Annotated in this window: 52 protein-coding genes (1 of these 52 running past the window's edge); 20 read left to right on the top strand and 32 right to left on the bottom strand. The window is 70.2% G+C overall.

Features of this window, described 5'->3' with window-relative positions; genetic code table 11:
- On the bottom strand, positions 1 to 1,107 hold the 5' portion of the coding sequence (locus DSC45_RS00265; protein WP_119286079.1) for a menaquinone biosynthesis decarboxylase. Its footprint begins 351 nt before the window's first position; 1,107 of the gene's 1,458 nt are visible here — the first part of the coding sequence; its start codon is at positions 1,105 to 1,107; its stop codon lies off the left edge, out of view.
- Between the two features lie 90 nt (positions 1,108 to 1,197).
- Here DSC45_RS00265 and DSC45_RS00260 point away from each other — a divergent pair, with 90 nt between their 5' ends.
- Positions 1,198 to 1,542, top strand: a complete 345-nt coding sequence (locus DSC45_RS00260) for a PLD nuclease N-terminal domain-containing protein (protein WP_119286744.1) — start codon at positions 1,198 to 1,200, stop codon at positions 1,540 to 1,542.
- Positions 1,543 to 1,621: 79 nt separating this feature from the next.
- On the opposite strand, the gene ccsB is transcribed toward DSC45_RS00260, so the two are convergent.
- The 7 genes from ccsB to hemL all read right to left on the bottom strand — a co-directional run bounded on the left by ccsB (position 1,622) and on the right by hemL (position 9,494).
- Entirely contained in the window at positions 1,622 to 2,701 is a 1,080-nt protein-coding gene (gene ccsB, locus DSC45_RS00255) for a c-type cytochrome biogenesis protein CcsB (protein ID WP_119286078.1), read from the bottom strand.
- Entirely contained in the window at positions 2,698 to 4,473 is a 1,776-nt protein-coding gene (locus DSC45_RS00250) for a cytochrome c biogenesis protein ResB (protein ID WP_119286077.1), read from the bottom strand. The genes ccsB and DSC45_RS00250 overlap by 4 nt, the downstream gene beginning before the upstream one ends.
- Positions 4,474 to 4,476: 3 nt before the next feature.
- The gene (locus tag DSC45_RS00245) at positions 4,477 to 5,238 is read right to left on the bottom strand and encodes a cytochrome c biogenesis CcdA family protein (protein WP_119286742.1); all 762 of its coding nucleotides are present in this window, start codon (positions 5,236 to 5,238) and stop codon (positions 4,477 to 4,479) included.
- 68 nt (positions 5,239 to 5,306) lie between these two features.
- On the bottom strand, positions 5,307 to 5,906 hold the full coding sequence (locus DSC45_RS00240) for a TlpA family protein disulfide reductase (protein ID WP_119286076.1): 600 nt from the start codon (positions 5,904 to 5,906) through the stop codon (positions 5,307 to 5,309).
- Positions 5,907 to 5,972: 66 nt separating this feature from the next.
- Entirely contained in the window at positions 5,973 to 7,211 is a 1,239-nt protein-coding gene (locus DSC45_RS00235) for a polysaccharide deacetylase family protein (protein WP_162929072.1), read from the bottom strand.
- Positions 7,212 to 7,473: 262 nt separating this feature from the next.
- Entirely contained in the window at positions 7,474 to 8,121 is a 648-nt protein-coding gene (locus DSC45_RS00230) for a histidine phosphatase family protein (protein ID WP_119286738.1), read from the bottom strand.
- 65 nt (positions 8,122 to 8,186) lie between these two features.
- On the bottom strand, positions 8,187 to 9,494 hold the full coding sequence (hemL, locus tag DSC45_RS00225) for a glutamate-1-semialdehyde 2,1-aminomutase (protein WP_119286075.1): 1,308 nt from the start codon (positions 9,492 to 9,494) through the stop codon (positions 8,187 to 8,189).
- A gap of 567 nt (positions 9,495 to 10,061) precedes the next feature.
- On the opposite strand from hemL, the gene DSC45_RS00215 reads away from it, so the two are divergent.
- Entirely contained in the window at positions 10,062 to 10,499 is a 438-nt protein-coding gene (locus tag DSC45_RS00215) for a hypothetical protein (protein ID WP_119286074.1), read from the top strand.
- A 115-nt stretch (positions 10,500 to 10,614) separates the two neighbouring features.
- Here DSC45_RS00215 and DSC45_RS00210 read toward each other — a convergent pair whose 3' ends face one another.
- On the bottom strand, positions 10,615 to 11,727 hold the full coding sequence (locus DSC45_RS00210; protein ID WP_119286073.1) for a mandelate racemase/muconate lactonizing enzyme family protein: 1,113 nt from the start codon (positions 11,725 to 11,727) through the stop codon (positions 10,615 to 10,617).
- Positions 11,728 to 11,955: 228 nt separating this feature from the next.
- Here DSC45_RS00210 and DSC45_RS00205 point away from each other — a divergent pair, with 228 nt between their 5' ends.
- The 3 genes from DSC45_RS00205 (at position 11,956) to DSC45_RS00195 (ending at position 15,247) form a co-directional block, all read left to right on the top strand.
- Positions 11,956 to 12,762: an IclR family transcriptional regulator gene (locus DSC45_RS00205; protein WP_119286737.1), complete on the top strand. Its 807-nt coding sequence runs from the start codon at positions 11,956 to 11,958 to the stop codon at positions 12,760 to 12,762.
- Between the two features lie 224 nt (positions 12,763 to 12,986).
- Complete coding sequence (locus DSC45_RS00200; protein ID WP_119286072.1) at positions 12,987 to 14,351, top strand: MFS transporter; 1,365 nt, start codon at positions 12,987 to 12,989, stop codon at positions 14,349 to 14,351.
- A gap of 53 nt (positions 14,352 to 14,404) precedes the next feature.
- A complete protein-coding gene (locus tag DSC45_RS00195; protein ID WP_119286735.1) occupies positions 14,405 to 15,247 on the top strand; it encodes an SDR family oxidoreductase in 843 nt (280 codons plus the stop codon).
- 7 nt (positions 15,248 to 15,254) lie between these two features.
- Here the strand turns inward: DSC45_RS00195 and DSC45_RS00190 are convergent, their stop codons facing one another.
- Both DSC45_RS00190 and DSC45_RS00185 read right to left on the bottom strand, forming a co-directional pair.
- Positions 15,255 to 15,464, bottom strand: a complete 210-nt coding sequence (locus DSC45_RS00190) for a DUF397 domain-containing protein (RefSeq protein ID WP_119286071.1) — start codon at positions 15,462 to 15,464, stop codon at positions 15,255 to 15,257.
- Positions 15,461 to 16,330, bottom strand: coding sequence for a helix-turn-helix domain-containing protein (locus DSC45_RS00185; protein ID WP_119286070.1), 870 nt, complete (start codon positions 16,328 to 16,330; stop codon positions 15,461 to 15,463). The genes DSC45_RS00190 and DSC45_RS00185 overlap by 4 nt, the downstream gene beginning before the upstream one ends.
- 433 nt (positions 16,331 to 16,763) lie before the next feature.
- Between DSC45_RS00185 and DSC45_RS00180 the strand changes: the two genes are divergently transcribed.
- Complete coding sequence (locus tag DSC45_RS00180) at positions 16,764 to 17,621, top strand: helix-turn-helix domain-containing protein (RefSeq protein WP_119286069.1); 858 nt, start codon at positions 16,764 to 16,766, stop codon at positions 17,619 to 17,621.
- Between the two features lie 218 nt (positions 17,622 to 17,839).
- On the opposite strand, the gene DSC45_RS00175 is transcribed toward DSC45_RS00180, so the two are convergent.
- Entirely contained in the window at positions 17,840 to 18,853 is a 1,014-nt protein-coding gene (locus tag DSC45_RS00175) for a PI-PLC domain-containing protein (RefSeq protein ID WP_119286068.1), read from the bottom strand.
- Between the two features lie 262 nt (positions 18,854 to 19,115).
- Between DSC45_RS00175 and DSC45_RS00170 the strand changes: the two genes are divergently transcribed.
- Positions 19,116 to 20,207 (top strand): magnesium and cobalt transport protein CorA, encoded by a 1,092-nt coding sequence (locus tag DSC45_RS00170; RefSeq protein ID WP_119286733.1) that lies wholly within the window; start codon positions 19,116 to 19,118, stop codon positions 20,205 to 20,207.
- A gap of 22 nt (positions 20,208 to 20,229) precedes the next feature.
- Here DSC45_RS00170 and DSC45_RS00165 read toward each other — a convergent pair whose 3' ends face one another.
- Entirely contained in the window at positions 20,230 to 20,925 is a 696-nt protein-coding gene (locus tag DSC45_RS00165) for a TIGR03086 family metal-binding protein (RefSeq protein ID WP_119286067.1), read from the bottom strand.
- 76 nt (positions 20,926 to 21,001) lie between these two features.
- Here DSC45_RS00165 and DSC45_RS00160 point away from each other — a divergent pair, with 76 nt between their 5' ends.
- Positions 21,002 to 21,997, top strand: a complete 996-nt coding sequence (locus tag DSC45_RS00160; protein ID WP_119286066.1) for a helix-turn-helix domain-containing protein — start codon at positions 21,002 to 21,004, stop codon at positions 21,995 to 21,997.
- A gap of 434 nt (positions 21,998 to 22,431) precedes the next feature.
- Here the strand turns inward: DSC45_RS00160 and DSC45_RS00155 are convergent, their stop codons facing one another.
- Positions 22,432 to 22,866 (bottom strand): GNAT family N-acetyltransferase, encoded by a 435-nt coding sequence (locus DSC45_RS00155; protein WP_119286065.1) that lies wholly within the window; start codon positions 22,864 to 22,866, stop codon positions 22,432 to 22,434.
- A gap of 167 nt (positions 22,867 to 23,033) precedes the next feature.
- Positions 23,034 to 23,639 (bottom strand): TetR/AcrR family transcriptional regulator, encoded by a 606-nt coding sequence (locus DSC45_RS00150; protein WP_119286064.1) that lies wholly within the window; start codon positions 23,637 to 23,639, stop codon positions 23,034 to 23,036.
- 292 nt (positions 23,640 to 23,931) lie between these two features.
- Between DSC45_RS00150 and DSC45_RS00145 the strand changes: the two genes are divergently transcribed.
- The 4 genes from DSC45_RS00145 (at position 23,932) to DSC45_RS00130 (ending at position 27,019) form a co-directional block, all read left to right on the top strand.
- Entirely contained in the window at positions 23,932 to 25,437 is a 1,506-nt protein-coding gene (locus DSC45_RS00145) for an FAD-dependent oxidoreductase (RefSeq protein WP_346426636.1), read from the top strand.
- 324 nt (positions 25,438 to 25,761) lie between these two features.
- On the top strand, positions 25,762 to 26,523 hold the full coding sequence (locus DSC45_RS00140; RefSeq protein ID WP_119286062.1) for an SDR family NAD(P)-dependent oxidoreductase: 762 nt from the start codon (positions 25,762 to 25,764) through the stop codon (positions 26,521 to 26,523).
- Positions 26,523 to 26,786 (top strand): hypothetical protein, encoded by a 264-nt coding sequence (locus DSC45_RS00135; RefSeq protein WP_119286061.1) that lies wholly within the window; start codon positions 26,523 to 26,525, stop codon positions 26,784 to 26,786. The genes DSC45_RS00140 and DSC45_RS00135 overlap by 1 nt, the downstream gene beginning before the upstream one ends.
- Before the next feature lie 2 nt (positions 26,787 to 26,788).
- Entirely contained in the window at positions 26,789 to 27,019 is a 231-nt protein-coding gene (locus DSC45_RS00130) for a hypothetical protein (RefSeq protein WP_240434298.1), read from the top strand.
- A gap of 54 nt (positions 27,020 to 27,073) precedes the next feature.
- Here the strand turns inward: DSC45_RS00130 and DSC45_RS00125 are convergent, their stop codons facing one another.
- The gene (locus DSC45_RS00125; protein WP_119286060.1) at positions 27,074 to 28,267 is read right to left on the bottom strand and encodes an RtcB family protein; all 1,194 of its coding nucleotides are present in this window, start codon (positions 28,265 to 28,267) and stop codon (positions 27,074 to 27,076) included.
- A 142-nt stretch (positions 28,268 to 28,409) separates the two neighbouring features.
- On the opposite strand from DSC45_RS00125, the gene DSC45_RS00120 reads away from it, so the two are divergent.
- The 4 genes from DSC45_RS00120 (at position 28,410) to DSC45_RS00105 (ending at position 33,189) form a co-directional block, all read left to right on the top strand.
- Positions 28,410 to 29,378 (top strand): DUF3558 domain-containing protein, encoded by a 969-nt coding sequence (locus DSC45_RS00120; RefSeq protein WP_346426635.1) that lies wholly within the window; start codon positions 28,410 to 28,412, stop codon positions 29,376 to 29,378.
- 115 nt (positions 29,379 to 29,493) lie between these two features.
- Entirely contained in the window at positions 29,494 to 30,384 is an 891-nt protein-coding gene (locus DSC45_RS00115) for a DUF3558 domain-containing protein (protein ID WP_119286059.1), read from the top strand.
- Between the two features lie 202 nt (positions 30,385 to 30,586).
- On the top strand, positions 30,587 to 32,140 hold the full coding sequence (locus DSC45_RS00110) for a DUF2637 domain-containing protein (RefSeq protein WP_240434297.1): 1,554 nt from the start codon (positions 30,587 to 30,589) through the stop codon (positions 32,138 to 32,140).
- A gap of 98 nt (positions 32,141 to 32,238) precedes the next feature.
- Positions 32,239 to 33,189 carry a hypothetical protein gene (locus DSC45_RS00105; protein ID WP_162929071.1) on the top strand — a complete coding sequence of 317 codons (951 nt, stop codon included), beginning with the start codon at positions 32,239 to 32,241 and terminating at the stop codon, positions 33,187 to 33,189.
- 425 nt (positions 33,190 to 33,614) lie between these two features.
- Here the strand turns inward: DSC45_RS00105 and lysS are convergent, their stop codons facing one another.
- The gene (lysS, locus tag DSC45_RS00100) at positions 33,615 to 35,351 is read right to left on the bottom strand and encodes a lysine--tRNA ligase (RefSeq protein ID WP_119286056.1); all 1,737 of its coding nucleotides are present in this window, start codon (positions 35,349 to 35,351) and stop codon (positions 33,615 to 33,617) included.
- Positions 35,352 to 35,565: 214 nt separating this feature from the next.
- On the opposite strand from lysS, the gene argS reads away from it, so the two are divergent.
- On the top strand, positions 35,566 to 37,332 hold the full coding sequence (gene argS, locus DSC45_RS00095) for an arginine--tRNA ligase (RefSeq protein ID WP_119286055.1): 1,767 nt from the start codon (positions 35,566 to 35,568) through the stop codon (positions 37,330 to 37,332).
- Between the two features lie 96 nt (positions 37,333 to 37,428).
- Here argS and DSC45_RS00090 read toward each other — a convergent pair whose 3' ends face one another.
- From DSC45_RS00090 to DSC45_RS00060, 7 genes are all read right to left on the bottom strand, one after another.
- Entirely contained in the window at positions 37,429 to 38,634 is a 1,206-nt protein-coding gene (locus DSC45_RS00090; RefSeq protein WP_119286054.1) for an aminotransferase-like domain-containing protein, read from the bottom strand.
- Positions 38,635 to 38,749: 115 nt separating this feature from the next.
- Entirely contained in the window at positions 38,750 to 39,742 is a 993-nt protein-coding gene (gene hemB, locus DSC45_RS00085) for a porphobilinogen synthase (RefSeq protein WP_119286727.1), read from the bottom strand.
- Between the two features lie 151 nt (positions 39,743 to 39,893).
- Entirely contained in the window at positions 39,894 to 41,558 is a 1,665-nt protein-coding gene (locus DSC45_RS00080; RefSeq protein ID WP_119286053.1) for a bifunctional uroporphyrinogen-III C-methyltransferase/uroporphyrinogen-III synthase, read from the bottom strand.
- The gene (gene hemC / locus DSC45_RS00075; protein ID WP_119286052.1) at positions 41,555 to 42,514 is read right to left on the bottom strand and encodes a hydroxymethylbilane synthase; all 960 of its coding nucleotides are present in this window, start codon (positions 42,512 to 42,514) and stop codon (positions 41,555 to 41,557) included. Before hemC ends, DSC45_RS00080 begins: the two co-directional genes overlap by 4 nt.
- Positions 42,511 to 44,223, bottom strand: coding sequence for a glutamyl-tRNA reductase (locus DSC45_RS00070; protein WP_119286051.1), 1,713 nt, complete (start codon positions 44,221 to 44,223; stop codon positions 42,511 to 42,513). The genes hemC and DSC45_RS00070 overlap by 4 nt, the downstream gene beginning before the upstream one ends.
- A complete protein-coding gene (locus tag DSC45_RS00065) occupies positions 44,220 to 45,011 on the bottom strand; it encodes a redox-sensing transcriptional repressor Rex (RefSeq protein ID WP_119286050.1) in 792 nt (263 codons plus the stop codon). The genes DSC45_RS00070 and DSC45_RS00065 overlap by 4 nt, the downstream gene beginning before the upstream one ends.
- Positions 45,012 to 45,352: 341 nt before the next feature.
- Positions 45,353 to 45,634: a glutaredoxin family protein gene (locus tag DSC45_RS00060; protein ID WP_119286049.1), complete on the bottom strand. Its 282-nt coding sequence runs from the start codon at positions 45,632 to 45,634 to the stop codon at positions 45,353 to 45,355.
- Positions 45,635 to 45,783: 149 nt separating this feature from the next.
- Between DSC45_RS00060 and DSC45_RS00055 the strand changes: the two genes are divergently transcribed.
- The 3 genes from DSC45_RS00055 (at position 45,784) to DSC45_RS00045 (ending at position 49,355) form a co-directional block, all read left to right on the top strand.
- Entirely contained in the window at positions 45,784 to 46,719 is a 936-nt protein-coding gene (locus tag DSC45_RS00055; protein WP_119286725.1) for an HAD family hydrolase, read from the top strand.
- 413 nt (positions 46,720 to 47,132) lie between these two features.
- Positions 47,133 to 47,906 carry an ECF subfamily RNA polymerase sigma factor, BldN family gene (locus DSC45_RS00050; RefSeq protein WP_119286048.1) on the top strand — a complete coding sequence of 258 codons (774 nt, stop codon included), beginning with the start codon at positions 47,133 to 47,135 and terminating at the stop codon, positions 47,904 to 47,906.
- A 234-nt stretch (positions 47,907 to 48,140) separates the two neighbouring features.
- Entirely contained in the window at positions 48,141 to 49,355 is a 1,215-nt protein-coding gene (locus tag DSC45_RS00045) for a DUF5667 domain-containing protein (protein WP_119286047.1), read from the top strand.
- Positions 49,356 to 49,450: 95 nt separating this feature from the next.
- On the opposite strand, the gene DSC45_RS00040 is transcribed toward DSC45_RS00045, so the two are convergent.
- The 8 genes from DSC45_RS00040 to DSC45_RS00005 form a co-directional block, all read right to left on the bottom strand.
- The gene (locus tag DSC45_RS00040; RefSeq protein WP_119286046.1) at positions 49,451 to 50,542 is read right to left on the bottom strand and encodes a lysophospholipid acyltransferase family protein; all 1,092 of its coding nucleotides are present in this window, start codon (positions 50,540 to 50,542) and stop codon (positions 49,451 to 49,453) included.
- A 14-nt stretch (positions 50,543 to 50,556) separates the two neighbouring features.
- The gene (locus DSC45_RS00035) at positions 50,557 to 51,621 is read right to left on the bottom strand and encodes an NAD-dependent epimerase/dehydratase family protein (protein ID WP_119286045.1); all 1,065 of its coding nucleotides are present in this window, start codon (positions 51,619 to 51,621) and stop codon (positions 50,557 to 50,559) included.
- Between the two features lie 286 nt (positions 51,622 to 51,907).
- The gene (locus tag DSC45_RS00030) at positions 51,908 to 52,006 is read right to left on the bottom strand and encodes a 30S ribosomal protein bS22 (RefSeq protein ID WP_003948845.1); all 99 of its coding nucleotides are present in this window, start codon (positions 52,004 to 52,006) and stop codon (positions 51,908 to 51,910) included.
- 121 nt (positions 52,007 to 52,127) lie between these two features.
- Positions 52,128 to 52,337 (bottom strand): helix-turn-helix domain-containing protein, encoded by a 210-nt coding sequence (locus DSC45_RS00025; RefSeq protein WP_156725321.1) that lies wholly within the window; start codon positions 52,335 to 52,337, stop codon positions 52,128 to 52,130.
- A gap of 130 nt (positions 52,338 to 52,467) precedes the next feature.
- On the bottom strand, positions 52,468 to 53,283 hold the full coding sequence (locus DSC45_RS00020; protein ID WP_119286043.1) for a phosphatase: 816 nt from the start codon (positions 53,281 to 53,283) through the stop codon (positions 52,468 to 52,470).
- Positions 53,284 to 53,418: 135 nt separating this feature from the next.
- A complete protein-coding gene (locus DSC45_RS00015; protein ID WP_119286042.1) occupies positions 53,419 to 54,582 on the bottom strand; it encodes an acetoin utilization protein AcuC in 1,164 nt (387 codons plus the stop codon).
- Positions 54,533 to 55,747, bottom strand: coding sequence for an MFS transporter (locus tag DSC45_RS00010; RefSeq protein ID WP_119286041.1), 1,215 nt, complete (start codon positions 55,745 to 55,747; stop codon positions 54,533 to 54,535). The genes DSC45_RS00015 and DSC45_RS00010 overlap by 50 nt, the downstream gene beginning before the upstream one ends.
- 43 nt (positions 55,748 to 55,790) lie before the next feature.
- The gene (locus tag DSC45_RS00005) at positions 55,791 to 56,435 is read right to left on the bottom strand and encodes an HAD family hydrolase (RefSeq protein ID WP_119286040.1); all 645 of its coding nucleotides are present in this window, start codon (positions 56,433 to 56,435) and stop codon (positions 55,791 to 55,793) included.
- Positions 56,436 to 56,459: the final 24 nt, after the last annotated feature.

Raw genomic sequence — 56,459 nt, 5'->3', positions numbered from 1 at the left:
CGGGTACTTCTTGTCGATCGCGACGATCGCGCAGTTGTGGAAGCCGCCCGACTCCGGCAGGTGGTAGTCGACGATGTCCGGGACGACGATCTTGAGCAGCGGCAGGAAGAAGTGCTCGGTCGCACGGCCGAGCGGACCGTCCTCGGTCGGCGGGCGGCCGACCACGATGGACTGCAGCAGCGGGCGCTCCCGCATCGTGATGCAGTCGATCTTCAGCGCGGGGAACGGCTCCTGCGGCGTGTAGAAACCGGTGTGGTCGCCGAACGGCCCCTCCGGCAGCATCTCCCCCGGCTCCAGCCAGCCCTCGATGACGACCTCGGCCTGCGCGGGCACCTGCAGCGGCACGGTCTGGCAGTCGACCATCTCGATCCGCCGCCCCTGCAGGAACCCGGCGAACAGGTACTCGTCGATATCACCGGGCAGCGGCGCCGTGGACGCGTAGGTCACCGCGGGCGGGCAGCCGAAGGCGATCGCGATCGGAAGCTTCTCGCCCCTGCGGGCGGCCACCTGGTAGTGGTTGCGGCTGTCCTTGTGGATCTGCCAGTGCATGCCGATGGTGCGGCGGTCGTGGCGCTGCAGCCGGTAGAGGCCGAGATTGCGGATGCCGGTCTCGGGGTGCTTGGTGTGGGTCAGGCCCAGGTTGAAGAACGAGCCACCGTCCTTGGGCCAGGTGAAGAGCGCCGGCAGCAGATCCAGGTCGACGTCGTCGCCGCGCAGCACCACCTCCTGGACGGGGGCGGCACTGGACTTCACCTTCTTCGGCGGCACATGGACCATCGAGCCGAGCTTGCCGAACGCTTCCCGGGCGCCCATGAAGCCCTGCGGGAGTTCGGGCTTGAGCAGGCCGCCGATCTTCTCGCTGATGTCGGTGTACGACTTCAGGCCGAGCGCCTTGAGCAGGCGGCGGTCCGTGCCGTAGACGTTCATCGCCAGGGGCATCGAGGAGCCGCGGACGTTCTCGAAGAGGAGGGCCGGGCCGCCGGCCTTCTGCACCCGGTCGACGATCTCGCCGACCTCCAGGTACGGGTCGACCTCGGCCTTGATGCGCTTGAGGTCGCCCTCGCGCTCCAGCGCCCGGAGCAGGGAGCGAAGATCGTCGTAAGCCATACGCCCCAGTATCGGGCACCGACTACCCTGGACTCACCACCGGGGGCGGGCGAACGGCCGCCACCACACTTGATCTATCAGGGGATGCCGATGCGCGTGCTGATGTTCCTGGTCCCGCTCGCACTGAGCATCTACGCCTTCATCGACTGCATCAGCACCGACGAGAAGCACATCCGTCACATGCCGAAGCCGCTGTGGGCGATCCTCGTGCTGCTCTTCCCGCTGGTCGGTTCGCTGTCGTGGCTGATCGCGGGCAAGGAGCGGGCCGCGGTCCGACCCCGGCTCGCGGGCGGCGGCTGGGTCGCACCGGACGACAACCCGGACTTCCTGAAGTCCCTCGGCGACGACAAGCCGCAGGGCACCACCGACAAGCCGGAAGGCCGCGGCGACAAGTCTTCGGACGACGGCCCGGAGGACACCCCTCCGCGCGGCTGAGCGCCGAGTCCAGGTACGCCGAAGGCCGGTTCCCGCCGCGGGAACCGGCCTTCGGCGCAGTGGCTGCGAACGGGTCCGGTCAGACGCCCGCGTACGAGTGCTTGCCGGTGATGAAGATGTTCACGCCGTAGTAGTTCCACAGCCAGGTGGCGAAGGCGAAGAGCGCCAGGTAGGCGGCCTTGCGGCCCTTCCAGCCGGCCGTCGCCCGCGCGTGCAGGTACGCGGCGTAGGCGACCCAGGTGACGAACGACCAGACCTCCTTGGGGTCCCAGCCCCAGTAGCGGCCCCACGCGTCACCGGCCCAGATCGCGCCCGCGATGATCGTGAACGTCCACAGCGGGAAGACCGCCGCGTTGATCCGGTACGAGAGCTTGTCGAGCGAGGCCGCCGAAGGCAGCCGCTCGAGCACGGAGGTGGCGAAGGAGCCGGGCTTCCCGCCGTTCGCCAGCTTGTTCTCGTAACTGTCGCGGAACAGGTAGAGCAGGGTGCCGACCGCGCCCAGGTAGAAGACGGCGCCGCAGAAGATCGCGGTGGAGACGTGGATCCACAGCCAGTACGAGTCGAGCGCCGGGACCAGCTGGTCGCTGTCCGTGTAGAGCCACGTGGTGGCGACGCCGAGGTCGAGCAGCACTGTCGTGACCAGGATCAGGCCGATCCAGCGGACGTTCTTCTTGAGCGCGAGGAGCACCAGGTACGCGCCGACCGCCACCGTCGAGAAGGTGACGGAGAACTCGTACATGTTGCCCCAGGGGGCCCGCTGCACCGACATCGCGCGGGTGACCACACCGCCGGCCTCGACGAGGAAGCCGACGATGGTCAGGGAGACCGCGATCCGCCCGTAGATATCGCCCTGTTCGGTGCCGCCGTCCGCGCCCGGACCGTCCGGGACGTCCCGGGTGCCGGCGGCGGAGCGGGTGACGACCTTGGGCCGGTCGAGGACCGCGGTGCCGCCCTTGGCCTTGGCGGTGACCTGCACGGCGGGCGCGGCCGCGGCGCCGCCGGTCAGCGCGGCGGCCGTGCGGCCGACCTTGCTGCGGCTGCCGAAGACCCACTCGGCGATGTGCGCGAGGAACGCCAGGGTGTAGACGGCCATCGACGAATAGACCAGCACATTGCTGATGTTCGCCAGGTTTTCGTTGGTGGCGGCGGCGAGAGTCATTTCTCAGCCCCTTCGGCAGGGTGGTCGGCAGCCTCTTCAGCGGATTCGGCTGGGTCTTCGGCGGATTCGGGGGAATCCAGGGCGGTGGCTTCGGACGGTTCCGCGGCGGGCTCGGCCTCGGCGGCGGTGGGCGCCGTGGCGTTCAAGGTGACGGCCAGATCGGCGAGTTCCTCGGGCAGCTTCGCCGACTCGCTGCGGCCGAGGCCCGCCATCTCGACGACGGTGACGCCGTCGGGGCCTTCGGTGGCGCGGATCCAGACGCGGCGGCGCTGGATGAACAGCGAGGCGACCAGGCCGGAGAGGGCCAGGATCGCGCCGCCGAGCGCGAGGCCGTTGCCCGACTGGTGGGAGACCTGGAAGGACGCCCACTCCTTGAGGTCCTTCTCGAAGGTGACGGAGCCGGCGCCGTTCGGCAGCTTCATCGTCTCGCCGGGCAGCAGCCGCTGCTTGAGCAGTTCGCCGTCCTTGTCCTCGAACTTCTTCATCTTGCTGGTGTCGAGCTGGTACACGTTCTGCGGCAGCCCGGAGTCGATGCCGAGGCTGCCGTGGTACGCGGAGAGCGCGAGCACCGGGAAGTTCGGTGCCGGGAACTGCGAGAACATCTCGCCCTTGCCCTCGCCCGCGAAGGTCGGCACGAAGAACGCGTTGAAGCCGAGCTGCTCCTTCTTGCCGTCCTTGTCGCGGTACCCGTCGGCGACCTTGATGGCGCCGGTCGAGGTGCTGTTGCTGTCGATCGGGAGCAGCGGCACGGCGCCCTTGTAGGAGACCTTGCCCTTGCCGTCCCGGACGGTGACGACGGGCGCGTAGCCGTGGCCGATGAGGTAGACCTTCGTGCCGTCCACCTCGAGCGGCCGGTTGACCTCGATCTCGGCCTTCCGCTCGGTGCCGTCGGTGCCCTTGGTCCAGCTCACGTGGGCCTTGTACACGCGGGGCGTGCCGCGCTCGGGACCGGACTGCGCGTACCGGCCCTCGAAGCGGTCCAGGCTGAAGCTGAACGGGTCGAGGTCGTCGGTGTCGAAGAAGCTGCCGGACTTGAAGTCGTCGTACTGGGTGAGGTGGTTGGCGAATCCGTCGCCCTCGACGACCAGCTTGCCGCCCTCGGACTTGAAGAGGGTGCCGGTGGCGAAGGCCACCAGCATCACGATCAGCGAGACGTGGAAGAGCAGGTTCCCGGCCTCGCGCAGATAGCCCTTCTCGGCGGCTACGGCGTCGCCGTCGGCGTGGGCCCGGAAGCGCCGCTTCCTGAGCATCGCGAGCCCGGCCGCGCGCACGTCCTCGGGGTCCGCCTCGGTGTGCCAGGTGGTGTAGGCCGGCATCCGGTCGAGCCGCCCGGGGGCGCGCGGCGCACGGCTGCGCAACTGCCCGACGAACTGCCAGGTGCGCGGGACGATGCAGCCGATCAGTGAGATGAAGAGCAGCAGGTAGATCGCGGAGAACCAGACCGAGCTGTAGACGTCGAACAGCTGGAGCTTCTCGTAGATCGGGGTGAGCGTGGTGTGTGCGGCCTTGAAGTCCTGCACCTTGAGCTCGTCGACGCTGTTCTGCGGGATCAGCGATCCGGGGATCGAGCCGAGCGAGAGCAGGAAGAGCAGGATCAGCGCGACCCGCATCGAGGTGAGCTGCCGCCAGAACCAGCGCAGCCAGCCGATCACCCCTATCGACGCCACGCTCGGCGCTTCCTCCTTGGGCGCCGTCGACAGCTGGGCACCGGCGGCGAGCTCCCGCTCGTCGGCGTCGGCCCCGCTCGTCGCGTCGGTTTCCGTCTTGCTCATTGCTCAGATCCCTACGGTGAAGCCGCTTGTCCAGACCTGCATCTCGGACACGATGCTGTCCCAGACACCGGTGACGAGCAGCAGTCCGGTCGCGATCATCATCACGCCGCCGATGCGCATCACCCATACGTAATGCCGCTTGACCCAGGCGAAGGCGCCGAGAGTCCGCCGGAAGGCGACCGCGGCCAGGACGAACGGCACGCCGAGACCGAGGCAGTACGCGACCGTCAGTATGGCCCCGCGGCCGGCGCTGGCTTCGCTCAGGGCGAGCGTCTGCACGGCGCCGAGTGTCGGCCCGATGCACGGCACCCAGCCGAGGCCGAAGAGCGCACCCAGCATCGGCGCCCCGACCAGGCCCGTCGTGGGCCGGTTGTGGAAGCGGAACTCGCGCCTGGTGATCGACGGCATCGCGCCCATGAAGAACAGACCGAGCAGGATCGTCAGGGCGCCGAACACCTTGGTGATCACTTCACGGTGCTCGAGCAGCGTCGAGCCGATCCCGCCGAACAGCGCCCCCGTGGAGACGAACACGGCGGTGAAGCCGAGGACGAAGAGTCCGGCGCCGGCTGCCATCCGCCCGCGCTTGGCCTCGGCGAGGTCGGCTCCGCTGACGCCGGTGACGTAGCTGAGGTAGCCGGGCACCAGCGGCAGGACGCACGGGGAGAAGAAGGAGACGAGTCCGGCGAGCAGAGCGATCGGGAGCGCGAGCAGGAGTGCACCGTGCAGCACGGTCTGCTCGGGGCCGGCGAGCGTGACGGCCGCCACGTCGGCGGCGGCCGTGTGCAGATCGGCCGCGTGCACGGCCTGTTCGGCTGCGAGGAGCTGCACCGGGATCACTTCTCCGCGATCAGCGGGTCGATCATCTTGTGCAACTGCTTGTCGTCGAGGGCCTGCAGCGCGCGGGCCGCGATCTTGCCCTCACGGTCGACGACGACGGTGGAGGGGATGCCCTTCGGGCTCATCGTGCCGTTGGGGAAGCGCAGCATGAGCTTGCCGGCCGGGTCGTAGAAGCTCGGGTACTCGACGTCGAAGTCGTTCTCGAACTCGATCGCCGGCTGCTTGTTGGGGTCGCGGGTGTTGATCCCCACGAACTCGACGCCCTTGTCCTTGGTCGCCTTGGCGACCTTCGCCAGGTACGGGGCCTCGGCCCGGCAGGGCGCGCACCACGATCCCCAGACGTTGAGGACGACGACCTTGCCCTTGTAGTCGGCGAGGTCGAGCTGCTTGCCGTCCAGGCCCTCGCCCTTGAGCCGGGGGGCCTCGGCACGCTCGCCCTTGGCGGCGTTGGAGACACCGTCCTTGCCGACCACGAAGTTGGTGCCGCCGGAGCCACCCTGGGTGCCGCCGTCCGAACTGCAGGCCGCGAGGGCCAGCGCACTGAGCGCGGTGCCGACGGCGAGCAGGGTGCGGCGGGGGGCGCGGCCTTTACTCATGTGAAAAGTTTCGCATGACTGATTCGCGGATCTTGCCCGCCCCCCGAACCGGGCGGAACGGCCAGTTCAGGCCGCCTTCCACCCTTGCGCCGGCGCCTGTCCGACATCGAGTCCCTGAAGCTCGGCGAGCACATCGGGCTTCTGCACGTCGAGCCAGTCGACGAACTGACGGAAGGACACCATGCGTACGTCCTTTTTGTCCGCGATCTGCTTGATCGTTTCCTCTACGGCGTCCATATAGATCCCCCCGTTCCATTCCTCGAAGTGGTTGCCGACGAAGAACGGCGCCCGGTTCGTCTCGTACGCCCGGTTGAATCCCGCTACGTAGGCCTCGGTGGCCTGGGTGCGCCAGCCCGGGTAGTTGGCCGGCGGCGCCTTGGTCGAGTTCTTCGACTGGTTGGCCAGGATGTTGTAGTCCATCGAGAGGACCTCGAAGGTGTGGCCGGGGAACGGCACTCCCTGCAGTGGCAGATCCCACACGCCCTTGCGCTTGGTGGGCCAGCGCTGAAGGCCGCCGGACGAGGAGGCGTCGTAGCGCCACCCGAGCTCACGGGCCGTGGGGAGCAGGTTGTCCTGGCCGAGCAGGCACGGGGTGCGGCCGCCCACGAGTTCCTTGTCGTAGTCGAACGGCAGCGGCGGCAGGTCCGTCCAGCCGCTGTTCGTACGCCACTTGGTGACGAAGGACTTCGCCTGGTCGATCTCGTCCGCCCACTGGGCCGGGGTCCAGCGCTCCACCGAACCGCTGCCCCCGCAGAAATGACCATTGAAGTGCGTGCCGATCTCGTGACCCGAAAGCCAGGCCTCGCGAACGTATTTGAGCGTGTCCTTGATGTGGGCATCGGAGAGATAACCGATATCCGAGGCACCTACCGGATTGTTCGGAGGTGTGTAGAGACGCTTCTTGGATTCCGGCAGAAGGTAGAGGCCGGAGAGGAAGAAGGTCATGTGCGCGTTGTGCTGCTCGGCGAGTTCGAGGAAACGCGGAAACAGTCCGTTGCCGACCTCGCCCGCACCGTCCCAGGAGAAGATGACGAACTGCGGCGGCTTTTCTCCCCGTTCAAGCGGAACGGGGCTGTCGGGCTGCTTCGGCTGCTTTCCCGTGTATGCGGTGGAACCGTCCCCGATGGGTCGTCCCTCGCCCGCCGACTTGCTGGGGCTCGGCTCGCCCGACCCCGGTCCACCTGGGTTTCCGCCGCTCCCGCCGGAGTCCCCGCTGTCGTGGTCCAGGACACCGCATCCGGCGACTGAAGCTGCTGCGGCCCCAAGTCCGGCGCCCAGGAGCCCCCTTCGGCTGATTTCGCGCATGGCGTCCCCAATTCCTCCGTACTCGAGTCCGGCCGCCGCCCCTAATCCTGCGGAGGCCGACAAGTTCTTAGAGTGCGTCAGGATGCCCGGGGTTCCCGGTAACTTGAACATACTTTCCGACTTGTGCCGGATACACGCAGTGAACACTGCAGGCCATGGCGCGGAGCACGACGGGACCGTACGGCCGAACGCCGTACGGCCCCGTGTCGATCGTCACGTCGCCGAGACCCGCATACCCGGGTCACTCACAAACGGAATGCGCTCACGCGCCGAACGCCTTGTCCTTGCCTTTCACCGGCTTCGCCCCGGCGAGCAGATGCGGCGGTACGAGATCACGCGCCGGCTCCGTATAACCGACCGAGACGATCCGGTCGCCGCGGTAGGTGAACGTCGTCAGCGAGGCCAGAGTGCACTGCCGCTTGCGCGGGTCGTGCCACAGCCGCCGCCGCTCCACGAAGCTGCGCAGCGTCCAGATCGGCAACTGGTGGGAGACGCACACCGCCTCGTGACCGCGCGCCGCGTCCCGTGCCGCGTCGAGCGCGCTCATCATCCGCACCGCCTGCTCGACGTAGGGCTCACCCCAGGACGGCTTGAACGGATTGACCAGGTGCTTCCAGTTCTCCGGACGGCGCAGCGCGCCGTCGCCGACGCCGAACGTCTTGCCCTGGAAGGCGTTGCCCGCCTCGATCAGGCGGACGTCGCTGCCCAGATCGAGACCGTGCGCCTTGGCGATCGGCGTCGCCGTCTCCTGCGCGCGGTCCAGCGGGGAGGCGACAACGTGCGTGATGTCGCGGGCCGAGAGGTGCTCGGCGACCCGGTCGGCCATCTGCCGGCCGAGCTCGGAGAGGTGGTAGTCGGGCAGCCTGCCGTAGAGGACGCCCTCCGGGTTGTGCACCTCGCCGTGGCGCATCACGTGCACGACGGTCAGCTCCTCGCCCTCGGGCGTGGTGCGGCCCGCGCCGCTCGCCGCGGCGCTCACGCGGTGGCCTCGGCGGCGGCGCGGGCGGCGGCGGGCAGCGCCTGGGCGATCTGCTCGAGCGCGCGGTCGTCGTGCGCCGCGGACAGGAACCAGGACTCGAACGCCGACGGCGGCAGATAGATCCCGTCCGCGAGCATCGAGTGGAAGAAGGCGGTGAAGCGGAAGCTCTCCTGCGCGCGGGCGTCGTCGTAGTTGCGGACCGGCTTGTCGGTGAAGAACACCGAGAACATGCTGGAGGCGTTCTGCACCCGGTGTGCCACGCCCTCCTTCGTGAGCGCCTCGCTCACCAGCTGCCGCAGCTGCGCGGAGGCGGCGCCGAGGTGGGCGTACACCGCGTCGTCGAGGAGCCGCAGCTGGGCGAGGCCGGCGGCGGTCGCCACCGGGTTACCGGACAGCGTGCCCGCCTGGTACACGGGTCCGACGGGCGCCAGGTGGGCCATCACGTCGGCGCGGCCGCCGAACGCCGCGGCCGGGAAGCCGCCGCCCATCACCTTGCCGAACGTCATCAGGTCGGGGCGCACCCCGTCGACGCCGTACCAACCGGCCTTCGAGGTGCGGAAGCCGGTCATCACCTCGTCCGAGATGTACAGCGCGCCGTTCTCGCCGCAGAGTTCCTTGAGACCGGCGTTGAAGCCGTCCTCGGGCGGGACGATGCCCATGTTCCCCGGCGAGGCCTCGGTGATCACACAGGCGATCTCGCCCGGGTGCGCGGCGAACGCGGCACGTACCGCGTCGAGATCGTTGTACGGCAGCACCACCGTGTCGCCGGCCTGCGCGCCGGTGACGCCCGGGGTGTCCGGCAGCGCGAAGGTCGCGAGGCCCGAACCGGCCGCGGCGAGCAGCGCGTCCACGTGCCCGTGGTAGCAGCCGGCGAACTTGATGACCTTGGCGCGGCCGGTGAATCCGCGGGCGAGGCGGATCGCGGACATCGTCGCCTCGGTGCCGCTGGAGACGAGGCGGACCTGCTCCACCGGCTCGATCCTCGCCACGATCTCCTCGGCGAGCGCCACTTCGCCCTCGCCGGGCGTACCGAAGGAGGTGCCGCGGGAGACGGCCTCGTGCACGGCGGCGGTCACCTCGGGGTGCGCGTGGCCGAGGATCATCGGGCCCCACGAGCCGACCAGGTCCACGTAACTGCGGCCATCGGCATCGGTCAGATAGGGACCGGTGCCGGACACCATGAACCGGGGCGTGCCGCCCACGGCGCGGAAGGCGCGCACCGGTGAGTTCACGCCGCCGGGCGTCACGACGGCCGCGCGGTCGAAGAGCGTCTGTGAAACAGGGGCTTCGTATGAGTACGACACTTTGGTCCTGATCTGCGATACGTGGTCGGTTACGTCGTCGGGGCCGGGGTCGGCGTCGGGCCGTGACCGGGGCCGGAGGGGACCGGCGGGTGGCCGGTGGATGGATCTCGGCCACCGGTGAGCAGAGTCTCAGCCAAGGGTGGACGGTCCCGCTCCCCAGGTGAACAGCGCGTGCGGTCTCCTCGTATGTCACCTACGCGGTCTCTCGTAGGTCACCTAGTAGTTACGGCGGGGCATCAGCGGCTCGCGTCTGCGAAACTGGGTCGCCATAGGGAAAGCTCACACAAGCCATGGTGTCAGAGGCGCCCGGCATCCTGCGGACAGGTGTTTGCGTGCACGTTTCGGCGGGCGGCCGTGGGGGAGGTCACTGACACGATGATCGGGTCACGCGGCGGGGGCTGCGCGGCCCAAAAGCAGTCGGGTGGAGATATGCATCGCGGTGGCGGACTGGGCGAGGGGACCGACGGCCTCGGCCCGCGGCGTGCCCGTCGGGGGAAGCACCGACGCGCGGCGGAGGCGCAGGCACCAGCACAGGCAGGACCCCAGGCGGGAAACAGGAGCGGCCGGGTGGGGGTGAGCTACAAGTACTTCGGTGCCCCGGACGGCGCCACGGCCGCGCGTGTGCCCATTTCCATGCGGCCCGAGGAGCTCGGTGGTGACGAGCTCGGCATGGGCGGCATGTTCACCAAGATCAAGCCGGAGACGATGGCAGCCATGGTCCTCACCGGCATCGAGGGCATACCCCTGCACAAGGTCCCCCCGCTCGAACTGGTCGTCCTGCACCCCGACTACGCAGTCGTGAAGCTCCCTATGACAGTGGTGGACCCCCTGCGCGGCATCGGCGAGGAGACGGTCGGCGCCGCAGCCTTCATATGGTCGACGGTCCCCGACCGCGGCGGCCCCCGCGACGCGTTCAACGTCTACCAACTCCTGCACGAATGGCAGGACTTCAGCCACCGCCTGCACGACGCGGGACACCAGGCGTACTGCCTGGTGTGGCCCTGATCCGACTGCGGGGCGCGCCCCCGCGCAGTCCGCGCACACGCTTCGGCCCGCGCACACGCTTCAGCGGGCGCGGCCCCTCGGCCACGCCCGCCCCCGGTCACCGTCCTTCCTCCCGTCAGCCGACTCGCCAGCGCTTTACGGCGTCCTCGTCGAGTTCGACGCCCAGGCCGGGCGCATCCGGCACCCGTACGCAGCCGTCGGCGTCCACCCGTACCGGCTCGGCGAGCATGAAGTCGCGGCGCTCGGGCGTCCAGCCGGGCGGGTCGAAGGGGAACTCGAAGTAGGGGCCGGCTCCGACGCCCGCCCCCACGTGCATATTGGCGAGTACGCCGATTCCGTTGGTCCAGCTGTGCGGCGTGAAGTGGCGGTGCTTGAGCTGGGCCACCTCGGCGAGGGTGCGCGCCCGGTGCATACCGACGGCGAGGACGACGTCCATCTGGTAGACGTCCAGGGCATCCTCCTCCAGGTAGCGAAGGAGCCCGGTGGCGGAGTGGTGCATCTCGCCGGCCGCGATCCGCACCCCGGGGTTCTCCGCACGCAGCCGCTTGAAGCCGTCCAAGTCCGCGTACGGCAGCGGCTCCTCGACCCAGAAGACGTCGAGCTCGGCGAGCTGCGCGATGGTCCTGCGGGTGCGGGCGAGATCGGTCGCGTTCGCCGTGTCACCCGCCATCCGCCAGGACTGGTTGAGGTCGACCATGATGTCGAAGTCCGCACCGAGTTCGGCGCGCACGGCCCGTACCGCCTCGATGCCCTCGCGCACCTTGTGGCGGTCGATGCGGATCTTCATCGCCTTGAAGCCGGCCTCACGCACCTTCAGGGCCGTGGCCACGCGCTCCTCGGGGGACTTCAGCTCGCCCGAGGACGCGTAGGCGGGCAGCCGCTTGGTTGCGTTGCCGAACAGCTCGGAGACGGGGCGGCCGTGCACCTTGCCGATGACGTCCCACAGGGCGGCCTCCAGCGGCCAGTAGCAGCCGCCGTGGAAGTTGGCCGTCTCGATCGCCTTGACGTGCCGGGTGATGTCCAGCGGGTCCCGGCCGACGAAGAGATGACGGAAGGCGTCGAAGCCGTCCATCGTGTCGCCCGATCCGATCCCGGTGATCCCCTCGTCCGTGTGCACCCGCACGATCGTCGCGTCGAAGTGCCGGCGCGGGACGGGATCCCAGGCCGCGTGGAACGGCGGGTCGAGCTCCTGTCGCAGGTGGTCGAGCGTGATGTCCGTGATCTTCATCGAGATCTCCCTGGGGCGGTCGCGCCCCCGTGTGCGCGTACATTGGCACGGATCCAAGAGGTGGGAACGTGCTGGTGAATGGGGACCCGCGAGCTGTCCGGCGGGCTGTGCGGACCAACGTAGGCAGGGCCCTGGCCAGGGGCAACGAATCGCGGCGGATCGCAATACCGGTTGCGTTTCGGACAACCGGGCCGCCCCGGATCGGCCGCGTACTCCTGGGCGGCGGCCATGGCTGACGCGCCCGGTGAGGGCTCCCGGCGGCACGGTCTCAGCCGCGATCTGCGCCTGCTCGACGTCCTCGCCCTGCACGAGGCCGAGCACGGGCGCGGCCTCGGCGTGGTCGAACTCGCCGCGCGCTCCGGCCGCGAGAAGAGCCAGGTCTCGCGGGCGCTGAAGGCGCTCGCCGAGGAGGGCGTCGTGGAACGCGACCCCGACACCATGGAGTACCGGCTCGGCTGGCGGCTGCTCTCCCTCGTGGCCCGTACCGCCGAGAACCGTCTGGTCCGGGTCGCCACCCCGGTCATGCGCCGGCTCGCCGCCGAGATCGAGGAGACCTGTCACCTCTGCGTACTCAGGGACAGCGAGGTGCTCACCCTCCTCTCCGTCTCCTCGCACGACTTCCGCGCACACGGCTGGGAGGGCAAGGGCGTACCGGCCGCGCGCACCTCGGCGGGGCGGGTGCTGCTGCTCGACGCGACGCCGGACGAGCTGTACGTACGGCTCGGCATGGACGATCTGTCGGGCGGATTCGACGGTTCCCTCGTGCACTCCGTGCAGGAGTTGTGGCAGCGCGTCCAGGAGGCCCGGCAGCGCGGATTCGCCGAGGTACGGGAGGAGTTCGAGTCCGATCTGGTGGGCGTCTCGGCCCCGATCCGCGACTTCCGCGGCCGGGTCGTCGCCGCGCTGAACGTCGGTGCTCCCGCGGACCGGCTCGCCGCCCGGCTCGAGACCACCGGCCGGATCACGGTCGGTGCGGCGGACCGCGTCTCGGCCGCACTGGGGTGGGAGCGGCGTCGGGGGCGTCGGGGACGCTGACGGCTGGCGTGGGAACGGCGGCGGGGCGCTGACCGCTGGGCCCCGGTAGGCCGGGACGGGCCGTCCTCACCGGGAGCGCGGTTGCTCGGATTGCAACGCACATTGCGGTCTGCACGGATTCCTTGTTCAGGTGCGCGGCACGTTCCTACAGTCCGAGCACCACCCCACCCGGCGGACCGGCGACGCCGCACCGCTGAAGGACTTCAGACAAGGCCCCCACCATCATGATCGACTCTGCCGCCGTGCGCGCCGAACCGGACGCCGCGGACCGCCGCCGCTACCGCCGGGTGTTCCTGCTCGTGTTCGTGGTCGCCATGTGCGGCAAGCTCATCGACGGGTACGTCCAGGCCGTCGGTCCCGGCCTGGCGATGGCGACCCGCGAGCTGGAGATGACCGCGCTATGGCAGGGCCTGGTGGGCGCGGCCGCGCTGATCGGCTGCTTCGCCGGCAGCCCGCTGTTCGGCTGGCTCACCGACCGCTACGGCCGCAAACCCCTGGTCGTCTTCACGATGGCCGCCTATCTCGTCGGCTGTCTCGCCCAGCTCTGGGTCACGGACGAGGCCCAACTCTTCGCCGTACGCCTCTTCATCGGCTTCGTCATCGGCGCCGAGTACGTGGTGACGTCGCCGATGGTGGCGGAGTTCGCACCGGCCGAGAAGCGCGGCACTCTGCTCGCCTCGCTGCAGTTCGGCTGGTACGTCGGCTTCATCCTGGCGTACGTCATCGGCTACCTGGTCGCCGAGGCGTCGCCGGACGCCTGGCGCCTGCCGTTCGCCGGAGCCGCCGTACTCGCCGCCATCGGACTGCTGCTCGCGCTACGGCTGCCTGAATCGCCGGCCTGGCTCGCGGGCAAGGGCCGCCGCGAGGAGGCCGAGCGCCTCATCGAACGCCGCATCGGCCCTGCGTACGACCTCGCCGCCTTCGCCCCGGAGGCCGACCCGACGACGCCGGACACGGACACCACCCCGCAGCGCTCCGGGCTCGCGTTGCTCCTGAGCCCCGAGTACCGCTCGCGCACGATCTTCGTCTGCGTCTTCTGGGCCTGCAGCGTGCTGCCGTACTTCGCGATCGGCACCTTCGCCCCGCAGGTGCTCGCCGCCCTGGGCCTCGGCGACGGCCTCGCCGCGTCGGTGGCGACCAGCATCCTCGCGGTGATCGGCTCGGCCGCCGGTGTGCTGTTCGTCGACCGCAGCGGCCGGCGCCCGCTGATCCTCACGACGTTCTGGGTCAGCGGCGTCGCGCTCGCGGTGATCGGGCTGTGGAGCGGCGCTCCGGTCGTGGTCGTAGTGGTCTGCTTCCTGGTCTTCTCGTCCTTCAACGCGGCGCAGGGCGTACTCCCCGGCGTCTATCCGAAGGAACTCTTCCCGGCCCGGGTCCGCGCCACGGCCAGCGGCATCGGTTCGGCGGTCAGCCGCGCCGCGGCAGCCGCGGGAACCTTCCTCCTCCCCATGGCCATGGACGCCTTCGGCGTCACCGTGACCTTGACCCTGGCCGCCGGCTTCCTCTTCGTCGGCGCCCTCGTCTCCCACGCCCTGGCTCCCGAGACCCGGGGGAAGTCGCTTGCGGGGGCGAGCACTTCGAGGGGGTAGAGCTGCCCGCCACCCGATCTCGCACCGCACGACCGCCCGTAGTGTGGGGCGCCGTGAAGGTCTTGGTCATCGGCGGCAGCGGGTTCCTCGGCACGGAACTCGTGCGCCAGGCGACAGCTGCGGGCTGGGACACCGCCGCGACGTACTGCACTCGGCCCGGCCGTCCCTCCGGCGCTTCCTGGCATCGGCTCGACCTTCGTGCACCCGGACACATCGACGACCTGCTCGCCTCGGTCGGCCCGCGCTTCGTCGTCAACGCATCGAGCGGGCACGGCAATTGGGCCGTGACGGCCGAGGGCTCGATCCGTGTCGCCATGGCCGCGGCGAAGCACGGCCGCCGTCTGGTCCACGTGTCGAGCGACGCCGTCTTCTCCGGCTCCCGGATCCACTACGACGAGGATTGCCCGCCGGACCCGACAACCCCGTACGGCGCGGCCAAAGCTGCGGCCGAGAGCGCGGTGCGGCTGCTGGCACCGGGCTCAGTCGTGGCCCGTACGTCGTTGATCATCGGCGGCGGCGCATCGGCCCACGAACGACTGGTCCACGACCTGGCTTCGCGCACCCGCGACGGGGTGCTCTTCACCGATGACCGCCGCTGCCCCGTACATGTCGAAGACCTGGCCTCCGCCCTGTGGGAGCTCACGGTCTCGGACCTGACCGGGATGTCCCACCTCGCCGGAGCGGACGCTGTCAGTCGCCACGCGCTCGGCGTCCTCATCGCTCGGCGCGACGGACTCGATCCCGGCCTGCTGCCCGCCGGGCGTCGCGCCGACGCCGGCGTTCCCGGGCCGCTGGACGTACGGCTCGACAGCCGGGCGACACAGCGGCGGATCAGGACCCGGCTGCGCGGGGTCCGGGAGTTCCTGCGCCCCCGACCGAGCATCGGTGAGGCGTAGTTGCAGGTCAGGGCCGGGAGGCGTACGGGAGGAAGGCTGTCCAGGCTTCCGGGGTGAGGGTGAGGCGGGGCCCGGTGGGGTGTTTGGAGTCGCGGATGTGGATGGATTGGGGGGTGGGGGCGATCTCGAGGCAGTCGTTGCCGTCGCCGCTGCTGCTGTAGCTGCTCTTGAACCACGCCAGCTCAGCAGCGTCCCCGGCGGAGGGCTCGCGGATCATGTTTCTCCCAGCACTCGCTCGATGAAGGCCAGTGACTCCCGAGGCGTGAGAGCCTGGGCCCGGATCATTCCATAGCGCAGTTCAAGGATCCTGAGCTGCTTCGGGTCCGATACCGGACGGCCGTTGAACGCCCCTTCGGAGCGTCCCACCGCGGCGCCGTCAGGGAACTTCAGCACCTCGATCAAGCCTCCTGTTCCAGGATGCTCCTCCCGGTGCGTCGGCATCACCTGGATGGTCACATTCCGCAACTGGCCGACTTCCAGAAGGCGTTCGAGTTGACCGCGCCACACCATTGTGCCTCCGACCGGGCGGCGCAGCGTCACCTCCTCCTGTACGAAACTGAGCGCAGGCACAGGGTCCCGGTCGAAGATGGATCGCCTGGCCATCCGGGCCGCGATCATGCGGTCCATCTCATCGGCCGTGTACGGCGGCAACCATGCTGTGAACAGCGCGCGCATGTGTTCCTCGGTCTGCAGCAGGCCGTGGACGTTCTGGCAGCCGTAGATCAGCAGCTCGACTGCACGCGCCTCCAGCTTCGCCAGCTCCCGTACCTTCTTCGGATAGCGGACCTCGGCCACATCGCGTTTCATCGCGGCCAGGCGGCCGCCCGCTTCGAGGACCGTGTCGGCGCGTTCCAGGTACTCGGGGCGGGGGATGCGGCGGCCGCCCTCGACCTTGTAGACGAGGTCCTCGCCGTAGCCGATCGCCTCGCCGAAGTCCGCCGCGCGCAACCCCGCCGCCTCGCGCCAGATCTTCAACTGCCGCCCCACGGCGGCGACTACGGCCGCCCCCGACTCGTCGTCCGGGTCGACGTCCCAGCCGGGTTCGTCCCCGACCCGTCCCGCGACCTCGCCGTCCACGCTCATCCGCCCACCTCCGACATGCTGCCGATCTCTCCACACCCGTCATCCCCATCCCGTCGCCCCGGACAGTCGGGACAGCGTCGGACAAACTCCGGTACGGGGTCGGTTCGTCGGACTCGGGCGGCGGGTCACCGGATCGCGGATACCGCGACCCGGTCCGCCGCGACCCGGCGCACCTCGACGCGGAAGCCCTCGACCTGGTGGTACGCGTCGCGGCGCCCTGCGACACAAGTACGTAAAAGACGGAGGGAACGACCCTTCCCAACCCCACCCACCTCCCCGTCACTCACACGAGTGAAAGGCGCCAACTGGGTTGGATTTGTGGCGGGTTGGCGGGCATATGCTCGCACCAGACAACAGCAGACATGAGACGACCCCCGCCGGGACTAGCGATCCCGGACGAGGGTCTGACCACACAGGAAGTAGCACCTTCCCGATGGCTTTGCAGCACTCTAACGCGCCCTCGCGCGCGTCGTCCTCCGGTTCCGGCCGTACCGCCCGATCCGGTGTAGTTCACGTCAACGTCCGGCACACCAGCCGCTACACCGTCGTAGGCAATCACCTCGCCCAGCACCGCGACCTCTCCCTGCTCGCGATCGGGCTCGCCGTGCACATCCAGTCGCTGCCCGACGGCGCGCAGATCGGCATCAAGTTCCTGGCGGCCCGCTTTCCGGAGAGCGAGTACCGCATCGCCGCGGCCCTACGGGAACTCGAAGCGCACGGCTATCTGCGGCGAACGCGGGAGCGGGTACAGGGCGGGCGGGTCGTCACGCACACGACCTCGTACAACCAGCCGGGCGGCGCCTCGAGCGCCCCTTCGTCGCGTACGACACCAACTCCCGTACGCAGTACGCCTCCTGAGCCCGCCGTACACGCGCAGGCACCCACGCCGCCGAGGGCGTCCGCCCCTCCGCTCCCCGCGCCGGCCACCCCCGACCCGGACCGCCACCGCGCCGCCTCCGATCTCCTCGCCGGCCTGCACCGGACCGAGCCCCGCCTCCTGCTCTCCGAGCGCGAGGTGCGCCGCCTCGCGGAGGCCACCGCCGCCTGGCTGGAACGCGGCGCCACCCCCGACGCCGTACGACGCACCCTCACCGCGTCGCTGCCCGATCCGCTCGGCCACCCGGCCGGACTGCTCGCGCACCGCCTCACGGCGATGCTGCCGCCGCCACTGCCGGCCGCCCCGCGCAGCCCCGACCCACTCCAGACCTGCGACGACTGCGACCTCGCCTTCCGCTCCCCCACCCCAGGCCGCTGCCGCGGATGCCAGGACGAGGCTCTCCACGCGGCCTAGCCTGAATGTGACGACCTTGCCCCTGGTCGGAGACGAGGAGCGCACGTCCTGACGATCACCCCGGACGCGGCGACTCGGTCGAGCACGCGGTACCGGGCGATGCGCGACATCGTCGAGCAGACCCGGGCCGGCGTTCCCGGAAAGCTGGAGATCACCGAGGAAGGCCTGCCCCGCTACGAGGAGGAACGGCCGAACGGCGGGCTGGCCGCCCCGCCCTGTCAGCTGCCGAAGGGGATGTCCTTCGGGCCGGCCATGCGGCGGGTTTCGGGGTGGGTGTCGACGTAGGACGTGATGGAGGCGAGGGCTTCGCGGACCGCGGTGTCGTTCGTGCCGCAGCCCTTGGGGCCGGTCACGCCATCGGGGTAGCAGGACATGCGGTGGCCGTAGATCAGGCTGTCGACGGCGGGGCTGCCTTCGGAGCTGTCGAGGAGGGTGGCGGTGCGGTCGGCGTCGCCCTTGGCGACCGTCCAGCCGACGGTCCCCGCGAGGTCGCCGTTGTCGCGGTCGGCACGGGCCGCGGAGAGTTCCTCGCGGATGGTGCCGAACTTGAGGGACATGTCGAACAGCCCGTTGTCCATGATCCGTTGGCGGGCGGGAACGTCCGGGCCGTGCTCGGCGAAGCCGTCGCGTACCTCGGCGGCCGAACCGCTGTAGCTCACGGCCTCCTTGGAGTTGAGGTCGCCGAGCGCGTTCTTCCAGCCGCTGCCGCCCTCGGTGCCGTAGAAGCCGTAGAGCACGCGGATGCCCTGGCTCTCCAGCTTCTCGCGCGCCAGGTCGCGTAGTGCTGCGACCGAGCAGTGGCGCCATTCGGCGTCGCCGCTGTCGCACCAGTCGGGATTCTTCATGTCGAGCCAGACGAAGGAGACTTCGCGCCCATCGGCGTGATCCTTCGCCACCTGGTCGAACATGTCCGACATCGTGTCGCCGTAACTGGTCGCGGTGCCGTCGTGGTCCGCCCGCCAGCCGTCGCGCCAGGCGGTGGCGTCGATCTCCAGGGCGTTGGCCCCGTGGTCGAGGGCGCGGGTCACGCCGCCGGTGGTGAGCACGCGGTGGGCGATGGCCCAGGTGGGGCGCTGGGTGTCGGGGGCGGCGTCCCGGGCGGCTTTCGGCTCGGTTCCGCCGGCGCGGTCGTCCTGCGGGGCGGCTCCGGCTGCTCCGGTGCACAGGGTGGCCGTGGCGACCATCAGGGCGAGCGGGGGCAGTGCGGCGCGGAGCCGGCGGAGGGCGGCCATGGTGCGGGTCCTTTTCTGTTGCTGCTCGGGTTCGTGGACGCGGTGGGGCGTGCGTGGCCGTGCACGCCCGTCAGGCGTTCCCGGCCGGGCGTGTTCAGGTGCTCGACTCGCAGCACCCTACGTTGAGTTACCCGCGGGTAGCAGGTGACTGCGGACGGTGAACACCGGCAGGCGGACCGGCCGCTGACCAGCTGCCGTACGAGCGGCCCCCGGTGGCACACTGGCGGACGACCGGGCCGAAGAGGGGGAACTGCTCGTGCCGATGATCCGCAGACTGCGCGGCATGGTGCGCCGTACGCACCGCACGGCGGCCGTGGACCTGAGCCACCCGGCGAGATCACCGCTCGGCAGCGCGGTCGTCAACTGCGTGGTGTACCGCGGCGGAAAGCGGCTCCCGGGCGACGGCGCGAACTCCGCCGCCGAGGCACTGCGGCAGGTACGCCGTGCCGGAGACGGGTTCGTGTGGATCGGCCTGCATGAGCCGACGGAGGACGAACTCGCGGAACTTTCCGTGCTGTTCGGCCTGCACCCGCTCGCCGTCGAGGACGCGGAGCACGCCCACCAGCGGCCGAAGGTCGAGTCGTACGACGACTCCCTGTTCGCCGTCTTCAAGTCGGTCTGCTACGTCGGGCACGAGGAACTCACCGCCACCAGCGAGGTGGTGGACACCGGCGAGATCATGCTGTTCGTCGGCCGGGAGTTCGTGATCTCCGTACGGCACGGCAGTCATGGTTCCCTCGGGCCGGTACGCGAAGCGCTCGAGGCGGATCCGGAGCAGCTGGCCAAGGGGCCTTCGGCGGTCCTGCACGCCATTGCCGACCATGTCGTCGACGAGTACCTGTCGGTGACCGAGGCGGTGGAGGACGACATCGACACCGTCGAGTCCGAGGTGTTCTCGGAGGACTCGAGCGGCGCGGACGCAGGACGTATCTACCAGCTCAAGCGCGAACTCCTCGAGCTCAAGCGGGCGGTGGGCCCGCTCGCCCGCCCGCTGACGACCCTCGCGACCCGCCCGTCGGCGCTGATCGACCCCGGCATACAGGCGTATTTCCGCGATGTGACCGACCATCTCACCGAGGCGAGTGAACGGATCGCGTCCTTCGACGCGTTGCTCGACTCGATCCTGCAGGCGCATCTGGCGCAGGTGACGGTGGCCCAGAACGAGGACATGCGCAAGATCACATCCTGGGCCGCGATCATCGCCGTGCCGACCATGGTGTGCGGGGTGTACGGCATGAACTTCGACGTCATGCCGGAGCGGCACTGGACCTTCGGCTATCCGCTGGTGATGGCCGGAATCGCGGTGGCCGCGTTCGCGCTGTACCGGCTGTTCCGGCGGCGGGGATGGTTGTGAGGGGCGGCGCTGAGGCCGGGGGTCAGGGCTTCCAGTGCGGGTCGCGGCCCGTGGCGGCGAGCAGGGCCTCGAAGTCGGTGGCGTCCTGCGGGGCCGGGAAGGGCTCGCCGAGTACTCCGTACTGCCTGGCCATCGGGGCCATGTCGTCGAAGAACGCGTTGAGTGTGGCGGTCGTCGCGGGCGACGGTCCGTTGCGGTCGTAGTCCTGGCCCGTGGCGCGGGCGAGGTCCCAGGCGTGCACGGTCACGTCGACCAGGCCCATCACGCCCACCGTGCGGGCCGGCAGGTTCATCGAACCCGAATTACCGTCCTCGGCGCCCGGTTGCGCCCAGGCCGCGGCCAGCGCGGCCGTCTCCTCGGCGAACCGGTCGCGCCAGCCGGGCTCCGCCACTCGGTCCGGGATATCGCCGGTGAAGTCCGAGTTCACCTTGACCGCGAGCTTCTGGAACTCGCTCACCACCTGCATGAGGTGATTGAGGAGCTGGCGTACGTCGTACTCGGCACAGGGCGTCGGGGCCGTCAGCTGCTCGTCCCGGATGGCGCTGACGACGGGGACGGCGTGCGCGGCTGCCGTTTCGAGCAGGGTGCTGATCGGCTCGGTCGGTGTGGCTGGGGGCGTGGTGACGGGGGCCGTCGCGGCTGGGTGCGTCGCGGCGGTCGGGTCGGGGGCGCTGGTCGGTCCCGAGGTGCTGGTCGGCTGCGGCTCGTTGTTCGTCATGGGGCCGACGGTAGGCCGGTGCGTAGCGCGGTGGCTTGAACAAACGCGACAGCGGATCTGTTCGTAGACTCGCGGCATGGCCGGTCCGCGACGTGACACTCGCGGCATCGTCGATGCCGCCGAACTGTTCACGCACGTCCGCTTCCGCCGCTACGAGCCGGCCGGGCCGCTGCGGCCGTACGTCGACAACTACTGGCTGATCGACTGGGACCTGACCGAGCCGTACGCCTCGCACATCGTGCCGCACCCCTCCGTGAACCTGGTCTTCCAGCGCTTCAGCGAGGGCACGCCCGATTTTCCCGGGGTGGTGCGGGCGGCCGTGGGTTTCGGTGAGGTGGCCGGGGTCGCGCTCGGGCTCTTCACGCAGAAGCTGGAGGGGCGTGGGCGGGTGTGCGGGGTGAAGTTCCGGCCGGGCGGCTTCCGTCCCTTCGCGCCTGAACGGCCGGTTTCGGAGTGGACGGGGCGGCGGGTACTGGTGGGCGAGGTGTTCTCGGGGTGCCTGCGGGGCGGTCTCGCGGGGGCTTCCGGGGAGAACTCGGGCGGTGATCCGGGCTATGACTCCGGTGGCTACGACTCCGGTGGCGATGACGGCGGCGGTGGCGACGACTCGGGCCATGAGTGCGGTGGCGGCTCGGAGGGCGACGACCCGACCGGGGCCCGTGCTGCGGCCCTCGTGCTTGATCCGGAGGACGATCTGGCGCGGGTGGCGGCTCTCGACGCGTTCCTGCTCACGCGGGGGCCGCGGCCCGATCCGCGCGCCGACCTCGCCGTCGAACTCGCCGAGCGGATCCGCACCGATGGCACGGCCCTCAGAGTGGGAGAACTCTCCCGCGGCGCGGGCCTCTCGGTGCGCTCACTGCAACGCCTCTTCGCAGCGTACGTAGGCGTCGGCCCCAAATGGGTCGTCCTGCGCCACCGCATCCACCAGGCCCTGGAGCATGCCGAATCGGCCGCCGAGGTCGACTGGCCCACGCTCGCCGCCGACCTGGGCTACGCCGACCAGGCCCATCTCGTACGGGACTTCACGGCGACGGTGGGTGTGCCGCCTACGGCTTACGTGCCGAAGCGCTGACCTCGCGCCGGCTGGGCTGGGCGGGGCGAGCCGGCTGGGCGGGGCGAGCCGGCCTGGTGGAGGGGGGCGGCCTGGTGGAGGGGGGCGGCCTGGCGGAGGGGGGCGGCCTGGCGGAGGGCCGGCCTGGTGGAGGGGTGGGATCAGGTGGTGGAGCGGTGGGATCAGGCCCGGTGCAGCGGCCGGATCGGCCCGGTGCAGCGGACGGAACAGGCATGGTGCAGCCGCCGGATCCCGCCTGGCGGAGCAGACGGATCAGACATGGCGCAGCCGCCGGATCCCGCCCGGCGGAGCAGACGGAACAGGCCCGGTGCAACCGCCGGATCCCGCCCGACGGAGCAGACGGAACAGGCATGGTGCAACCGCCGGATCAGCCCGACGGAGCAGACGGAACAGGCCCGGTGCAACCGCCGGATCAGCCCGACGGAGCAGACGGATCAGGCGTGGACGGGCTTGGTGAAGTGGTAACCGCTGACGTGCATCCGCTCCCTGAAGTAGAAGCGGTGCGCATCGGAGCGCTGAGTACCGGAGTCCAACTCGACGCGATGGCAGGCGAGTTCACGGGCGCGGCCCTCCAGGTGGGCGAGCAGCTCCCTGCCGACGCCGGACGAGCGGGCCTCGGTGGCGGTCACCAGGTCGTCCACGTACAGCTTCCGCAGCGCGCTGGTGTTCACCACGACCCGCCAGCCGGCGACACCGAGACAGGCACCGTCCTCGGCGTACGCGGCGGTGAAGCGCAGGCCCTGGACGTGCCCCTCCCCGTAGACCTCGTCGAGCAACTCGGCCGTCAGGTGCGGGCGGAGCTCCCGCAGGACGTAGAGCAAGTCGGCCGCGAGGCGCGGGTCCCCGGGTTCAAGATCGGTGATCCTCATGCCCGGCAGCGTACGGACACCGCCGGCCGTGCTCGCGCCGCGGGTGCGCGGCCGCGGGCGGAGGCCTCGATCGCGCTGGGCGAAGCGCGGTCGCGGAGGAGGCCCTCGCACGGGGCGCCGCGGAAGGCGGCCGTTCGGTGCCGGACCACCGGGCGGATGCCGGAGGATCACGCCTCGGCTGCGGTCAAGTACCGCTGCACAGTGGGTGCGAGCCAGGCGATCACCTCCTCCCGCGTCATCTCTACGGCGGGCGGGAAGCGCAGGACGTAGCGGGCGAGTGCCATGCCGAGGATCTGCGAAGCGGCGAGGGAGGCGCGACGCGGAGCCTCTTCGGGGACGGGGCAGACCGCGGCGACGAGCGGGCCGAGCTGCTCCTTGAAAATCTCCTGCATGCGGCGGGCGGCTGCGTCATTGGTGACGCCGACCCGCAGGAGAGCGGTGAGCACATCGTCCCGCTCCCAGCGGTCGAGGAAGTGGGAGACCAGGGCCGCTCCCACGTGCTGGTCGGCGCCGATCCGGATGCCGGGCAGCTCGTCGAAGCGGAGATCGATCTCGGATGCCGCCGCGAAGAGCCCCTCCTTGTTGCCGTAGTACCGCATCACCATCGACGGGTCGATCCCGGCGTCGCGGGCGATCGCGCGGATGGTGGCGCGCTCGTACCCGTCAGCGGCGAAGCGCTCGCGGGCCGCCTCGAGGATCGCGGCGCGGGTGGCGTCGGAACGGCGGGGGGTCGCACCGCTGCCGTGTGCCGGTGGGGTGAGGTTCTCAGGCATGCCAACCACTGTAGGCCAACATCCGTTGGCCAACAAGTGTTGACAGAGAATACGAGCTGCCCTAGATTTGCCCACAAGCGTTGACCAACAGTCGTTGGCCAACATCAGTTGACCCGCCCACGACGAACCGACCGCCACCACCGGCACGAAGCCCGAGCAGTCCGATGTACGGACACAGGCACCCACACAGACACAGGCACAGGCACAGACACACCGAATCGCAGGCACACGGAATCGCAGATACGCAGACACACGCACATGCACACGCCCGCAGCCGCTCAAGGAGGCCGCCATGAACAGCAGCACCGACACCACCGGCACCACCCCTCAGGCCGATGTCATCGTCGTCGGCTCGGGTCCCACCGGCCTCCTGCTCGCCGGAGACCTCGCCGCCGCCGGCGTCCAGGTCACGGTCCTCGAGAAGCGCCCCGCCAAGATCAGCAATCTGACCAGGGCCTTCGGCGTGCACGCCCGCACCCTGGAGCTGCTCGACGCCCGCGGCCTGGCGGACGAACTCGTAGAAACGGGCCAGAAGATCACGGAACTGCGCCTGTTCGGCTCCCTCTCCCTGGACATCAGCACCATGCAGTCCCGCTTCCCCTTCCTCCTCTCCACTCCGCAGTACGAGGTGGAGAGACTGCTCCATCGCCGCGCCACCGAGCACGGCGCCGTCTTCCGGCACGGCGCCGAAGTCACCGGTCTCCGCCAGCACGCCGAAGGCGTCGAGGTGACCGTGCGCCGGGAGGACGGATCGACCGCCACCCACCGGGCCGCCTACGTAGTGGGGGCCGACGGCATCCGCAGCGCCGTCCGCCGCGCGACCGGCCAGCCCTTCCCCGGGCACTCCGTGATCAGCTCGATCGTCCTGGCCGACGTCAGGATGAAGTCGGAGCCGGACATCACCGTCGCGGTGAACGGCTCGGGGGAATCCTTCGCCTTCGTCATCCCCTTCGGCGACGGGTACTGGCGGGTCGGCGGGTGGAACCGCGAGCGGGCCGACATCCCGGACGACGCCCCGGTCTCCCTCGACGAACTCCGCGGCATCACCCGACGCGCCTTCGGATCCGACTTCGGCATGCACGACCCCCGCTGGATCTCGCGCTTCCACAGCGACGAGCGGCAGGTCCCGCAGTACCGCACCGGCCGCGTCCTCCTCGCCGGCGACGCCGCACACACCCACTCCCCCGCCGGCGGACAGGGCATGAACACCGGCCTGCAGGATGCCGCCAACCTCTCCTGGAAGCTCGCCGCCGTCCTCCACGGCGACTCCCCCGAATCCCTGCTCGACAGCTACCAGTCGGAGCGCCACCCCGTCGGCCGGGCCGTCGTCCGCAGCAGCGGCGCCATCATCCGCCTCTCCATGGCGCACAACGCGGCGCAGCACACCCTCCGCTCCCTCCTCACCCACGCCGTCGACCGCATCCGCCCGATCCGCACCAAGGCCATCGGCCAGATCACCGGCATCGGACACGCCTACGCGGCACCCCGCGGCGCCCATCCCCTCGTCGGCAAGCGCGCGGCCGACGTCTCCCTGGCCGACGGCAGCCGACTTCACGAGGCCCTGCGCAGCGGCCGGTTCGTCCTCATCACACCCCCGGCCTCACCCGACCTCCCCACAGCACCGGCCCACGACCCCGCCGCCCCGGCCCCGTTCAACGACCGAGTGATGGAGGCCCACTGGGCCGGCGACCGAAGCGGCACTCTCCTCGTCCGCCCCGACGGCCACGTGGCCTGGGCCTCGGACAAGCCCGACCCCAGCGCCCTCCGCCAGGCCCTCGCCCGTTGGACCGGAGCCTGAGGCCCACCCGCCGAGAGTTCCCCGCCACCACCCGACAACGGCCGCCGCGGCGACCGCAGAGCCCGCCCCACGGAATCGGCAGGCGCCCGGAAGCGTCAGGGGCCCAACCAGCAGTACGTGACGGACAACCGACAACCGACAACCGACAACCGTCCCTCGGCCGGCACGCCCATACAGGGCCAGGCGGCGCCCACCCCCCACTCGCCTCAAGCACCCACCGCAAGGCCGCTAGCCTGGCTGAAGGCACCGGACCCGCCCGAGTCATCTCCGCATCACCCGGACCGCGCCCCGTCCCAGACCCACCCCAAGACCGAGGAGCAGCCCATGAGCGCCGCCGTCCGAACCGCCGTCGTCACCGGCGCGAGCAGCGGAATCGGCTCCGCCACGGCACGCAGGCTCGCCGCCGAGGGGTACCACGTCGTCGTCACCGCCCGGCGCAAGGACCGCGTCGAGTCCCTCGCGGAGGAGATCCGGGCCGCGGGCCACCAGGCGACCGCGCACACCCTCGACGTCACCGACCGCGCAGCCGTCGACACCTTCGCGGCCGGCCTCGACCGCTGCGACGTCCTGGTCAACAACGCGGGCGGCGCACTCGGCGCCGACCCGGTAGCCACCGGCGACCCGGCGGACTGGCGTCAGATGTACGAGGTCAACGTCATCGGCGTACTGCACCTCACGCAGGCCCTCCTGCCGGCCCTGGTCGCCTCCGGCGACGGCACGGTCGTCGTCCTGACCTCCACCGCGGGCCACGCCACCTATGAGGGCGGTGCCGGTTACGTCGCGGCGAAGCACGGGGCCCACGTACTCGCCGAGACGCTGCGCCTGGAGATCGTCGGACAGCCCGTACGGGTCATCGAGATCGCGCCCGGCATGGTGAAGACCGAGGGATTCGCGGTCAACCGCTTCCGGGGCGACGAGTCGAAGGCCGCCGCCGTCTACGCCGGCGTCGCCGAGCCCCTCACCTCCGACGACGTCGCCGACACCGTGGCCTGGGCCGTCACCCGTCCCAGCCACGTCAACATCGACCTGCTCGTGGTCCGCCCCCGCGCCCAGGCCTCCAACCAGAAGGTCCACCGGGAGCAGTGATGCCGAACCCCGAGCCCACCACATCCGACGACGCCGAGGCCGCGCACGAGGCCGCGGTGCGCCGCGCCGGCGAGGCCCTGCAGACGTACACGCTCTCCGCCGACGGCTGGCGCCGCAGCCCGAGCGAAACCCTGCAACGCCTGCTCGCCGACCTCCAGCACTGGTGCGACGACACCCAGCGCGACTTCGACGGCGCCCTCACCCGGTCCCGCACCCACCACACGACAGAACGCGCGGCACACCAGTCACGCGAAGGCGCCTGACCATGCCGGAAACCCCGGACCAGGCCACCCCCTCCGACACCCCGCCCCCGGCGGCAACGGGCCCCACCCTCACGCCGGAAGAAGCTGCCGCCCACACCGCGGCGGCCGACGCCCACCGCCGCTCCGAGGAGGAACGCAGCGAACGCCACATGTGGTGGTACCTGGCCTACTTCCTCTTCGGCATCCACCTCATCGCCTTCGTCATGATCTACGCGGTCACCCACGCAAAATGACCGCCCGGGCCCGAAGGCCCGGACGGTCACGGCGACTTGAACCGCGCCCCGCACTCACCCCTTCACGCAGATGACCTGCTTGAGCTTGGCGACGACCTGGACCAGGTCGGTCTGCTGGTCGATGACCTGCTCGATCGGCTTGTAGGCGCCCGGGATCTCGTCCACCACGCCGGAGTCCTTACGGCACTCGACGCCGCGGGTCTGCTCCTCGAGGTCCTTGGCCGAGTAGCGCCGCTTCGCCGCGTTCCGGCTCATGCGGCGACCGGCGCCGTGGGAGGCCGAGTTGAACGACTTCTCGTTCCCGAGGCCCTTCACGATGTACGAACCGGTGCCCATGGAACCGGGGATGATCCCCAGGTCGCCCGAGCCGGCGCGGATCGCGCCCTTCCGGGTGACCAGGAGGTCCATGCCCTCGTAACGCTCCTCCGCCACGTAGTTGTGGTGGCAGGAGATGACCGGCTCGAAGGTGACCTTCGCCTTCTTGAACTCCTTGCGCACCACGTCCTGGAAGAGGCCCATCATGATGGCGCGGTTGTACTTGGCGTACTCCTGCGCCCAGAACAGGTCGTTCCGGTACGCCGCCATCTGAGGTGTGTCCGCGACGAAGACCGCCAGGTCGCGGTCGACCAGGCCCTGGTTGTGCGGGAGCTTCTGGGCCACGCCGATGTGGTACTCGGCCAGTTCCTTGCCGATGTTCCGCGAACCGGAGTGGAGCATCAGCCAGACGGATCCGGACGTATCGATGCAAAACTCGACGAAATGATTCCCGGATCCGAGCGAGCCCATCTGCTTCGTGGCCCGCTCCTGGCGGAACTTGACCGCGTCCGCCACCCCGTCGAACCGCCCCCAGAACGCCTCCCACCCCGAGGTCGGGAAGCCGTGCAGGCGGCCGGGGTCGACCGGGGAGTCGTGCATGCCGCGGCCGACCGGGATGACCTGTTCGATCCTGGAGCGCAGTCGGGACAGGTCGCCCGGGAGGTCGTTCGCCGTCAGGGACGTCTTGACCGCGGACATTCCGCAGCCGATGTCCACGCCGACGGCGGCCGGGCAGACCGCGTCACGCATGGCGATCACGGAGCCGACCGTCGCACCCTTGCCGAAGTGGACGTCGGGCATCACGGCAAGGCCCTTGATCCAGGGCAGAGTTGCGACATTCTGGAGCTGGCGGAGCGCCACGTCCTCGACGGACGCGGGATCGGCCCACATCCGGATCGGGACCTTCGCGCCCGGAACCTCTACGTACGACATACCTACCTCGTTCCCCCGAAAAGTCTGAAAGCGCAAAATCTGGAGCCGAGTTCGTCAAAAGGGATAGCGAACCGGCATTCACAGCGGCGCGTGCGATAAACATTGTGGTCACTGGCCGCCGGAGGGCGGCAACCTGTTTTCCGTGGTGAAGGGAGCCGGAACCGTGCGGCGTAAGGGGTATGTCCCGGGCGCGGCCGCGCTTCTCGCGCTGCTGCTCGGCGGCTGTACGACTGGCTCGGACCTCGGCGAAGAGGCGGGCGACTCGAAACCGGGCGGCGCGGACACGAGCACCCCGGCGGCGGCACCCGGCAAGTACCGGACCCTGCCCGACCCGTGCCGCACACCGGAACGCGGCGCGCTCGACACGATGCTGCCGGGTATCAAGGCGGCGCCCGAGACCCAGCGGGAGAAGCTGTACGCGGGCGAGGCGACGGTCACGTACGACACCGACCGGCTCGTGGGCTGCCGTTGGAAGGTGGAGTCGGCCCAGGCGAGCCACAACCTGCGGGTGGGCTTCGAGCGTGTGGTGTCGTACGACGGATCGGTCAGCGACGACAAGCTCGCCGAGAAGCTGTATCTGCAGCAGGAGCTGGCCGCCGATCTGCCGGCTCCGGCCCCGAGCGGCAGCGGCGACACCGAGGAGTCACCGGGCGGAACGGGCAAGGGCGGCGAGGGCGACAAGGGCAGCGAGGAGCCCGGCGACGGCGCGAAGACTCCGGCGACTACCGACCCCGACGGCAGCGGCGAGGGCAAGGCCGAGGATGCCGATGAGTCCGAGGGGTCCGAGGGTGGCAGCACGGGCAAGACCGCTGCATCGCCGGACAGTTCGGGCGAATCGGGCGCCGCGACCACTCCGCCCGTCCCCGACGGCCTCGAGCCCCGGGTTCTGGACGGTCTCGCCGACCAGGCCTTCGTCGACGACAAGCTGAGCGCCGAGAGCGCGGCGGCCCGCCACCGCACGGTGACTGTGGTGTTCCGCACGTCGAACGTCATTGTGACCGTCGAGTACGACGAGCAGCCGGCGCGCGGCACGGAGGTGCCGGACAGCAAGGAAATGCAGGACACCGCACGGGAACTGGCCTCGAAGGTGGCGTCGCAGCTCGCCGAGTAGCGCCGAGCGGGCGCGGGGTCGGGTGGTCCGGGTCACTCACATCTCGCTCACAGGCCGGGCACCTTCCGCGTACCGTGTCTGGGCGGAACCAACGGACTCCACGAGCGAAGGAACCATGCACCGACTTACGCCGCGACTCGCCCGCACCCTTGCCGCCTGTGCAGCCGTACCGGTGATCCTTGCCGCGGCCGGCTGCTCCTCCGACTCCGGCGACGGCGACAAGAGCGACGCCGGGTCCAAGTCCTCCGCTTCCCCCGGCGGCGGCGACAAGGACAAGCCCGCGGCCGTGCAGAAGGCCGCCTTCGACACGCTGCCGGAGCCCTGCAAGGTTCTGGAGAAGAAGACGATCGAGGACCTGGTCCCCGAGGCCGAGGACAAGTCCGGCAAGTCAGCCAAGTCCGCGGACACCACGACGCGCGGCTCGTGCTCGTGGAACGGTCTGGACTCCAAGGGCGTCAAGGGCTCGCAGTTCCGCTGGCTCAACGTGTCGCTGATGCGCTACGACTCCAACGCCACGCTCGGCAGCGGCGAGAAGCTGGCCGGCCAGCAGTTCACCAAGCGCGTCGACGAGGCGAAGGGCATCGACGGCGCGAAGGACGTGAAGACCGAGCCGCTGAGCGGTGTCGGGGACCAGGCGACGCTGGTGTCGTACGAGCAGAAGAAGAAGGAAGGCTCGTTCAAGAACCAGCGCGTGGTCACCCGGGTCGAGAACGCGGTCGTGGTGATCGACTACAACGGCGCGGGCCTGGCGGGCGCGAAGGCGCCGAGCGCCGGTGACCTGGCCAAGGACATCGAGGGCGCCGCGAAGGAGGCCGTGAAGGCGGTCACCGAGGCGAACGCGTCCGGTGGTTCGGCCTCCGAGAGCTCCGGTTCGGGTTCGGGTTCGGGGTCGGACTCCGGTTCCGGTTCCGGCGAGGACAAGAGCGACAGCGGCAAGGACGCCAAGGACGACGCCGACTCCGGCAACGACGCCGACTCCGGTTCCGGTTCGGCGAAGAAGTCCTGACGCCCGGCGAACGCCCCGTAGCGCCGGCACGACTCGCGTCGGCGCGACTCCGGACAGACGTCGGCACAACTCCGGACAGCCTGCCCGTATTGGGAGCCCGGTCACCCCTGGTGGCCGGGCTCCCGGCATACCCGCCCCCCGTGACCCGCACACGTGTGCCAGGCTGTTGCGCGCAACTGACCGCACAGGGAAGGGAACACGGGTGGCCGCGCCACTGCGTCTGACTCGCACGCACCGCATCCTCATCGCGGTGGTGATCGCAGGCGCGATCGTCATCGCGGGAATCGGCTTCGCCGGTTCGTACTCCGCGGTGCGTGACCTCGCGGAAGAGAAGGGCTTCGGCGGCTTCGCCGTCGTCTTTCCCATCGGCATCGACGCCGGCATCTGCGTCCTGCTCGCTCTCGACCTGCTGCTGACCTGGATCCGCATCCCGTTCCCGCTGCTGAGGCAGACCGCCTGGCTGCTGACCGCGGCGACCATCGCGTTCAACGGCGCGGCCGCCTGGCCGGATCCGCTCGGCGTCGGGATGCACGCGGTGATCCCGATCCTGTTCGTCGTCTCCGTCGAGGCGGCCCGGCACGCGATCGGCCGGATCGCGGACATCACGGCCGACAAGCACATGGAGGGCGTACGCCTCACCCGCTGGCTCCTCTCGCCGCTGCCGACCTTCCTGCTGTGGCGCCGGATGAAGCTGTGGGAACTGCGTTCCTACGAGCAGGTCATCAAGCTCGAGCAAGAACGCCTCGTCTACCAGGCCCGCCTCCGCTCCCGCTACGGCCGGAACTGGCGCCGCAAAGCCCCGGTCGAATCGCTGATGCCGCTGCGCCTCGCCAAGTACGGCGTCCCCCTGGCCGAGACCGGGCCCGCGGGCCTTGCCGCCGCAGGCATCGAACCCCAACTCCTGCCGCCCGCCCCGGAACCGGCAGCCCAGCTCACCACCGGCACGCCCGCTCGCGCCGACGCGGACCCGCAGGGCGAGACCACCGGCACGGGGCGGCCGGCCGACGACGACCTGGACAACCCGTGGTTCGCCCAGCCGCGCGCGGTCGCGTACGAGGGTGGTTACGACCCGGACTACGACCCCGAGTTCGAGCCGGCGTACGACCCGGCCCAGCACGCCCGGTTCGACGAGGACCTGCACCGGTCCGGGGCGGAGGAGCCGGCACGTCACGAGGAGGACCCGTACCGGCGAGGCCGGCAGGAGCAGGGCGCCTACCCGCAGCCCGCCGCGTACGAGCAGCAGGCGCCGTACGAGCAAGGGACGCCGTACGAGCAGGAAACCCCGTACGAGCAGCCGGCGTACGACGACGGCACGGCGCACGCGGAAATCGGAGCGCCCGACGACAGCGGCGTGCGCGTCCCGGCCGGCCCGAACCGTACGCGCCCGCTGACCATCCCCGGCCCGCGCACCGAACGCCCGGAATCGGCAGCTCCGGAGCAGGCCGCCACCCAGCGCACCGCCCCGGAACAGCCCCTCCCCACCCCGCCGGTGGCCGAGCGCGAGCCGGAGGAGGTCCCGGCTTCCGGTCTCCCGGACGATGTGTCCCGCGAGGACGCGTACTTCGGCGCCTTCCGCAAGTACGTGAGCGAGCACGGGGACTATCCGAACGCCCGGCAGTTCGGCCTGTACCTGCAGGATCTGTTCGGCGTGACGGGACGCTCCGGCGGCCCGCTGCAGGAGAATTCGCTGCGCCCCTACCTGCGCGGCTTCCGTACCCGCTACCAGCAGGAACTGGACACGGAGTACAGCGTGTAGCCGCAGCGCGCACCCGGGGCAGGAGGATCACGACGACCGACCGGTACGAAGAACCACCGCCGCCAAGACCGAGCAGTACGACACGGGGGAGCAGTCACATGCCCAGGAACAAGACGCCGATGTGGGCGGCAGCAAGCCTAGTCCTGGCCGTCGCGGCCACCGGGTGCGGAACGGAGTCGGCCGCGCCGAGCGGCGGCTCCGCCAAGGCGGACAGCGCCGCGGCGGAAAGCGCCGCGCACCGGCAGCCGGACCCAGAGAAGATCGATTCGAAGGTCCTCGAGGAGGACGACGACCACACGGTCATCAGGCTCGCCGACGGACGGCAGGTCTCGCTCAGCTACACGAAGCGCGGCCTCGAGGAGCGGCACCGTGCCGACACCGACGCCGACTGGTCAGCCGCCAAGACGGTCCACGCGACCGACACCGCTGCCTGCCAGGGCATCACGGCGAAGGCGCACCAGGACACCGTGTGGGTGACCGCGGACTTCGGTCTGTACTGCAGCGACGGCGAGCCCCCGTCGGAGTCGGTCGCCGCCGTGGGCTCGGGCGACCTGAGCTCGTGGGACGCCGACCTCACCAAGGGCATGGACGGCTGGCCGAAGGCATACGTCTACGACAAGGGTGACCGGGTCGAATTCGTCGACAAGCGGTGGGACGGCACGACCACGCTGCCCTGGCGCAAGGGCACCGGGTTCGAGCCCAAGCAGCACGTGTACGAGCCCATCGGCAAGCAGCTCGTGGGCAGTTGGAAGGCGACGGACGGCAGCCAGCGGGTCACCTTCGAGCAGGCAGCGCCCGAGAAGCGGCCGCGACTGACCATCGAGACGCTGAAGGGCGAGCGCTGTCTCGGATCCGGCACGCTGGGCCCCAAGAGTGACGACAGCGCGGAGCTGAACGACTTCAAGGTCCGGGAGGGCAAGGAGACCACCAACTGCCCGCCCGAGCTGTTCGAGTACTTCTACGAGGCGAAGTCCGCGGACGGTCCGCTGGTGCTGTGGAAGCTGGGCAACAAGCCGCAGAAGGTTCTCACCTACGAGCGGACCGACTGAGCGGGCGAGCGATTGAGCGGCTGAGCGGGCGAGCGGCTGAGCGCGGCCCGGGGATCCGGCGCCTACGCGCGCTCCTTCGCCCGCCTCCGCCGCTCCTCGGGCAGCACGAGCATGACTCCGGCCACGACCATCGCCGCGTAGACGAAGGGGTGCGGCTCGAACCAGGCCTGGAGCATGCCTCAGTCGTTCCCGGTCGTCAGGCGTCCGACCAGGCCGAGCGCGCCCTGGACACCGATGACCCAGCCCAGAATGTTGATGATCTGCTTCATGTCTCCATCGTGTCGCCCGCCTCGCCCGGAATCGTCCTGCCCGAGGCGGAACCAGGGGTAGACCTAAGGATGCAGTGACTCCGACGCGGTCGGCCCCGCTCCGCGTCGGTGGACAGGGACATGGCCACGGACATGGAGCGGGGCCGACCGCGTGGTTCAGGCGCCGAGCAGCTTGCGCACCCGGTCCGCGCCGACCGCGAGCAGCAGCGTGGGCAGCCGGGGCCCGGTGTCCCGGGTCACGAGCAGCCGGTAGACGAGCGCGAAGAACGCGCGCTGCGCGCCCTTGATCTCCGCGGGCAGCTCCTTGGCCGTCGCGTCCGCGGGGAACCCGGCCTGCACCTTGGGTACGCCGTAGACGAGATGGGTGAGGCCGTCCAGGGACCAGTGGTCGTCGAGCCCGTCGACCAGGAGCCGCAGCGAGGCGCGGTCCTGCTCGTCCAGGGAGCCGAGCAGCTCCTTGTCGGGCTCGTCCCGTACGAGGGTGCGGGATTCGGCGGGGACCTGGGTGTTGATCCAGGCCTCCGCGCGGTCGAGCCGGGGCCGGACGTCGTCGAGGGAGCCGAGCGGCTGGGACGGGTCGAGCTCGTTCAGGATCCGCAGCGTCTGGTCCTCGGCGCCGGCGGTGACGTCGGCGACCGATGCGAGCGTCCGGTAGGGCAACGGGCGTGGTGTGCGCGGCAGTTCACCGGCGGCGGTGCCGACGGCGCGGGAGTACGCGGCGACGTCGCCCGGCAGTGCCGCGCCCTCGGTGACCTTGACGGCGAGCTTGTCCCACTCGTCGTAGAGCCGCTGGATCTCCTGGTCGAAGGCGATCTTGAAGGACTGGTTGGGGCGGCGGCGGGCGTAGAGCCAGCGGATCAGCTGGGGCTCCATGATCTGCAGCGCGTCGGCCGGGGTCGGTACGCCGCCCTTGGACGAGGACATCTTCGCCATGCCGGAGATGCCGACGAAGGCGTACATCGGGCCGATCGGCTGCTCGCCGCCGAAGATCCCGACGATCTGGCCGCCGACCTGGAAGGAAGAGCCCGGCGAGGAGTGGTCGACACCGCTGGGCTCGAAGATCACGCCCTCGTAGGCCCAGCGCATCGGCCAGTCGACCTTCCAGACCAGCTTGCCGCGGTTGTACTCGCTGAGCCGGACCGTCTCGCCGTGCCCGCACCGGCAGGTGTACGTCAGCTCGGTCGACGCGTCGTCGTAGGAGGTGACGGTGGTGAGGTCCTTCTCGCAGACGGCGCAGTACGGCTTGTACGGGAAGTAGCCCGCGCCGGATCCGCTGCCGTCGTCCTCGGCGGCGGCGCCGGAGCCCTCTGCCGCCTCCAGTTCGGCGGCGTCGAGCGGCTTCTGCGACTTCTTGGGCGGGGTCTTCTTGGTGCGGTACTGGGCGAGGATCGCGTCGATGTCGCCGCGGTGCTTCATCGCGAACAGCACCTGCTCGCGGTACACGCCCGTGGTGTACTGCTCGGTCTGGCTGATGCCGTCGTACTCGACGCCGAGGGACGCCAGCGACTCGCTCATCGCGGCCTTGAAGTGCTCGGCCCAGTTCGGGTACGCCGAGCCGACCGGGGCCGGGACCGAGGTGAGCGGCTTGCCGATGTGCTCGGCCCAGGAGTCGTCGACGCCGGGGACGCCGGCCGGGACCTTGCGGTACCGGTCGTAGTCGTCCCAGGAGATCAGGTGGCGTACGGCGTGGCCGCGGCGGCGGATCTCGTCGGCGACGAGGTGCGGGGTCATGACCTCGCGCAGGTTGCCCAGGTGGATGGGGCCCGAGGGGGAGAGTCCGGAGGCGACGACGACAGGTTTGCCCGGGGCACGGCGCTCCGACTCGGTGATGACCTCGTCCGCGTAACGGGAGACCCAGTCGGTGGTCTCTGTGCTCTGAGCCACGATCGGCACGTCCTCTTGATTCCTCGGGTGTGAAAGAAAGCTGACGTCGGCCATTGTTTCAGACCGGACGATGTCCTCAGGGTCACTGTTCCCGCCGGCCCGCGCCAGCCGTTTCCGGCGCCGCCCGCGCGTGACGCGACCGCGCCCCGTACCCGGAAAACGAGTGGCAGGCGCGTGGGAGAATCGGGTGTACCCACTGACTCCAAGACAGGAACGGCACCCCATGGCCTCGGTCCCTTCCCTCGCCTCGACGGTCCACCAGCGCCTCGCGGACGCGCTCACGGCAGCGGTGCCGGACGCCGGTTCCGCGGACCCGCTGCTGCGACGCAGCGACCGGGCGGACTTCCAGGCCAACGGCATCCTGGCGCTGGCCAAGAAGCTGAAGGGCAATCCCCGCGAGCTCGCGGGCAAGGTGACCGACTCCCTCGGCTCCCCCGACCCCGCCGGGCTGCTCGCCGACGTCGAGGTCTCGGGCCCCGGCTTTTTGAACATCACGGTCACCGATCGGGCGATCACCGAGAACCTGGCGGCGCGTGCCGCGGACGGCGAGCGCCTCGGCGTCCCGCTCGCCGAGCACGCGGGCACCACGGTCATCGACTACGCCCAGCCGAACGTGGCGAAGGAGATGCACGTCGGCCACCTGCGGAACTCGGTGATCGGTGACGCGGTCGTACAGATCCTGGAGTTCACCGGCGAGAGGATCATCAGGCGGCACCACATCGGCGACTGGGGCACCCAGTTCGGCATGCTCGTGCAGTACCTCGTGGAGCACCCGAGCGAGCTGGACCACTCCGGCTCGGCGGACGGCGAGACCGCGATGTCCTCCCTCAACCACGTCTACAAGGCCTCGAAGGTGCTCTTCGACTCCGACGAGGAGTTCAAGACGCGGGCCAGGCGCAGGGTGGTCGACCTGCAGGCGGGCGACCCGGAGACGCTGGCGATCTGGCAGAAGTTCGTGGACGAGTCGAAGATCTACTTCTACTCGGTCTTCGACAAGCTGGACGTCGCGATCAGGGACGAGGACATCGTCGGCGAGTCCGGTTACAACGACATGCTGGCGGAGACCTGCCGGATGCTCGAGGAGTCGGGCGTCGCGGTCCGCTCCAACGGCGCGCTCTGCGTCTTCTTCGACGACGTCAAGGGCCCCGACGGTCAGCCCTCACCGCTGATCGTGCAGAAGTCCGACGGCGGCTTCGGCTACGCGGCCACCGACCTCTCGGCGATCCGCGACCGCGTCTTCAACCTGAAGGCGGACACCCTGCTGTACGTGGTGGACGCCCGGCAGTCGCTGCATTTCAAGATGGTCTTCGAGACGGCGCGCAGGGCGGGCTGGCTGACCGAGAACGTGCGCGCGGTGCAGTTGGGCTTCGGCACGGTCCTCGGCAAGGACGGCAAGCCGTTCAAGACCCGTGAGGGCGAGACGGTCCGACTGATCGACCTGCTGGACGAGGCGATCGAGCGTGCCTCGACGATCGTGCGCGAGAAGGCGCAGGACCTGTCGGAGGAGGAGATCGCCGAGCGCGGCGCGCAGGTCGGCATCGGCGCGGTCAAGTACGCGGACCTGTCCACGTCGGCGACGCGTGACTACAAGTTCGACCTGGACCAGATGGTGTCCCTGAACGGCGACACGTCGGTGTATCTGCAGTACGCCTACGCGCGGATCCAGTCGATCCTGCGCAAGGCCGGCGAGGTCGCCCCGCGGGCGCACACCGATATGGAACTCACGCCTGCCGAGCGGGCGTTGGGCCTGCACCTCGATGGCTTCGGCGAGACGGTGGGCGAGGTCGCAAGGGAGTACGCCCCGCACAAGCTGGCCGCGTACCTGTACCAACTGGCGTCGCTCTACACGACGTTCTACGACAAGTGCCCGGTCCTGAAGGCGGACACCCCCGCCCAGGTGGAGAACCGCCTCTTCCTGTGCGACCTCACGGCCCGCACCCTCCACCAGGGCATGGCCCTGCTGGGCATCAGGACACCTGAGCGCCTCTGACCTGCCCGCCCGGGCGCGGCCCCGGGGCCGCGCCCGGGCGCCGGACCACCTGTGCGTCCGGCGCCCGCAGGCCGAGCCCGTCCTCGCCCCCGCAGGTCACCCGAAGACCCGCCCCAACCGCCGCAGCCCTTCACGGAGTTCATCCGCGGCCTGGGTGACGAAGCACAACCGCATCGTCCCCACCTCGGGCGCCCCCGCGAAGAACGGCGCCCCCGGCACATAGGCCACCTCGTTCTCCACCGCCCGTGCGAGCAGCGCCCCCGCGTCGAACCCGGAGGGCAACCGCACCCACACGAACATCCCGCCGGCCGGCCGCACCCACCGCGCCCCCTCGGGCAGCACCGCGGGCAGCCCGTCGAGCAGCACATCCCGCCGCTCCCCGTAGGCGCCCGCCACCCGCGCCACATGCGCATCCAGATCCCGGTCCGCGAGGTAGCGCACGGCAGCGAGCTGATTGACCGTCGGCGTATGAAGATCGGCCGCCTGCTTGGCGACCGCACACGCCCGCAGCAACGCCTCCGGCGCCCGCAACCACCCGAGCCGCAACCCCGGCGCCATCACCTTCGAGAAGCTGCCGAGCAGCACCGTCCGCTCCGCCGCCCCCTCCTGCTCCGCGATCCACGGCACCCGTTCGCCCTCGAAGCGCAGCTCTCCGTACGGGTCGTCCTCCACGATCCACAGTCCGCGCCGCACCGCCACATCGGCGATCGCCGCCCGTCGGCCGACCGGCATCGTGCGCCCGGTGGGGTTCTGGAAGGTCGGCACGGTGTAGAGCAACTTGGGCCGTTCCGCGGCCACCAGAGCGTCCAGCGCCTCGGGATCGACACCGTCGTCGTCACAGGGCACGGGCACGACCCGTGCCCCGGCGAAGGCGAAGACCTGCAGCGCGGCGAGATAGCAGGGGTCCTCGACGAGCACGGTGTCCCCGGGCTCGACCAACGCGGTGGCGAGCAGCGAGAGCGCCTGCTGCGAACCGGTGGTGACCAGAAGGTCGTCGGGCACAGTGGCGAGTCCCCGCGCACTCATCCGTCCCGCGAGCGCCTCCCGCAGCTGCGGCTCGCCCTCGGTCGTCGAGTACTGCAGGGCCCGCTGCGGAGTCTCCTCGAGCACGGCCCGGAACGCCGCCGCCACACCCTCGGTGTCGAAGAGCCCTGGAGCGGGCAGCCCACCGGCGAAGTTGATCACCTCGGGCCGCGCGGTCACCGCCAGGATGTCCCGTACCGGGGACCCTCCGACCGCGGCGGCACGTGCGGCGAGTGGCGGCTGTGCCACGGCTTCAAGGGCTGGGTCGACTACAGTCACGAGGCTCCTCACCTGGCGCAATCCCTAGGGCCGAGATCCCCGGCGACACGGCCCGAACGTCCGCAGCCTAAGCACCCTCGCCCCACACCAGAACCCCGTTCCGGGATCCGGACGCTCAGCGCAGCGAGCGCGCCACCTCGGTCGCCCAGTAGGTGAGGATCACGTCGGCGCCGGCCCGCCGGATCCCGGTCAGCGACTCCAGAATCGCCTTCTCCCGGTCGATCCAGCCCTTCTCCGCCGCCGCCTCGATCATCGCGTACTCCCCGGAGATCTGGTACGCGGCGACCGGCACGTCCACCGCGTCGGCGAACTTGGCCAGGATGTCCAGGTAGGGGCCGGCCGGCTTGACCATCACCATGTCCGCGCCCTCCTGCAGGTCGAGCGCCAACTCCCGCAGGGACTCACGGGTGTTGGCCGGGTCCTGCTGGTACGTCTTGCGGTCGCCCTTGAGCGACGAGCCGACCGCCTCCCGGAAGGGGCCGTAGAAGGCGGAGGAGTACTTGGCCGTGTAGGCGAGCACGGTGACGTCCTCGTGCCCGGTCTGGTCGAGGGCGTCACGGATGACGCCGATCTGGCCGTCCATCATGCCGCTCGGGCCGACGACGTGGACGCCCGCGTCCGCCTGGACCTGCGCCATCTCGGCGTACCGCTCGAGCGTCGCGTCATTGTCCACCCGGCCCTCGGAGTCCAGGATTCCGCAGTGGCCGTGGTCGGTGTACTCGTCGAGGCACAGGTCCGACATGATCACCAGGTCGTCGCCGACCTCGTCGCGTACGTCGCGGATCGCGAGCTGCAGGATGCCGTCCGGGTCCGTGCCGGCCGTACCCGCCCCGTCCTTCTTCTCGTCCTCGGGCACACCGAAGAGCATGATCCCGGCGACCCCGGCCTCCACCGCCTCGACGGCGGCCTTCCGCAGGGTGTCCCTGGTGTGCTGCACGACGCCCGGCATGGCCTCGATCGGCACCGGCGAGGTGATCCCCTCGCGCACGAAGGCCGGCAGGATCAGATCCGCCGGATGCAGCCGCGCCTCGGCGACCATGCGCCGCATCGCGGGAGTGGTGCGCAGCCTCCTGGGCCGCGTACCGGGGAACGAACCGTAGGTCGTCAGTGCCACTGCCGTCTCACCTCGTGCCGTCACGAAACTCTTCCCGCCCATTGTCCTCCACCACGCCCGGCCCACCGACCGTGGGCACCCCTCGCACACGAAACCGGCGGGACCCCCGAAGGGATCCCGCCGGTCACGTCGGTAATTCGGTGCCCTACGACGTGCTCGCCCGCCGACGCCGCGATCCGGGCCGCCGCTCGCTCGGCCGTGTCACGGCCTCGCCGGCCTCCACGGCCGCCGCCCGCCGCTGCGCGCCGAAGTCCGCGAGGGACTCGGCGAGCTGCAGCACGCTGGGCTCGGGCGCCATCACGTCGACTCGCAGGCCGTGCTCCTCGGCGGTCTTCGCCGTGGCCGGGCCGATACAGGCGATGACGGTGACGTTGTGCGGCTTGCCGGCGATACCGACCAGGTTCCGCACCGTCGACGACGAGGTGAAGAGCACCGCGTCGAAGCCGCCGCCCTTGATGGCCTCCCGGGTATCGGCCGGCGGCGGCGAGGCGCGCACCGTCCGGTAGGCGGTGACGTCGTCGACCTCCCAGCCCAGTTCGATGAGTCCGGCCACCAGGGTCTCGGTGGCGATGTCGGCGCGCGGCAGGAACACCCGGTCGATCGGGTCGAAGACCGGGTCGTAGGGCGGCCAGTCCTCCAGGAGCCCGGCGGCGGACTGCTCACCGCTCGGCACCAGATCGGGCTTGACGCCGAAGGCGACCAGGGCGGCGGCGGTCTGGTCGCCGACCGCTGCGACCTTGATCCCGGCGAAGGCGCGCGCGTCGAGCCCGTACTCCTCGAACTTCTCGCGCACCGCCTTGACCGCGTTCACCGAGGTGAAGGCGATCCACTCGTAGCGTCCTGTGACCAGGCCCTTGACCGCACGCTCCATCTGCTGGGGTGTGCGCGGGGGTTCGACCGCGATGGTCGGCACCTCGTGCGGCACCGCTCCGTAGCTGACGAGCTGGTCGGAGAGCGAAGCGGCCTGCTCCTTCGTCCGCGGTACGAGCACCTTCCAGCCGAACAGCGGCTTGGACTCGAACCAGGACAACTGGTCGCGCTGGGCAGCCGCGGAACGCTCGCCGACCACGGCTATGACGGGCCGGTGCCCCTCGGGCGAGGGGAGCACCTTGGCCTGCTTGAGGGTCTGCGCGACGGTGCCGAGCGTGGCCGTCCAGGTCCGCTGCCGGGTGGTCGTACCGGCGATGGTGACGGTCATCGGGGTGTCCGGCTTACGGCCGCCCGCCACCAGCTCGCCGGCGGCCGCGGCCACCGTCTCGAGCGTGGTGGAGACGACGACCGTGCCGTCGGACGCGCCGACCTCGGTCCAGCAGCGGTGCGAGGCGGTACGCGCGTCGACGAACCGCACGTCCGCGCCCTGACTGTCGCGCAGCGGCACACCCGCGTAGGCGGGTACGCCGACCGCGGTCGCGATACCGGGCACGACCTCGAAGGTGATGCCCTCGCGGACGCAGGCCAGCATCTCCGCGGACGCGTCCGCGTCGAGCCCCGGGTCGCCCGTGACGGCACGGACCACCCGCCTGCCGCGCCGTGCTGCCGCCATGACAAGATTGGCGGCATCCACGGGCGTTGATGACTCGTCAGCAGCCGTCTGCTGCGGCACGGCCGGGAGCTCGCCGAGGTCGGCACCCGCCCTCGTATGAGCACGGACGACGTCGAGCACCTCGGGCTCGGCGACCAGTACGTCCGCTGTGGCCAGTGCCTCCACGGCACGCAGCGTGAGCAGTCCCGGATCTCCGGGTCCGGCACCCAGGAAGGTGACGTGCCCGTGCCCGGAAGCGGCGGGAAGTTTCGAGGTGGTGGGGCTCAATGTGCTCGCTCCCCCATCAGACCGGCCGCACCCTTGGCAAGCATCTCGGCCGCGAGCTCGCGGCCGAGCGCCTCCGCCCGGGACGGGGACTCGGGTACGGGACCGGTGGTGGACAGCTGCACCAGCGCCGAGCCGTCGGTCGAGCCGACGACGCCGCGCAGGCGCATTTCCTTGACAACCTGTCCGTCGCCCAGCAGGTCGGCCAGCGCACCCACAGGTGCGGAGCAGCCGGCCTCCAGGGCGGCGAGCAGGGAACGCTCGGCGGTCACGGCGGCCCGGGTGTACGGGTCGTCGAGCTCGGCGAGGGTGGCGGCGAGCTCCGCGTTGGACGCGGCGCACTCGACAGCCAGTGCCCCCTGGCCGGGGGCGGGCAGCATGATGTCGACCGGCAGGAAGTCGGTCGCGTCGTCGGACCTGCCGACACGGCTGAGGCCGGCCGCGGCGAGTACCACCGCGTCCAGTTCCCCGTTCCGTACGAAGCCGATGCGGGTGTCGATGTTTCCCCGGATCGGCACCGTCGTCAGGTCCAGGCCGTGACTGCGCGCGTAGGCGTTGATCTGCGCCATCCGGCGCGGCGATCCGGTGCCGATCCGGGCACCGTCGGGCAGTTCGGCGAAGGTCAGCCCGTCGCGTGCGACGAGCACGTCCCGGCTGTCCTCGCGCGGCGGGACGGCGGCGAGTGCCAGGTCGTCGGGCTGCGCGGTGGGCAGGTCCTTCAGGGAGTGCACGGCGAAGTCGATCTCGCCGGAGACCAGTGCGTCGCGCAGTGCGCTGACGAACACACCGGTGCCGCCGATCTGCGCGAGATGCTCGCGCGAGGTGTCGCCGTAGGTGGTGATCGCCACCAACTCGACCTCGCGGCCGGTCAGTTCCCGGACGGCCTCGGCCACCTGCCCGGACTGAGCCATGGCGAGCTTGCTGCGCCTGGTCCCAAGGCGGAGTGCTTTCTGGGTCATGACCGCCCTCGGTTCTGTACGTCATGGTCGTCGCCGTCGGCCCGGGAGACGGCCGCCACCGTCTGCGGGTCGAGGTCGAACAGGGTGCGCAGTGCGTCCGCGTACCCGGCGCCGCCGGGCTCGCCCGCCAGCTGCTTGACCCGCACGGTCGGCGCGTGCAGGAGCTTGTCGACGACACGGCGTACGGCCTGGGTGACCTCGGCCTGTTCGCGGTCGTCGAGGTCCGGGAGGCGGCCCCGGAGCCGGTTGATCTCGCTCTCGACCACGCCGGAGGCCATGGTGCGCAGGGCGACCACGGTCGGCGTGATGTGCGCGGCCCGCTGGGCGGCGCCGAAGGCGGCGACCTCGTCCGCGACGATGGTGCGGACCTGGTCCACGTCGGCAGCCATCGGGCCCGCTCCGGCGGGGTCCGCGGGGGCGCCGGCGACCTCGGCGAGCGACTCGATGTCGACCAGACGCACACCGTCGATCCGGTGCACGTCCACGTCGATGTCACGGGGCATCGCGAGGTCGAGCAGTGCCAGGCGTACGGGCGCGGTCCGTGCCGGGGCCCGAGTGGCGCTCCGCACCGTGGTCCGGCCCCCGGCGGACTCGCCGTCGGGCGTCGGGCGGTCGAGGGTGGAACCGTTGTCGACCCAGGTGCCGTGCAGGCCCATGGCGTCGGCGCCGGAAGGAGCGGGGGCGAGGCCGACCGGGCAACCGCTGTCCGCGGCGGAGAGGCCGGCGGCGGTCTCGGTGGCCGCGGCGTCGGGGATCCGGCCGTCGCGTGCGGCGGCGACCGCGAGGCGCGCGACCAGGCTGCCGTCGGGCGCCCGGAGCGTGTGCACGGGTGCCTCGCCGGAGGTCGCGCCGGGTCCGAGACCCTGCGCGGACGCGGCCAGCGCGTCGGCGACGGTGCCGGCGCCGAGCACCAGGCCGGTGGCTCCGGTGCAGGAGACCGCGATGTCGACGCGGGCCAGCTCGTCCGGTACGGCGTCCATGGCCACCGCGCGCGCGGCGACTCCCGTACCGGCCGGGTCGGTGAGGATCTCCACCAGACGCCCGGCGCGGTCCGGCGTGCGGTTGGCGACGACGATCTCGGCCACCCCGGCCCGCGCGAGGGTGGCGGCGGCGAGGGACGACATGGATCCGGCGCCGATGACGAGGGCCTTCTTGCCGGCCGCCCAGTCGGTGACCGGTTCGCCGGCCGTGAGCTGCTCGAGGCCGAAGGTGACGAGCGACTGCCCGGCGCGGTCGATCCCGGTCTCGGAGTGGGCACGCTTGCCGACCCGAAGCGACTGCTGGAACAGGTCGTTGAGGAGGCGTCCCGCGGTGTGCTGCTCCTGCGCCCGGGCGAGCGCGTCCTTCAGCTGACCGAGGATCTGGCCCTCGCCGACGACCATCGAGTCGAGCCCGCAGGCCACCGAGAACAGGTGGTGGACGGCGCGGTCCTCGTAGTGCACATAGAGATAGGGAGTGAGCTCGTCGAGCCCCACGCCGCTGTGCTGGGCGAGCAGTGTGGAGAGTTCGGCGACGCCCGCGTGGAACTTGTCCACGTCGGCGTAGAGCTCGATGCGGTTGCAGGTGGCGAGGAGCGAGGCCTCGGCGGACGGCTCGGCGGCCACCGCGTCCTGCAGCAGCTTGCCCTGCGCGTCCACGGACAGCGCGGCCCGCTCGAGCACGCTGACGGGAGCGCTGCGGTGGCTCAGCCCGACGACCAGGAGACTCATGCCGGCATCACGGCGGGTACGTCCCCGTCGGGTCCCTTCCGGCCGTTGCCCTCGGTGTCCGCCGCATCGGCGGCCACGGTGCGCGCGGCGGGCGGTACGACAGCGGCAGCCTCGGCGGCGACGTCCTCGCCGGCCTTGCGCTGCTCGTGGAAGGCCAGGATCTGCAGCTCGATGGAGAGGTCGACCTTGCGTACGTCGACGCCGTCCGGCACGGAGAGCACGGTCGGCGCGAAGTTCAGGATGGAGGTCACTCCGGCGGCGACGAGCCGTTCGCAGACCTGCTGGGCGGCGCCCGCGGGGGTGGAGATCACGCCGATGGAGACGCCGTTGTCGGAGATGATCGATTCGAGGTCGTCGGTGTGCTGCACCGGCATCCCGGCCACGGGCTGTCCCGCCATCGCGGGATCGGCGTCGATCAGGGCCGCGACGCGGAAGCCGCGGGAGGCGAAACCGCCGTAATTGGCCAGCGCCGCACCGAGGTTACCGATACCGACGATGACGACGGGCCAGTCCTGCGTCAGTCCGAGCTCGCGGGAGATCTGGTAGACGAGGTACTCGACGTCGTAGCCCACACCACGGGTCCCGTAGGAGCCGAGGTAGGAGAAATCCTTGCGCAGCTTCGCGGAGTTGACCCCCGCGGCCGCGGCCAGCTCCTCGGAGGAGACCGTGGGTACCGAGCGCTCCGACAGTGCGGTCAGCGCGCGCAGGTACAGCGGAAGCCTGGCGACGGTGGCCTCGGGAATTCCTCGGCTGCGGGTCGCCGGTCGGTGAGTTCGGCCAGTTGCCACGGTGCTCCTGCGGGTAGAGCGGGGCTGCGGGCGGTCGCATGTCCCCCGACCGCCCCGTCTCAAGCAGGCTATGTCTTTGTGAACGCGTGCACAAAGATGGTGTCCGCTTTGTCCAAGCAAAGTGACCGGGCTCACGCGGGACTTGTGACCAGCCGGGGAACCGTCAACGAGGCCCCGGCGTCGGGGTACCACAGGGGGCAAAACCGCACACTCTCCTCACGATTTCCGCACCCCCGAGACTGAATCGCCCCCGATCGTAACGCGTCTTTTACGCCACCAGGTTCCGTCGAATTCCGGGCCCAGGCACCCGCGGAGATCGTCCCGGCCGTTCGGAGCCGTGATCATTTCGCGCCGAGCGCCTTGCGCAACCGACCCTCGTCGACCCGCCAGAAGTCGTGCTGGGCGCCGTCCACAAGGACTACCGGAATCTGCTCCCAGTACTTGCTGTGGAGCTCCGCATCGTCATTGATGTTCTTCTTCTCCCAGGCGGCGCCGGTATCGGCGCAGACTTTTTCGATCACCTCCTGTGCCGCATCGCACAAATGACATCCGGGCTTGCCGACCAGAGTGACGACCCGGTCCGCGGGCTTCTTGTTCTCCGTACGCCGGAAAAGGGGGCTCATACGCCTATTCTCGCGCGGCCGAACCTCCCTGCACACCGCCTCGCGACGCGCCCGCAGGCGATCCCCTTAACTGCGCGGTAGTGCACTGTTCACAGCCTGCGAACGCCCTCGACCCGGAACCACCGAACATTCTGGCTATGCTCACGGACATGGCCTCTCTTCGATGGCTCACTCCTCGTAGGCGCTCCGCGACCGCGCGCAGCGTCCTGGCAGGCGAGGCCTCGGCGGAAGCCGCGCGCAAGTCCTCGCAGGAGCTCGAGGGGGCCGCGCCGGCCGACGAGGCGGCCGAGGCCCCCGAGTTCCCGGTCGTCGGAGACGAGCGGGCAGCGGCCTTCTTCGACCTGGACAACACCGTGATGCAGGGCGCCGCGATCTTCCACTTCGGTCGCGGGCTGTACAAACGGAGGTTCTTCGAGAGCCGCGAGCTGGCCAAGTTCGCCTGGCAGCAGACCTGGTTCCGGCTGGCCGGCGTCGAAGATCCCGAACACATGCAGGACGTACGCGAATCCGCGCTGTCGATCGTCAAGGGCCACCGGGTCGCCGAGCTGATGTCGATCGGCGAGGAGATCTACGACGAGTACATGGCCGAGCGCATCTGGCCCGGCACCCGGGCACTCGCGCAGGCCCACCTCGACGCCGGCCAGCGGGTCTGGCTGGTCACCGCCGCCCCGGTGGAGACGGCGACGATCATCGCCCGCCGGCTCGGCCTGACCGGCGCCCTCGGCACCGTCGCCGAGTCCGTCGACGGCATCTATACGGGACGGCTGGTCGGCGAGCCGCTGCACGGCCCCGCGAAGGCGGAGGCGGTCCGCGCACTCGCCGTCGCCGAGAGCCTCGACCTGGCCCGCTGCGCGGCGTACAGCGACTCGCACAACGACATCCCCATGCTGTCCCTGGTCGGCCACCCGTACGCGATCAATCCGGACGCCAAGCTGCGCAAGCACGCCCGCGAACGCGACTGGCGGCTGCGCGACTACCGCACCGGCCGCAAGGCGGCCAAGGTCGGCATCCCCGCCGCCGCGGGCGTCGGCGCCCTGGCCGGCGGCACCGCCGCGGCCATCGCCCTGCACCGCCGCCGCCACTGACCGCACCGCAGGGACCCGGTCCGGCGATACGGCCACGGAATCGACCGGCCGAGATACGGCCAGCGAATCACGCACCGTGACGACCCTCGGCCCCGACCGCCGGAACACGCGGAAATCCACATTCCATACCCGGGTGCCGTCCCGGCCAGTCGGGTTGCCCGCGTACAGCCACAACACGCCCCGGACTCAGGCGCTTAACGACCGAAACCGATCAACTTCCGCTCACTGTATGGCGCTTGAAGCATCATAGATCTGTAACAGAAGCGACGTAATCGATGATTTGAGCAACTGGGTGTAGCGCCGCCTGTACGAAGCGTTATTCTCCTCAGACGCATATCGGACCCCCACTCATCGCTACGACGAGTGAACGGTCCAGCACTGCTCGTGATGGAAGCTCTGCCTCTGGGAGTCCCGTGTACCCACACGTCGGGGTTGACGCCTCAGGCCTGGCTACGCTCCGCGCAACGGTCGTCGACCAATTGCGCAACCTCGTCCCCACCGCGTACGCCGTCCCCGCCTTCGCCGTCCCCGCACCGGTCGGCCCTTGCTACGCCCTGGCCGAAAGCGGTGCCGCCGTCGGTAGAAGGTCCCGTTCCGGCGCCGTCGCCACCACCCACCGCCGTCCCGCGGCCGACAGCGACAGCGCCCGCATGATGGACCTCGTCGAGCGCGCCCAGGCCGGCGAGACCGATGCCTTCGGGCGCCTCTACGACCAATACAGCGACACCGTCTACCGCTACATCTACTACCGCGTCGGCGGGAAGGCGACGGCCGAAGACCTCACCAGCGAGACCTTCCTGCGCGCCCTGCGCAGGATCGGCACCTTCACCTGGCAGGGACGGGACTTCGGCGCCTGGCTGGTCACGATCGCGCGCAACCTGGTCGCCGACCACTTCAAGTCGAGCCGTTTCCGCCTGGAAGTGACCACCGGCGAAATGCTCGACGCCAACGAGGTCGAGCGCAGCCCCGAGGACTCGGTCCTCGAGTCCCTGTCCAACGCCGCCCTCCTGGACGCCGTACGACGGCTCAACCCGCAGCAGCAGGAGTGCGTGACCCTGCGCTTCCTGCAGGGCCTGACCGTCGCCGAGACCGCCCGCGTGATGGGCAAGAACGAGGGCGCGATCAAGACCCTCCAGTACCGCGCGGTCCGTACGCTGGCCCGCCTGCTGCCGGATGACGCCCGCTGACCGGAGACGGAAAGTGACATCTCACTTACCCCTGGTGACACTGGAAATTGGGCCCCGGTCCGATCATCTTTCGTCCGTAACCCATGTGCCGCGACCCTCGTTGTGCGGAATGCAGGCTCCCTGTGGTCGCCCCCTGTCCGGCGCCGCCGACTCGCACGAGCGGCGCGCACCGGCGTGGGCAACCCTCAGGACCCCCTGGGGAGTCGGACGTCATGACGAGAGGAGGTGCCGCCAGTGATCGCGAATGTCCCGAGCCGGCGGGCGAACGCCTTCGCCCACGCCGTGGACGAACAGACCGACCAGGGTCAGGCGGCCGAGCAGCCCACGGACTCCCCATCGGCCGACGGGGCCGAGCAGTCCGCCATGCTCACGGTGGCCGAAGGCCTCGGTGAGCTGCCGCGACCGGAGCTCGACCCCGAGGTCAAGGTGGTCCAGCGGGCACAGCTCGTGGCCGCCATGGAGGCCATGCTGCAGGAAGGCACCGCGGGCGACACCGGCCCAGGTACGACGGTGCCGGAGCAGCGCAGCCGCAAGGGCGCCCACCGGGCCACCCCACTGCGGAAGTTCCGGCCCCGGACGCGGCTCTCCAAGGGCATCGCGGCCGGCGGACTCACCGTCGGAGTCGCGGCAGGCGCCTTCAGCGGCGTCTCCGCGGCCAGCTCCGACGCCCTGCCGGGCGACTCCCTCTACGGCCTCAAGCGCGGCATGGAGGACTTCAAGCTCGGCATGACCGACGACTCCTCGGCGCGCGGTGAGCTCTACCTGAACCAGGCCTCCACCCGGCTCCACGAGGCCAACCGCCTGATGGAGCGGGCCCGTTCGGGAGACCTCGACCACGAGCAGATCGGCGAGATCCGCCGCGCGCTGTCCGGGATGCGTCACGACGCGTCCGAAGGACACCAGCTGCTCCACGACGCCTACGCCGAGGACGGATCGATGGGCCCGATCCAGACTCTGTCCTCGTTCTCCCAGTCGTACCGCGGCAGTTGGAGCGATCTGCAGAGTCGGCTGCCCGTCCAGCTCTCGGACGTCAGCAGCGAGGTGACCTCGGTGTTCGATGCCATGGAGGACGAGATCGCGCCGCTGCGTTCGCGGCTGCCGAGCGTTCCCGGCACGGGCGGTGACGTCACCGAGACGCCGGAGAGCACGACGGACGACTCGACCGGCGAGGACACCCCGACGCCGAGCGCCTCCGACCCGACCGCCGGTCCGTCCGACGAGAAGACCCGGCCGGAGGACCCCTCACCCTCCGGTTCCGAGGACGACGGCGGACTGATCGGTGGTGGCGGCGGCGGGCTGCTCGACCCGCCGAAGGACGACACCACGCCGAGCAAGCCGTCGGGAGGCGGCGAGCAGAGCGACCCGGTCAAGCCGGACGTGACCCTCCCGCCGCTCCTTCCGGGCCTGCTGCCGGGGCTCGGTATAAGCGGTGAGGACACCACGGAGTAGGCACTACGCACATCGGGCCCCCTTCCTTGAAGGAAGGGGGCCCGATGTGCGTAGTGGAGCGCCGGCAGCGGACGCCTGCGGCTGGAACACCTGCGTCAGAAGAACACCGAGCGCCGCTGCACAAGAAGCTTGTACAGGGTGTGCTGGATCTGCTCCCGCACCTGATCGGTGAGGTTGAACATCAGCATCGGATCCTCCGCCGCCTCCGGCGGATAGCCGTCCGTCGCGATCGGCTCACCGAACTGGATCGTCCACTTCGTCGGCAGCGGCACCCCGCCGAGCGGCCCGAGCCAGGGGAACGTCGGCGTGATCGGGAAGTACGGCAGTCCGAGAACCCGGGCCAGCGTCTTGGAGTTCCCCACCATCGGGTAGATCTCCTCGGCACCGACGATCGAGCACGGCACGATCGGCGTACGGGCGCGCAGCGCGGTCGAGACGAAGCCCCCGCGGCCGAAACGCTGCAGCTTGTATCGCTCGCTGAACGGCTTGCCGATCCCCTTGAACCCCTCCGGCATCACGCCGACCAGCTCGCCCGCCTCCAGAAGCCGCTGCGCGTCCTCCGCGCAGGCGAGCGTGTGGCCGGCCTTGCGCGCCAGTTCGTTGACCACGGGCAGCATGAACACCAGGTCCGCGGCGAGCAGCCGCAGATGGCGCTGCGCCGGGTGGTTGTCGTGCACCGCGACCTGCAGCATCAGACCGTCGAGCGGCAGTGTCCCGGAGTGGTTCGCGACGATCAGGGCCCCGCCGTCCGCCGGGATGTTCTCCATCCCCTTCACCTCGACCCGGAAGTACTTCTCGGAGACGGGCCGCAGGAGCGACATCAGAACCTGCTCGGTCAGATCCCGGTCGTAGCCGAACTCGTCGACGTCGTAATCGCCGGTGAGCCGTCGCCGCAGGAAGGCCAGGCCGCCGGCCACCCGGCGTTCCAGACCGCTGCGCGGACCCTGCCGGTCCGCCGCGTCCGCACCGGACTCCGGGGTCGGATCGGGCTGTTCACCGGCCGCGCCCTCGGGGACGGGCCGCCCGTCCCCGAGGTCCTCCGCAGGATGCTCCTGCCGGCCCGGCAGCGGCGTCACCTCCGGGGCCGGCTCCGCCTGGCGCCGGCCACCCGACCTGCGCCGGGCCGGGCTCCGGGCGCCGCCCCGCGACCGGTCGTCGTCGAACGGAATGACCTTGGCGTCCGCCATCGTTGATGCGCTCCTCAGTCCGCGCTGTGCGTCGGATGCTTCGCCGCGGCGCCCGGCAGGGGCAGCGCCGCGAGCCGGTCGACGACCCTGGACAGGGCCTCGGGCGGCAGCAGGCCGGGACCTCGGCTGCGGACGAAGTCCGTGAACGCCTGCACCGTCGTGTACTTGGGCCGGAACCCCAGTGTCTCGCGCATCTCCCTGGTCGACACCACCCTGCCGTGCGTGAGCAGCCGCAGCTGCTCCGGCGAGAAATCGGTGAGCCCCGCGGTGCGCAGCGCGGCCCCCGCCCAGGTGACCGCGGGCAGCAGCATCGGCACCGTGGGGCGTCCGAGGCGCCGGGCGCACTGGGACAGGAGCAGTACCCCGTCGCCGGCGATGTTGAAGGTGCCGCTGTTCAGCGTCGCGCGCGCCGGTTCCCGAGCGGCGATACGCAGTACGTCGATCACGTCGTCCTCGTGCACGAACTGCAGCCGTGGGTCGTAACCGAGCACGGTCGGCAGCACCGGCAGCGACAGGTACTCGGCGAGCGGAGAGTCCGCGGTGGGTCCGAGGATGTTCGCGAAGCGCAGCACACACACCGCCACGTCCGGCCTGCGCCGGGCGAAACCGCGTACGTAGCCCTCGACCTCGACGGTGTCCTTGGCGAAGCCGCCGCTCGGCAACGACTTCGGCGAGGTCGTCTCGGTGAACACGGCGGGGTCGCGCGGCGCGGAGCCGTAGACGTTGGTGCTGGACTTCACCACCAGGCGGCGCACGGTCGGAGACTTCTGGCAGGCGCCGAGCAGCTGCATCGTGCCGATGACATTGGTCTCCTTGACCGACGTCCGGCTGCCGCCGGCGAGCGCGGTGCCCGTGACGTCCATGTGCACGACCGTGTCGACCGCGTACTCGGCGAGGACGCGCGCGATGGTCGGCTGCCGGATGTCCGCCTGCAGGAACTCGGCGGCGCCCAGCTGGTGTTCGGGCGGCACGGCGTCCAGACCGATCACCCGGTCCACCCCGGGATCCCGCTGGATCCGGCGTACCAGACGTCCGCCGAGCTGCCGGGCCACCCCGGTCACGAGCACGACCTTGCCCAAGATCAGCGCCTTCCTTCCCACCCTCGTCGCGCACCGCGGTGCCGTCCGCGCGGACCGGCCGCCATCGGGCCGGCCGCCGGACTCATGCGCCACGTTAGCGGGTGTGTGCTACGGCAGGATGTCCAACCGATGCAATACGTGACCACGGGCATACACTTGGTCACCAAACCGGCCGCCCGCTCCCGGCTGTTCGACCCACACCTGCCCGGGCCGGGCAGCCCTGAACGCAGCCGAGGCCCCCCACCACAGGGGCGGGAGGCCTCGGAGCGCTGTGATCCAGCGGTCGTTACTTCTTGTTACGACGCTGGACGCGGGTGCGCTTCAGCAGCTTGCGGTGCTTCTTCTTCGCCATCCGCTTGCGCCGCTTCTTGATAACAGAGCCCACGACTACCCTCGCTCACTTCTCATCACTCGGTGCGGGGCAGAATGGGCCCACACGACCTACGTCGGCCCAGCCTACCCGGCTCAGCGCCGAGGTCGTAATCGAGGAGATGAATCCGCCTCGATCAGGCCGTCTCCACCCCCACATACGAATCGCGAAGGTACTCGTGAACCGCATTCTCCGGGACTCGGAAGGACCTCCCCACCCGGATCGCGGGCAGATGACCACTGTGCACCAAGCGGTACACGGTCATCTTGGACACTCGCATCACCGAGGCGACTTCCGCCACGGTCAGGAACTGGACCTCGCTGAGAGGCCTCTCGCCAGCAGCCATGTCACACCTGAACCTTCCACACATGGACGGGCACCGGCTTCCCCTTCCGGTGACTCCTCGTCGCTGTGCGTTCACTCCCCAGAGTAGGGGCGGGTGATGCGAGTGGGGAAGAGGAGCTGCGATCGGGGTCCTACCGTGACAGACACGCTCGATTGAGTACATAGCGAGTAAGCGGCCGGTAGTAATCAGACCGCACAGCGTCATCAAGCGGAACGGCCACGGACACCTGCCCCTCGGCCTCCCCCACGAACAGCGCGGGATCATCCGTATCCGCCAGGCCGATCGCCTCGATCCCCAGCTGACCTGCTCCGCAGACCCATCCGTGGTCCCCGATGACCAGCTCGGGGAGCGTCTCGCCGCCCTCCGCGACAGCACCGAGAGCGGTACGGATCGGGAGCGGCGAATGGGTGTGTGCGCCGGTCTCACAACCGGCGCCCGACGCGCTCGGCTCGCGCACCAACGCGACTCCCCGTACGTAGTCAAGGTTGTACGTGCGTAGACCAAACCGGGTCGTTATGTCGACAGAGCTACCCTGCGCTGGGGTGAGGACACGACATCCTGCCGCCGAGAGAGCGTCCGCCAACTCGGCGTAGAAACCCAGCAGTCGATGGGGGTGGCCGGTGCCGAGGAACACCGGCGCCCGCCGTTCGGCAGCCCGGCGCATCCGGCCCGCGAAGGCCTCGAGCCCGGCCAAGGTCCGCTCCGGATCGATCACATCAGGCCCGACCGTGTGCCCGGGGTCTGCGGAGACCCCGCACTTGTCCGCCATCAGCGCGATCAAGCCCCGTGCGTCCCAGTCCCGTTCGGGGTCCAGACCGAGCAGCACTCGGGGGTCGCGCGCCGCGAAGAGCCGGTAGCTCCGCAGACTCTCCTCACGCGAGGTCGCCACGGGCCCGGCCAGTCGGGCCGCCAGCAGATGCGCACGTAGCGCGCCGGTGCTCAACACCCCTGCGATGCTGGCGCATTGACCGCCCCGTCACAGCCGGAACCACAAAACTGGGCACAGTTGGCGTAACCACCCCGGCAACTGGACGGCCTGCGTGGCCGGGTCGCCTGAGCGGCGCCCTCACCATGTCCTCGGTCAGGGCAACAGCCCACGCAGCGGGTACGCCGCCCTGCGGGTCGCCACGATCGCCTGGTCGAGCCGGTCGGCCGGGTCGTACCCGGACTCCCAGTCCCGCCACACCGGCTCCCTGCCGTCCGTCATCCGGGCCGGCGCCAACTGCCTCGTCCTGGCGAACACTTCTTGCCGCCACTCCTCGGGGACCGCGGCCGTCGGCTCGATCGGCCGCCCCGCGGCGATCGCGGCGAGATGCGTCCACGACCTCGGCACGACGTCCACCACGGCATACCCTCCACCGCCGAGCGCCACCCAGCGCCCGTCGGCGTACTGATGGGCCAGCTCGTGGCACGCCGCCTGGACGGTACGCTGCGCGTCCAACGACACCGCCAGGTGCGCCAGCGGGTCCTCGAAATGTGTGTCCGCTCCGTGCTGCGACACCAGCACCTGCGGCCTGAACTCGGCCAGCAGCTCCGGCACCACGGCATGGAACGCCCGCAGCCAGCCCTCGTCCCCCGTACCGGCCGGCAGCGCCACATTCACCGCGCTGCCCTCCGCGGCACCGGTCTCCTCAGGCCACCCGGTCTGCGGGAACAGCGTCCTCGGATGCTCATGCATCGAGATCGTCAGAACCCGCGGATCCTCCCAGAACGCCGCCTGCACACCGTCACCGTGATGCACGTCCACGTCGACGTACGCCACCCGCTCGACACCCAGCTCGAGCAACCGGGCGACAGCGAGCGCCGCATCGTTGTAGATGCAGAATCCCGAAGCAGCACCAGGCATGGCGTGGTGCAGCCCTCCGGAGAAGTTCACCGCGTGCAGGGCTCCGCCCCGCCAGACCGCTTCGGCGGCTCCTACCGACTGCCCCGCGATCCGGGCCGAGACGTCGTGCATCCCGGCGAATGCCGGATCGTCCACCGTCCCGAGCCCGTACGCCATGTCCGCAGCATCCGGATCCGCGGACGCGGCCTTGACCGCCGCGATGTAGTCGTCCCGGTGCACCAGGCGCAACGTCGACTCCCCCGCAGGCTTGGCGGAGACGACCTCGAAGTCCTTGTCCAGCTCGAACGCGGTGATCAGTCGCCGGGTCAGCGCAAGGCGCATCGGGTCCATCGGGTGCTCGGGCCCGAAGTCATAGCCCGTTACTGCTTCGTCCCACATCAGCTGTGCGCGGCCGCTCATGTCCGCCACCGTATCGGTCCGGATCCTGGGCGAAAGACCGGGCGTAGAGCAGCGTCACAAGCACCAACACCATCGGAACGACCATCGCTCCGCGATAGTTCCAGGCGTCTCCGAGCACCCCCACCAGCGGCGAACCCACCAGAAAACCCACGTAGTTGAAGATGTTCAGCCGAGCGATCGCCGTGTCCGAGCGCCCCGGGAAAAGCCTCCCCGCCGCAGCGAACGTCTGCGGCACGATCACACACAGCCCGAGCCCGAGGAACGTGAACCCCAGCATCCCCACCCAGGCCCCAGGCGCCCCGGCCACCACCGCGAACCCCACCGCAGCCAACACCGTCCCGCACCGCACCACCCGCACCGGACCGAACCTCCGCACCCCCACATCACCGACCGCCCGCCCGATCAGCGTCGTCACCATGTAGATGTTGTACGGAACCGTCGCCAATTGCTCCGAACTGCCCAGCACATCCTGCAGGTACTTGGCACTCCAGTTGGAGACCGTCGAATCCCCGATGTACGCGAAGGCCATCACGAAACAGAGCGGCCACAGCAGCCTGAGCGAAGGCCCGCCCCCGGCCGCACCCACCTGCTCCGCCGCCCCGCCCTGTCCCTCCGCGTACCAACGACTACCGACGAACGCCGCCGGCAGCAGCACGGCGACCACCGGCCAGTACGACACCATCAGCGAGTACTCCCAGTGCGCCCCCACCCAGGCGAGCGACGCCCCCACGATCCCGCCCAGGCTGTACGAGGCGTGGAATCCCAGCATGATGCTGCGCCCGTAGGCCCGCTGCAGACTGACGCCGAGCATGTTCATCGAGGCATCGAGCGCCCCGACCGCGATACCGAACGCACCGAGGCAGAGCCCCAGTTGCCACAGCGTCTCTCCCGCCCCGACCCCGAGCAGCGCAAGCAGTACCACCGGCTGCGACCACCGCAGCACCAGCCGGGGCGAGACCCGCTTCACCAGATGCTCGGTCGCGACACTGCCCGCACCGGCGAGGACCGGGACCGCGGCCAGAAACAGGGGCAGCAGCCCGTCGGATATCCCGTAGCGATCCTGGATCGCGGGAATCCGCGTCACCAGCAGCGCGAACGCCACCCCCTGGACGAAGAAGCTCAACCCCAGGGCCGACCTGCCGTACCGCAATCGCGCATCCGTCATGGCCGGACAGCGTAAGGGCCGGGACTACCCACCGGTAGATGGATCAGCCAAGCAATTCGACGAGCCGTCCCATGTCACCGAAGTAGCCATCGGCTCCCTCCAGTCGCTCCGAGGGAGTCATCGCTGTGAACGCCAGTACGTCCATGCCCGCCAGCTTCGCCGCCTCCACGCCCAGAGGACTGTCCTCGATCACCACGGTCCGCTGCGGATCGGCGTCCATGCTCCGTGCCGCGTGCAGGAACAGATCCGGAGCAGGCTTGCCCCGGCCGACGTCATCGGAGCTGAAGATCCACTCGTCCTCGAACCATTCGTCGAGCCCGGTCGTCAGATGCCCGATCCGGATCCGCTCGTGGCTACCGGACGACGCCACGCAGTAGGGCACTCCCTCTGCCGTGAGCTTCGCGAGTACTTCCTCGACGCCGGCCACCGGCTGCAACTCCCGCTGAAAAGCGGCAAAGATGCGCTCGTGCAGCGTCGCGTCGAATTCAGCGGGCAGGTCGCGCCCGGTCCGTTCCCGCACCAGATCGTGCACACGGTGCACCGCGGCACCCATGTAGTCCCGCAACGAATCTTCGTACGTGGTGGGGTGTCCCAGTTCCGTCAGGTACCCGGAGAGGATGGTGTTGGAGATCGGCTCACTGTCCACGAGGACGCCGTCGTTGTCGAAGATGACCAGGTCGTAGCGCATCCCTCGACCATAAGACACGACAAC

Source organism: Streptomyces sp. YIM 130001, assembly GCF_003574445.1.
Classification (GTDB): domain Bacteria; phylum Actinomycetota; class Actinomycetes; order Streptomycetales; family Streptomycetaceae; genus Streptomyces.
The sequence above is the reverse complement of the archived record's forward strand: the minus strand, read 5'-3'. Positions and strand labels throughout refer to the sequence as shown.

What these genes read in the sequence shown, in the direction of transcription:
- DSC45_RS00260 (WP_119286744.1), top strand. Translation starts at nt 1,198, where the DNA reads ATGCGCGTGCTGATGTTCCTGGTCCCGCTCGCACTGAGCATCTACGCC.
- ccsB (WP_119286078.1), bottom strand. Translation starts at nt 2,701, where the DNA reads ATGACTCTCGCCGCCGCCACCAACGAAAACCTGGCGAACATCAGCAAT.
- DSC45_RS00250 (WP_119286077.1), bottom strand. Translation starts at nt 4,473, where the DNA reads ATGAGCAAGACGGAAACCGACGCGACGAGCGGGGCCGACGCCGACGAG.
- DSC45_RS00240 (WP_119286076.1), bottom strand. Translation starts at nt 5,906, where the DNA reads ATGAGTAAAGGCCGCGCCCCCCGCCGCACCCTGCTCGCCGTCGGCACC.
- DSC45_RS00235 (WP_162929072.1), bottom strand. Translation starts at nt 7,211, where the DNA reads ATGCGCGAAATCAGCCGAAGGGGGCTCCTGGGCGCCGGACTTGGGGCC.
- DSC45_RS00230 (WP_119286738.1), bottom strand. Translation starts at nt 8,121, where the DNA reads ATGCGCCACGGCGAGGTGCACAACCCGGAGGGCGTCCTCTACGGCAGG.
- DSC45_RS00210 (WP_119286073.1), bottom strand. Translation starts at nt 11,727, where the DNA reads ATGAAGATCACGGACATCACGCTCGACCACCTGCGACAGGAGCTCGAC.
- DSC45_RS00205 (WP_119286737.1), top strand. Translation starts at nt 11,956, where the DNA reads ATGGCTGACGCGCCCGGTGAGGGCTCCCGGCGGCACGGTCTCAGCCGC.
- DSC45_RS00200 (WP_119286072.1), top strand. Translation starts at nt 12,987, where the DNA reads ATGATCGACTCTGCCGCCGTGCGCGCCGAACCGGACGCCGCGGACCGC.
- DSC45_RS00190 (WP_119286071.1), bottom strand. Translation starts at nt 15,464, where the DNA reads ATGATCCGCGAGCCCTCCGCCGGGGACGCTGCTGAGCTGGCGTGGTTC.
- DSC45_RS00185 (WP_119286070.1), bottom strand. Translation starts at nt 16,330, where the DNA reads ATGAGCGTGGACGGCGAGGTCGCGGGACGGGTCGGGGACGAACCCGGC.
- DSC45_RS00180 (WP_119286069.1), top strand. Translation starts at nt 16,764, where the DNA reads ATGGCTTTGCAGCACTCTAACGCGCCCTCGCGCGCGTCGTCCTCCGGT.
- DSC45_RS00175 (WP_119286068.1), bottom strand. Translation starts at nt 18,853, where the DNA reads ATGGCCGCCCTCCGCCGGCTCCGCGCCGCACTGCCCCCGCTCGCCCTG.
- DSC45_RS00170 (WP_119286733.1), top strand. Translation starts at nt 19,116, where the DNA reads ATGATCCGCAGACTGCGCGGCATGGTGCGCCGTACGCACCGCACGGCG.
- DSC45_RS00165 (WP_119286067.1), bottom strand. Translation starts at nt 20,925, where the DNA reads ATGACGAACAACGAGCCGCAGCCGACCAGCACCTCGGGACCGACCAGC.
- DSC45_RS00160 (WP_119286066.1), top strand. Translation starts at nt 21,002, where the DNA reads ATGGCCGGTCCGCGACGTGACACTCGCGGCATCGTCGATGCCGCCGAA.
- DSC45_RS00155 (WP_119286065.1), bottom strand. Translation starts at nt 22,866, where the DNA reads ATGAGGATCACCGATCTTGAACCCGGGGACCCGCGCCTCGCGGCCGAC.
- DSC45_RS00150 (WP_119286064.1), bottom strand. Translation starts at nt 23,639, where the DNA reads ATGCCTGAGAACCTCACCCCACCGGCACACGGCAGCGGTGCGACCCCC.
- DSC45_RS00145 (WP_346426636.1), top strand. Translation starts at nt 23,932, where the DNA reads ATGAACAGCAGCACCGACACCACCGGCACCACCCCTCAGGCCGATGTC.
- DSC45_RS00140 (WP_119286062.1), top strand. Translation starts at nt 25,762, where the DNA reads ATGAGCGCCGCCGTCCGAACCGCCGTCGTCACCGGCGCGAGCAGCGGA.
- DSC45_RS00135 (WP_119286061.1), top strand. Translation starts at nt 26,523, where the DNA reads ATGCCGAACCCCGAGCCCACCACATCCGACGACGCCGAGGCCGCGCAC.
- DSC45_RS00130 (WP_240434298.1), top strand. Translation starts at nt 26,789, where the DNA reads ATGCCGGAAACCCCGGACCAGGCCACCCCCTCCGACACCCCGCCCCCG.
- DSC45_RS00125 (WP_119286060.1), bottom strand. Translation starts at nt 28,267, where the DNA reads ATGTCGTACGTAGAGGTTCCGGGCGCGAAGGTCCCGATCCGGATGTGG.
- DSC45_RS00115 (WP_119286059.1), top strand. Translation starts at nt 29,494, where the DNA reads ATGCACCGACTTACGCCGCGACTCGCCCGCACCCTTGCCGCCTGTGCA.
- DSC45_RS00105 (WP_162929071.1), top strand. Translation starts at nt 32,239, where the DNA reads ATGCCCAGGAACAAGACGCCGATGTGGGCGGCAGCAAGCCTAGTCCTG.
- argS (WP_119286055.1), top strand. Translation starts at nt 35,566, where the DNA reads ATGGCCTCGGTCCCTTCCCTCGCCTCGACGGTCCACCAGCGCCTCGCG.
- hemC (WP_119286052.1), bottom strand. Translation starts at nt 42,514, where the DNA reads ATGACCCAGAAAGCACTCCGCCTTGGGACCAGGCGCAGCAAGCTCGCC.
- DSC45_RS00070 (WP_119286051.1), bottom strand. Translation starts at nt 44,223, where the DNA reads ATGAGTCTCCTGGTCGTCGGGCTGAGCCACCGCAGCGCTCCCGTCAGC.
- DSC45_RS00060 (WP_119286049.1), bottom strand. Translation starts at nt 45,634, where the DNA reads ATGAGCCCCCTTTTCCGGCGTACGGAGAACAAGAAGCCCGCGGACCGG.
- DSC45_RS00055 (WP_119286725.1), top strand. Translation starts at nt 45,784, where the DNA reads ATGGCCTCTCTTCGATGGCTCACTCCTCGTAGGCGCTCCGCGACCGCG.
- DSC45_RS00040 (WP_119286046.1), bottom strand. Translation starts at nt 50,542, where the DNA reads ATGGCGGACGCCAAGGTCATTCCGTTCGACGACGACCGGTCGCGGGGC.
- DSC45_RS00025 (WP_156725321.1), bottom strand. Translation starts at nt 52,337, where the DNA reads ATGGCTGCTGGCGAGAGGCCTCTCAGCGAGGTCCAGTTCCTGACCGTG.
- DSC45_RS00015 (WP_119286042.1), bottom strand. Translation starts at nt 54,582, where the DNA reads ATGAGCGGCCGCGCACAGCTGATGTGGGACGAAGCAGTAACGGGCTAT.
- DSC45_RS00010 (WP_119286041.1), bottom strand. Translation starts at nt 55,747, where the DNA reads ATGACGGATGCGCGATTGCGGTACGGCAGGTCGGCCCTGGGGTTGAGC.
- DSC45_RS00005 (WP_119286040.1), bottom strand. Translation starts at nt 56,435, where the DNA reads ATGCGCTACGACCTGGTCATCTTCGACAACGACGGCGTCCTCGTGGAC.